Origin of the sequence: Streptomyces sp. NPDC059679 (genome assembly GCF_042734105.1) — a bacterium.
GTDB lineage: Bacteria > Actinomycetota > Actinomycetes > Streptomycetales > Streptomycetaceae > Streptomyces.
Genome location: NZ_JBHWES010000019.1, coordinates 1 through 55,291, shown reverse-complemented (window position 1 = coordinate 55,291; position 55,291 = coordinate 1). Strand labels below are relative to the sequence as shown.

At 71.3% G+C, this 55,291-nt stretch carries 52 protein-coding genes (1 of these 52 cut by a window edge); 29 read left to right on the top strand and 23 right to left on the bottom strand.

The genetic code is table 11. The features are described 5' to 3' along the window. On the top strand, nt 1-501 hold the end of the coding sequence (locus ACFV2X_RS21480) for a SpoIIE family protein phosphatase (RefSeq protein ID WP_385618688.1). The gene continues 2,049 nt to the left of window position 1, outside the view; only the last 501 of its 2,550 coding nucleotides appear in the window; its start codon lies beyond the left edge, outside the window; its stop codon occupies nt 499-501. A gap of 154 nt (nt 502-655) precedes the next feature. After that, nucleotides 656-1,375: a class I SAM-dependent methyltransferase gene (locus ACFV2X_RS21475; protein WP_385618685.1), complete on the top strand. Its 720-nt coding sequence runs from the start codon at nt 656-658 to the stop codon at nt 1,373-1,375. A gap of 32 nt (nt 1,376-1,407) precedes the next feature. Here ACFV2X_RS21475 and ACFV2X_RS21470 read toward each other — a convergent pair whose 3' ends face one another. Both ACFV2X_RS21470 and ACFV2X_RS21465 read right to left on the bottom strand, forming a co-directional pair. Next, the gene (locus ACFV2X_RS21470) at nt 1,408-3,102 is read right to left on the bottom strand and encodes a CTP synthase (protein ID WP_385618682.1); all 1,695 of its coding nucleotides are present in this window, start codon (nt 3,100-3,102) and stop codon (nt 1,408-1,410) included. A gap of 112 nt (nt 3,103-3,214) precedes the next feature. After that, the gene (locus ACFV2X_RS21465) at nt 3,215-4,228 is read right to left on the bottom strand and encodes an Lrp/AsnC family transcriptional regulator (protein ID WP_385618679.1); all 1,014 of its coding nucleotides are present in this window, start codon (nt 4,226-4,228) and stop codon (nt 3,215-3,217) included. Nucleotides 4,229-4,425: 197 nt separating this feature from the next. Between ACFV2X_RS21465 and ACFV2X_RS21460 the strand changes: the two genes are divergently transcribed. The 6 genes from ACFV2X_RS21460 (at nt 4,426) to ACFV2X_RS21435 (ending at nt 9,403) form a co-directional block, all read left to right on the top strand. Next, nucleotides 4,426-4,953, top strand: a complete 528-nt coding sequence (locus tag ACFV2X_RS21460) for a flavin reductase family protein (RefSeq protein ID WP_385618677.1) — start codon at nt 4,426-4,428, stop codon at nt 4,951-4,953. An 84-nt stretch (nt 4,954-5,037) separates the two neighbouring features. Continuing rightward, entirely contained in the window at nt 5,038-5,583 is a 546-nt protein-coding gene (locus ACFV2X_RS21455) for a nucleoside 2-deoxyribosyltransferase (RefSeq protein WP_385618675.1), read from the top strand. Nucleotides 5,584-5,675: 92 nt separating this feature from the next. Beyond that, entirely contained in the window at nt 5,676-6,551 is an 876-nt protein-coding gene (locus tag ACFV2X_RS21450; protein WP_385618673.1) for a dihydroorotate dehydrogenase, read from the top strand. Beyond that, nucleotides 6,548-7,369 (top strand): creatininase family protein, encoded by an 822-nt coding sequence (locus tag ACFV2X_RS21445; protein ID WP_385618671.1) that lies wholly within the window; start codon nt 6,548-6,550, stop codon nt 7,367-7,369. The genes ACFV2X_RS21450 and ACFV2X_RS21445 overlap by 4 nt, the downstream gene beginning before the upstream one ends. Continuing rightward, nucleotides 7,366-8,679, top strand: a complete 1,314-nt coding sequence (locus ACFV2X_RS21440; RefSeq protein ID WP_385618668.1) for an NtaA/DmoA family FMN-dependent monooxygenase — start codon at nt 7,366-7,368, stop codon at nt 8,677-8,679. The genes ACFV2X_RS21445 and ACFV2X_RS21440 overlap by 4 nt, the downstream gene beginning before the upstream one ends. Nucleotides 8,680-8,794: 115 nt before the next feature. Beyond that, entirely contained in the window at nt 8,795-9,403 is a 609-nt protein-coding gene (locus ACFV2X_RS21435) for a malonic semialdehyde reductase (RefSeq protein WP_385618665.1), read from the top strand. 35 nt (nt 9,404-9,438) lie between these two features. On the opposite strand, the gene ACFV2X_RS21430 is transcribed toward ACFV2X_RS21435, so the two are convergent. After that, the gene (locus ACFV2X_RS21430; RefSeq protein WP_385618662.1) at nt 9,439-9,831 is read right to left on the bottom strand and encodes a winged helix-turn-helix transcriptional regulator; all 393 of its coding nucleotides are present in this window, start codon (nt 9,829-9,831) and stop codon (nt 9,439-9,441) included. 98 nt (nt 9,832-9,929) lie between these two features. Here ACFV2X_RS21430 and ACFV2X_RS21425 point away from each other — a divergent pair, with 98 nt between their 5' ends. Beyond that, the gene (locus tag ACFV2X_RS21425; RefSeq protein WP_385618660.1) at nt 9,930-11,492 is read left to right on the top strand and encodes an MFS transporter; all 1,563 of its coding nucleotides are present in this window, start codon (nt 9,930-9,932) and stop codon (nt 11,490-11,492) included. On the opposite strand, the gene ACFV2X_RS21420 is transcribed toward ACFV2X_RS21425, so the two are convergent. After that, complete coding sequence (locus ACFV2X_RS21420; RefSeq protein ID WP_385618657.1) at nt 11,428-13,188, bottom strand: glycosyltransferase family 39 protein; 1,761 nt, start codon at nt 13,186-13,188, stop codon at nt 11,428-11,430. The genes ACFV2X_RS21425 and ACFV2X_RS21420 overlap by 65 nt on opposite strands. 158 nt (nt 13,189-13,346) lie before the next feature. On the opposite strand from ACFV2X_RS21420, the gene ACFV2X_RS21415 reads away from it, so the two are divergent. The 4 genes from ACFV2X_RS21415 (at nt 13,347) to ACFV2X_RS21400 (ending at nt 16,877) form a co-directional block, all read left to right on the top strand. Beyond that, nucleotides 13,347-14,024, top strand: coding sequence for a response regulator transcription factor (locus ACFV2X_RS21415; protein WP_385618654.1), 678 nt, complete (start codon nt 13,347-13,349; stop codon nt 14,022-14,024). Then, nucleotides 14,014-15,297, top strand: coding sequence for a sensor histidine kinase (locus ACFV2X_RS21410; RefSeq protein ID WP_385618651.1), 1,284 nt, complete (start codon nt 14,014-14,016; stop codon nt 15,295-15,297). Before ACFV2X_RS21415 ends, ACFV2X_RS21410 begins: the two co-directional genes overlap by 11 nt. Nucleotides 15,298-15,427: 130 nt before the next feature. Continuing rightward, nucleotides 15,428-15,742: a hypothetical protein gene (locus ACFV2X_RS21405; RefSeq protein WP_385618648.1), complete on the top strand. Its 315-nt coding sequence runs from the start codon at nt 15,428-15,430 to the stop codon at nt 15,740-15,742. 4 nt (nt 15,743-15,746) lie between these two features. Further along, nucleotides 15,747-16,877, top strand: coding sequence for a hypothetical protein (locus ACFV2X_RS21400; protein WP_385618645.1), 1,131 nt, complete (start codon nt 15,747-15,749; stop codon nt 16,875-16,877). Here ACFV2X_RS21400 and ACFV2X_RS21395 read toward each other — a convergent pair. Next, nucleotides 16,856-17,713 carry a helix-turn-helix domain-containing protein gene (locus ACFV2X_RS21395; protein WP_385618643.1) on the bottom strand — a complete coding sequence of 286 codons (858 nt, stop codon included), beginning with the start codon at nt 17,711-17,713 and terminating at the stop codon, nt 16,856-16,858. The two genes, ACFV2X_RS21400 and ACFV2X_RS21395, sit on opposite strands and share 22 nt — an antisense overlap. Nucleotides 17,714-17,846: 133 nt before the next feature. On the opposite strand from ACFV2X_RS21395, the gene ACFV2X_RS21390 reads away from it, so the two are divergent. After that, complete coding sequence (locus ACFV2X_RS21390) at nt 17,847-18,575, top strand: alpha/beta fold hydrolase (RefSeq protein ID WP_385618640.1); 729 nt, start codon at nt 17,847-17,849, stop codon at nt 18,573-18,575. Between the two features lie 983 nt (nt 18,576-19,558). Here the strand turns inward: ACFV2X_RS21390 and ACFV2X_RS21385 are convergent. Beyond that, nucleotides 19,559-19,801, bottom strand: a complete 243-nt coding sequence (locus ACFV2X_RS21385; protein ID WP_385618637.1) for a DUF397 domain-containing protein — start codon at nt 19,799-19,801, stop codon at nt 19,559-19,561. Further along, nucleotides 19,798-20,484 carry a DUF5753 domain-containing protein gene (locus tag ACFV2X_RS21380; RefSeq protein ID WP_385618635.1) on the bottom strand — a complete coding sequence of 229 codons (687 nt, stop codon included), beginning with the start codon at nt 20,482-20,484 and terminating at the stop codon, nt 19,798-19,800. The genes ACFV2X_RS21385 and ACFV2X_RS21380 overlap by 4 nt, the downstream gene beginning before the upstream one ends. A 254-nt stretch (nt 20,485-20,738) precedes the next feature. On the opposite strand from ACFV2X_RS21380, the gene ACFV2X_RS21375 reads away from it, so the two are divergent. Both ACFV2X_RS21375 and ACFV2X_RS21370 read left to right on the top strand, forming a co-directional pair. Then, entirely contained in the window at nt 20,739-21,152 is a 414-nt protein-coding gene (locus ACFV2X_RS21375) for an ATP-binding protein (RefSeq protein ID WP_385618631.1), read from the top strand. 57 nt (nt 21,153-21,209) lie between these two features. Beyond that, on the top strand, nt 21,210-21,863 hold the full coding sequence (locus ACFV2X_RS21370) for a class I SAM-dependent methyltransferase (RefSeq protein ID WP_385618628.1): 654 nt from the start codon (nt 21,210-21,212) through the stop codon (nt 21,861-21,863). Between the two features lie 74 nt (nt 21,864-21,937). Here ACFV2X_RS21370 and ACFV2X_RS21365 read toward each other — a convergent pair whose 3' ends face one another. The 3 genes from ACFV2X_RS21365 to ACFV2X_RS21355 form a co-directional block, all read right to left on the bottom strand. Then, nucleotides 21,938-24,958: an AAA family ATPase gene (locus tag ACFV2X_RS21365; RefSeq protein WP_385618839.1), complete on the bottom strand. Its 3,021-nt coding sequence runs from the start codon at nt 24,956-24,958 to the stop codon at nt 21,938-21,940. A gap of 119 nt (nt 24,959-25,077) precedes the next feature. Beyond that, nucleotides 25,078-25,263 (bottom strand): hypothetical protein, encoded by a 186-nt coding sequence (locus tag ACFV2X_RS21360; protein WP_385618625.1) that lies wholly within the window; start codon nt 25,261-25,263, stop codon nt 25,078-25,080. Between the two features lie 156 nt (nt 25,264-25,419). Continuing rightward, nucleotides 25,420-25,773 carry a DUF4333 domain-containing protein gene (locus ACFV2X_RS21355; protein ID WP_385618622.1) on the bottom strand — a complete coding sequence of 118 codons (354 nt, stop codon included), beginning with the start codon at nt 25,771-25,773 and terminating at the stop codon, nt 25,420-25,422. Nucleotides 25,774-25,899: 126 nt separating this feature from the next. On the opposite strand from ACFV2X_RS21355, the gene ACFV2X_RS21350 reads away from it, so the two are divergent. The 6 genes from ACFV2X_RS21350 (at nt 25,900) to ACFV2X_RS21325 (ending at nt 33,796) form a co-directional block, all read left to right on the top strand. Continuing rightward, nucleotides 25,900-26,733 carry a M55 family metallopeptidase gene (locus tag ACFV2X_RS21350; RefSeq protein ID WP_385618619.1) on the top strand — a complete coding sequence of 278 codons (834 nt, stop codon included), beginning with the start codon at nt 25,900-25,902 and terminating at the stop codon, nt 26,731-26,733. Next, on the top strand, nt 26,726-28,075 hold the full coding sequence (locus tag ACFV2X_RS21345; RefSeq protein WP_385618616.1) for a M20/M25/M40 family metallo-hydrolase: 1,350 nt from the start codon (nt 26,726-26,728) through the stop codon (nt 28,073-28,075). The genes ACFV2X_RS21350 and ACFV2X_RS21345 overlap by 8 nt, the downstream gene beginning before the upstream one ends. Before the next feature lie 50 nt (nt 28,076-28,125). Next, nucleotides 28,126-30,144 (top strand): prolyl oligopeptidase family serine peptidase, encoded by a 2,019-nt coding sequence (locus ACFV2X_RS21340; RefSeq protein ID WP_385618836.1) that lies wholly within the window; start codon nt 28,126-28,128, stop codon nt 30,142-30,144. 51 nt (nt 30,145-30,195) lie between these two features. After that, a complete protein-coding gene (locus tag ACFV2X_RS21335) occupies nt 30,196-30,960 on the top strand; it encodes a 4'-phosphopantetheinyl transferase family protein (protein WP_385618613.1) in 765 nt (254 codons plus the stop codon). A 43-nt stretch (nt 30,961-31,003) separates the two neighbouring features. After that, the gene (locus tag ACFV2X_RS21330) at nt 31,004-31,549 is read left to right on the top strand and encodes a GNAT family N-acetyltransferase (protein WP_385618610.1); all 546 of its coding nucleotides are present in this window, start codon (nt 31,004-31,006) and stop codon (nt 31,547-31,549) included. 93 nt (nt 31,550-31,642) lie between these two features. After that, nucleotides 31,643-33,796 (top strand): DUF5107 domain-containing protein, encoded by a 2,154-nt coding sequence (locus ACFV2X_RS21325; RefSeq protein WP_385618607.1) that lies wholly within the window; start codon nt 31,643-31,645, stop codon nt 33,794-33,796. Nucleotides 33,797-33,803: 7 nt separating this feature from the next. Here the strand turns inward: ACFV2X_RS21325 and ACFV2X_RS21320 are convergent, their stop codons facing one another. From ACFV2X_RS21320 to ACFV2X_RS21310, 3 genes are all read right to left on the bottom strand, one after another. After that, complete coding sequence (locus ACFV2X_RS21320) at nt 33,804-34,163, bottom strand: VOC family protein (protein WP_089508994.1); 360 nt, start codon at nt 34,161-34,163, stop codon at nt 33,804-33,806. Nucleotides 34,164-34,247: 84 nt separating this feature from the next. After that, a complete protein-coding gene (locus tag ACFV2X_RS21315; RefSeq protein ID WP_385618603.1) occupies nt 34,248-35,075 on the bottom strand; it encodes a methyltransferase domain-containing protein in 828 nt (275 codons plus the stop codon). A 111-nt stretch (nt 35,076-35,186) separates the two neighbouring features. Further along, entirely contained in the window at nt 35,187-35,570 is a 384-nt protein-coding gene (locus ACFV2X_RS21310) for a DUF2795 domain-containing protein (RefSeq protein ID WP_385618600.1), read from the bottom strand. A 282-nt stretch (nt 35,571-35,852) separates the two neighbouring features. Between ACFV2X_RS21310 and ACFV2X_RS21305 the strand changes: the two genes are divergently transcribed. Together ACFV2X_RS21305 and ACFV2X_RS21300 are read left to right on the top strand one after the other, a co-directional pair. Continuing rightward, a complete protein-coding gene (locus tag ACFV2X_RS21305; RefSeq protein ID WP_385618597.1) occupies nt 35,853-36,902 on the top strand; it encodes an SDR family oxidoreductase in 1,050 nt (349 codons plus the stop codon). A 4-nt stretch (nt 36,903-36,906) separates the two neighbouring features. Beyond that, a complete protein-coding gene (locus tag ACFV2X_RS21300; RefSeq protein WP_385618594.1) occupies nt 36,907-37,533 on the top strand; it encodes a TIGR03086 family metal-binding protein in 627 nt (208 codons plus the stop codon). A 71-nt stretch (nt 37,534-37,604) separates the two neighbouring features. On the opposite strand, the gene ACFV2X_RS21295 is transcribed toward ACFV2X_RS21300, so the two are convergent. From ACFV2X_RS21295 to ACFV2X_RS21255, 9 genes are all read right to left on the bottom strand, one after another. After that, entirely contained in the window at nt 37,605-39,704 is a 2,100-nt protein-coding gene (locus tag ACFV2X_RS21295; RefSeq protein ID WP_385618591.1) for a catalase, read from the bottom strand. Beyond that, the gene (locus ACFV2X_RS21290; RefSeq protein ID WP_385618834.1) at nt 39,701-40,258 is read right to left on the bottom strand and encodes a type 1 glutamine amidotransferase domain-containing protein; all 558 of its coding nucleotides are present in this window, start codon (nt 40,256-40,258) and stop codon (nt 39,701-39,703) included. The genes ACFV2X_RS21295 and ACFV2X_RS21290 overlap by 4 nt, the downstream gene beginning before the upstream one ends. 123 nt (nt 40,259-40,381) lie before the next feature. After that, entirely contained in the window at nt 40,382-41,473 is a 1,092-nt protein-coding gene (locus tag ACFV2X_RS21285; RefSeq protein ID WP_385618833.1) for an enolase C-terminal domain-like protein, read from the bottom strand. 8 nt (nt 41,474-41,481) lie between these two features. Continuing rightward, nucleotides 41,482-43,167 carry a GMC family oxidoreductase gene (locus ACFV2X_RS21280; protein ID WP_385618588.1) on the bottom strand — a complete coding sequence of 562 codons (1,686 nt, stop codon included), beginning with the start codon at nt 43,165-43,167 and terminating at the stop codon, nt 41,482-41,484. An 11-nt stretch (nt 43,168-43,178) separates the two neighbouring features. Beyond that, nucleotides 43,179-43,775 (bottom strand): gluconate 2-dehydrogenase subunit 3 family protein, encoded by a 597-nt coding sequence (locus tag ACFV2X_RS21275; RefSeq protein WP_385618585.1) that lies wholly within the window; start codon nt 43,773-43,775, stop codon nt 43,179-43,181. A gap of 11 nt (nt 43,776-43,786) precedes the next feature. Then, a complete protein-coding gene (locus ACFV2X_RS21270) occupies nt 43,787-44,278 on the bottom strand; it encodes a hypothetical protein (RefSeq protein WP_385618582.1) in 492 nt (163 codons plus the stop codon). A gap of 9 nt (nt 44,279-44,287) precedes the next feature. Further along, on the bottom strand, nt 44,288-46,117 hold the full coding sequence (locus ACFV2X_RS21265; RefSeq protein ID WP_385618579.1) for a thiamine pyrophosphate-requiring protein: 1,830 nt from the start codon (nt 46,115-46,117) through the stop codon (nt 44,288-44,290). Nucleotides 46,118-46,148: 31 nt separating this feature from the next. Then, nucleotides 46,149-47,114, bottom strand: coding sequence for a TIGR03557 family F420-dependent LLM class oxidoreductase (locus ACFV2X_RS21260; RefSeq protein ID WP_385618576.1), 966 nt, complete (start codon nt 47,112-47,114; stop codon nt 46,149-46,151). 168 nt (nt 47,115-47,282) lie between these two features. Continuing rightward, nucleotides 47,283-48,560: a PAS domain-containing protein gene (locus ACFV2X_RS21255; RefSeq protein ID WP_385618573.1), complete on the bottom strand. Its 1,278-nt coding sequence runs from the start codon at nt 48,558-48,560 to the stop codon at nt 47,283-47,285. 157 nt (nt 48,561-48,717) lie between these two features. Between ACFV2X_RS21255 and ACFV2X_RS21250 the strand changes: the two genes are divergently transcribed. Beyond that, nucleotides 48,718-49,533 (top strand): ANTAR domain-containing response regulator, encoded by an 816-nt coding sequence (locus ACFV2X_RS21250; protein ID WP_385618570.1) that lies wholly within the window; start codon nt 48,718-48,720, stop codon nt 49,531-49,533. Here ACFV2X_RS21250 and ACFV2X_RS21245 read toward each other — a convergent pair. Further along, on the bottom strand, nt 49,445-50,071 hold the full coding sequence (locus tag ACFV2X_RS21245) for a hemerythrin domain-containing protein (RefSeq protein WP_385618568.1): 627 nt from the start codon (nt 50,069-50,071) through the stop codon (nt 49,445-49,447). The two genes, ACFV2X_RS21250 and ACFV2X_RS21245, sit on opposite strands and share 89 nt — an antisense overlap. A 153-nt stretch (nt 50,072-50,224) precedes the next feature. Between ACFV2X_RS21245 and ACFV2X_RS21240 the strand changes: the two genes are divergently transcribed. The 4 genes from ACFV2X_RS21240 to ACFV2X_RS21225 all read left to right on the top strand — a co-directional run bounded on the left by ACFV2X_RS21240 (nt 50,225) and on the right by ACFV2X_RS21225 (nt 55,166). After that, entirely contained in the window at nt 50,225-51,490 is a 1,266-nt protein-coding gene (locus tag ACFV2X_RS21240) for an aminotransferase class I/II-fold pyridoxal phosphate-dependent enzyme (protein WP_385618564.1), read from the top strand. 431 nt (nt 51,491-51,921) lie between these two features. Further along, complete coding sequence (locus ACFV2X_RS21235) at nt 51,922-52,878, top strand: MBL fold metallo-hydrolase (protein ID WP_385618830.1); 957 nt, start codon at nt 51,922-51,924, stop codon at nt 52,876-52,878. A 69-nt stretch (nt 52,879-52,947) separates the two neighbouring features. Further along, a complete protein-coding gene (locus ACFV2X_RS21230) occupies nt 52,948-54,021 on the top strand; it encodes a nitrous oxide reductase family maturation protein NosD (protein WP_385618561.1) in 1,074 nt (357 codons plus the stop codon). Further along, nucleotides 54,018-55,166, top strand: coding sequence for a methyltransferase (locus ACFV2X_RS21225; protein ID WP_385618558.1), 1,149 nt, complete (start codon nt 54,018-54,020; stop codon nt 55,164-55,166). The genes ACFV2X_RS21230 and ACFV2X_RS21225 overlap by 4 nt, the downstream gene beginning before the upstream one ends. Nucleotides 55,167-55,291: the final 125 nt, after the last annotated feature.

Below are 55,291 nucleotides of genomic sequence, written 5' to 3'. Positions count from 1 at the left end.
TCGATGGACGAGGCATGCGACACCATCATCCGCGCCCTCAACACCCGGGGCGGCCGCAAGGACGACGTGGCGCTGCTGATGGCCCGGCTGAACGGCATCCCGACGGCGGACGTGGCGCAGTGGCGGCTCGCGCTGGAGCCGGGCGAAGTGGGCCGGGCGCGGCGGCTGGTGCGCGAGCGGCTGCTCCAATGGGGCCTGCCGGAGGCCGTGGAGACCGCGGAGCTGCTGGTCAGCGAGGTGGTGACCAATGCGATACGGCATGCCCACACCCACCATGTCGTGCTGCGTCTGGTGCGTACGGACGCGCTGCTGTGGGAGGTCTCCGACGATGACCACGAACTGCCGACGCTGCTGAGCGCGGGCCGCGACGACGAGACGGGGCGCGGGCTGCGGGTGGTCGGCGCCCTGGCGCGGGAGTGGGGCAGCAGCCGGTCGGCGGACGGCAAGACCGTCTGGTTCGAACAGAGCCTTCCCCGTCCGGGGAGCCCGGGGCGCCCGTAGCACCCGGGGCGCCCGTAGCACCCGGGGCGCGCGGCGCGCGCGGGCGCGAATATCGCGTGAAGGAAAGCGCCGGGCCCTTGTCCGGGCCCGGGGAGTGGCGGTAGTCACCTGGAGCGTACGGGCAAGAGGAGGCGTCTACTCCGGGGAGCGGTGGATGAGCGTATCGGAGCGCTACAGGCAGGCGTGGGAGAGCTACTGGCAGAACACCTCGGACGCGCCGGGGGAGGCCATCTGGGACGCCGATCCGTCGCTGTCCGCGATCCCGCACCTCGCACTGCTGGCCCCGCACGCCGACGCCACACTGCCGATCGCCGACCTCGGCTGCGGCAACGGCACCCAGACCCGCTATCTGGCCACCCGCTTCCCCCGCGCCATCGGCGTGGACCTGTCCCACGCGGCCATCGACCACGCGCGGCGCGCCGATACGGAGAAGGTGGCGGAGTTTGAACAACTCAGCCTGACCGACACCGCGCGCGTACGGGAACTCCATGAGCGGCTGGGCGACGTCAACGTCTATATGCGCGCCGTCATCCACCAGAGCGACCCGTCCGACCGGCTGCCGGTCGCCGAGGCGGTGGCCACCCTGCTGGGGCGGCGCGGCCGGGCGTTCGTGGCCGAGCTGACCGAGGAGTCCAAGACCGTCCTGCGGGAGGCCGCGCAGAGCCCCGGCGGCCCGCCGCCCAAGCTCCGCCGGGTGTTCGACCACGACCTGCGCCCCGCCGACGCGCGCACCGCCGAGGTGCCGGAGCTGCTGCGCGAGGCGGGGCTTACGGTGCTGGCCCACGGGCCCACCACCCTGCCGCAGACCGAGTACCGGGCGGACGGGACGCGGATCGACCTCCCGGCACACTGGTACGTGGTCGCCCCGGCCTGAGCCCCGGCCTGAGCCCCGGCCTGAGCCCTGTCCTAGGGCTGTCCTAGGGCTGTCCTTATGGGCGACCCTACGGGCTCCGATGGGTCGCGCTGTCGTTCCATGGCGGCCTTGATCAAGCCGATGAACAGCGGATGCGGACGGGTGGGCCGGGAGCGCATCTCCGGATGCGACTGCGTGCCCACCAGATACGGATGTATCGCGCGCGGATACTCCACATACTCCACCAGCCTGTCGTCCGGAGAGACGCCCGAGAACACCAGCCCCGCCTTCTTCTCCAGCTCGACCCGGTAGGCGTTGTTCACCTCGTACCGGTGCCGGTGCCGCTCCTCCACCCGGTCCTGTCCTCCGTACGCCTCCCATACGAGTGATCCTTGGGTCAGCTTCGCCGGGTACATCCCCAGGCGCATCGTGCCGCCCAGATCCCCCGCACCCTCGATGATGTCCAGCTGCTCCACCATGGTCGAGATCACCGGGTCCGCCGCGCGGGGGTCGAACTCCGTGGAGTCCGCCCTCTCGATCCCGGCAGCGTTCCGCGCCGCCTCGATCACGATGCACTGAAGGCCCAGGCACAGTCCCAGCAACGGAATCCCCTGTTCCCGGGCATGGGCGATCGCACCCACCTTGCCCTCCACACCGCGCTCGCCGAAGCCACCCGGCACGCACACCGCGTCCGCGTCCGCCAGCTGCCGCGCCGCTCCCAGGGGAGTGCGGCAGTCATCGGCGGCGACCCACTTGATCCGAACCCGGACGCCGTTGGCGAATCCGCCCGCTCGCAGGGCCTCGGTCACCGACAGATAGGCGTCCGGCAGGTCTATGTACTTCCCCACCAGCGCCACGACGACGTCATGGCTCGGCTCGTGGACGCGTCGCAGCAGGTCGTCCCACTGCCGCCAGTCCACATCGCGGAACGCCAGGTCCAACCGCCGCACCACATAGGCGTCCAGCCCCTCCGCATGGAGGACCCGGGGGATGTCGTAGATCGACTTCGCGTCGACCGCCGCCACCACCGCCGCGTTGTCCACATCACACATCAGCGAGACCTTGCGCTTGATCGAGGCGGGCACCTCCCGGTCCGCGCGCAGCACGATGGCGTCCGGCTGGATGCCGATGTTCCGCAGCGCGGCCACTGAATGCTGCGTCGGTTTGGTCTTCAGTTCCCCGGACGGGCCGAGGTACGGCAGCAGGGAGATGTGCACCACGAACACATGGTCACGGCCCACTTCGTGCCGTACCTGCCGTACGGCCTCCAGAAACGGCAGCGACTCGATGTCCCCCACCGTCCCTCCGACCTCGGTGATCACCACGTCCACATCGGGCGATGCCATGGCACGGATCCGGTGTTTGATCTCGTCGGTGATGTGCGGGATCACCTGGACCGTGTCTCCCAGGTACTCTCCGCGCCGTTCCTTGGCGATCACGGAGGAGTACACCTGGCCGGTGGTCACATTGGCCGAACCGTCCAGGTCCACGTCCAGAAACCGCTCGTAGTGGCCGATGTCCAGATCGGTCTCCGCCCCGTCGTCGGTGACGAAGACCTCGCCGTGCTGGAACGGATTCATCGTGCCCGGATCCACATTGAGGTACGGATCCAGTTTCTGCATGGTCACTCGCAGGCCGCGTGCCTTCAGCAGGGCACCCAGACTGGATGCCGTCAGGCCCTTGCCGAGCGAGGAAGCCACGCCTCCGGTGACGAAGACATGTTTGACGGTCGGGACTTCCAGGCGCATGGCCACAATCGCTCCCGTGGTCGAAGAGGGGAAATGACGGCGCGCCGGCATGCCGACGGTGCCGTGGTCACGCGACGGCGACGGCTGCCGAACGGTGTGGCGGGGAACGGGCTCAGTGGCCTTCCTCGCCCTGAGCGAACGTGCCGTCCTTGATCACAGAGCCGCGCTTGTAGGCGTGGGTGATGAGCTCGGTGTCGACTTCGGTGATGTCGGCGAAGTGTGCCAGCCGTTCCCCCAGGAACCGGTAGAGGTCGGCCTCGTGTTTCAGACATACCTCCACGAGGAGGTTGTAGGCACCGGTGATGGCGGCGCAGTAACGCACTTCGGGGAGCGCGGCCAGTGCGGTGCCGACGGCCTCCATGCCTGCGGGGCGGACTTTCAGACACAGCTGGGCCTCGACGCGCAGGCCCAAAAGCGCCGGTTCGATCTCGGTGCGCAGATAGAGCATCTGACGTTCCAGCAGGGCCGTGACCCGGCGGCCGGCCGTGGCCACCGAGAAGTCGAGTTCCTTCGCCAGGCTGGTCAGACTGATACGGGCGTTTCTGATGAGGGCCTCGGCCACCCGCTGGTCGGTGGGGGAGATGGGGTACCGGTCCGCGGGCTTGCTGATGGGTTGAACCGCACTTTCTCGGAGGAGTCTCCTCTCCGTTTCGGACAGCAGCGGGGCGTGCCATTCGGCCACGGTGGTGAACGTGCGGAGGGTCACATAGGCGTCCAACCTCCTGACCGCAGAGATACCAGGGATTCCGTCCTGCATCAAGGAATGGAGGGTTTGCTCAGGCGACAGAATCACCTCGCACCAGAGCACATTGCCGCGCCCGCTGACCGTAATGACACCCCGGAAGTCTTTGCGGTCGATGAGTTCCTTTGCCACGTGGACCGACGTTCCGCTCTCCACGTCGAGCCGGACGTGCACCGAACTGCCAAGACCGCAGCGCATGACGTCGTACAGGGCGGTGGGGCGCACGATCCCGGACGCGGTGAGCCGTTGTATCCGACGGGCGACGGTTCGTTCGTGCTCGCCCAGGATCCGCCCGATCTCGCCGCATCCGGCCCGGGGATGGACCTGCAGAGCTGCCACCACGCGACGGTCGGCATCGTCAAGCGTGTCGGAGGCGTTCATCATGGCGGGATTGTTTCAATTTTCCTAGCACGATGACTAGTCCTGTTGTCGGATCTCATCACGTCGTGCAGAATCGTCTCCCGTTGGGTGTCACTGAGTGTCAACCGGAACCGCTCGATCCGTTGGGCCGATTTTCCGGAAACCGAGAACCAAAGCGCCGATGCAACCGCTCCAGCCGTCTATGCCGGTGAGGATGGAAATTGTCTGGCGAGAAGAGTTCAGCGGTGGTTCAGCAGCAGTTCACCGAACAAGCGATGCGGTCGGTTCTCGGGCATTTCTGTTCGGGAGTGACGGTGGTCACCGCGATGGGCCGCGCCGGTCCTGTGGGGTTCACTTGCCAAGCCTTTTCCTCACTTTCGCTCCGCCCGCCGCAGGTACTGCTGTGCCCCAGCCTCACATCGACGACCTGGCCTGCCATCAGCGAATGCGGCCGATTCTGCGTCAACGTTCTCGCGGAGTCGCAGAGCCTACTCAGCGAGCGATTCGCCCAGTCCGGAGGCGATAAATTCCACGGAGTACGGTGGACCGCCTCATCTCACGGCTCGCCCCGGCTGACAGGTGCCGTCGCCTGGCTGGATTGCGAAGTGCACGCGGAGTACGACGGAGGCGACCACCTCATCGTCAGGGGCGACATCCGCTCGCTGGAAGCGGCTTCCGCCGCCCGGCCGCTGCTGTACTACCGGGGCCGTTACAGCGGCCTCGCCGAGGAGGCGTTCGGCGCCTCCTGAGCGATCGCTCGCCCTCCCTGATCCACAGTCCTGGGGCACCCATGCCCCGGAGAGCACATCCACACCTCACAGAGGAGTACCAGCATGCCCGACATTCCCATTCCCACCGGCCTGCTCGCCGGCCTCGACGTGTTCATCGGCGGACCGATCCAGCACGCCATCCTGTCCAACGGCTTCGCAGGTGACCTGCGGGACGCGATCTCCGGAGCCATCGAGGTGGTCCGGGAGAACGGGGGAAACGTCTTCTCGGCACATGTGGTCGAGAAGTTCGGAGCGGAGACGGCCGCCTTCACACCGGAGCAGGTCTCCGTGCGCGACTTCCGCTGGATGAAGAAGTGCGACGTCTTCGTGCCCGTACTCCCCTTGTTACCCGATCGGACACTGCGCCGGACCGATGGCACACACGTCGAACTGGGCTGGGCCACCGCGCTGGGGCGCCCCATCGTCATCGTCACCAAGCAGCCCTTCGTGGACTCCGCGAGCCATCTGCTGAAGGGCCTGCACCGGGTCGGCTCCGTGTGGACGGTCGACTTCGACGAGTTCAACGAGAAGCCGAGTCTGCTGATCGAGGCGGTACTCGCCGCGACAGAACGCCAGCGGGAAGCGATCAGCGCGGGCGTCGTCGCGTAAGCCCCGGCCCCGTCCGGGCGGGAGGGCCTGGAGCCCTGCCCGCGCACCCGGAACACGCACCCTCGTTCGCCGCACCCCCGACGGAGAACCAAGTGTCCGACGTGACCATATTGGGCCTGAGCCTCAAGAACCCCGTGATCGTTGGGTCCGGGCTGCTCACCGACCAAGAACGCAACATCCGCACACTGCTCGCCGCGGGAGCGGGGGCCGTCGTCACCAAGACGATTCACCCCAGCCCCCCGAAGGACCTGAACGTGAGAATCCTGCGCCTTCCGGTAGGGATGATCAACAGCACCACCTACTCCAAGAGGTCGGTCGACCACTGGCTGAAGGTGCTGCGCTCCCTGACCGGTGACCAACTCCCCATCATCGCCTCCCTCCACGCGGACACCCCGTCCGAGCTGGGCGATCTCGCGGTGCGGGTCGAAGGCACCGGATGCCGGGCGCTCGAGCTGGGCATCTCCTGCCTGAACGAGGAGTCGGGGCTGGAAGACGACAACCCCGACCGGGTGTACGCCTACACCTCCGAGACCCGCGCCCGGACCTCCCTGCCCCTGTCGGTCAAGCTGGCCATCGGAGAGGGACTGGAGGACCGGGTACGTGCCGCGATCGCCGGTGGGGCGGACGCCATCACCGTCAGCGACACCATCTCCGGTGCGGCGGTGTCCCCGGACACCGGCGAGCTGGAACTGGGCGGAGTCTTCGGCTACTCGGGCCCGGGCATCAAGCCGCTGGTCCTGGCGGCCATCTGGCGGCTGAGAAAACGGGGCTTCGTCCTGCCCATCCTGGGGTGCGGAGGCATTTCCTCCGGCCGGGACGTGGCCGACTACCTGCACGTCGGCGCGAATGTGACGCAGGTGTACACGGCCCTGCACACCGACATGCAGACCACGCTCCGGCGGATCGTCACCGAGACCGAGCTGGAACTCCCGCGCTCCGCCGAGTTACGGCTGGGGGTGGCCACATGACGCGCGTCGCACCGGATCTGGCCGACCTGACCAGCGCCCAGGTCATGGACCGCCTGCGGGACCGCACCCTCATCTGGCCGATCGGGGCCACCGAGCAGCACGGGCCGCATCTGCCGCTCTCCGTGGACTCCGTCCTCGCGGAGGAGTTCGCCGCCGAGATCGCGGCCGAACTGGACGGCTTCACCCTTCCCGTGCAGTCGATCGGCGCCCGGTCCCTGCCGCAGAGCGGAGGCGGGCTGTCGTTTCCCGGGACCGTGTACGTGGGCGGCGAAACCCTGATCCGGTTTCTCGCCGAGACCCTCCGGTCCCTGGCCGGCCTGCCGTTCGCACGGCTCATCGTGGTCAACGGCCACTACGAGAACGAGCCGTTCATCTTCGAGGCCCTCGATCAGATACGGCAGCAGGGGGACTTCGGCCACCGTGAGGTCATCGCCTTCAGCTGGTGGAGCATGGTGCAGGACTCCTGGCTCGCCGCCGAGGTCGGTGACTTCCCCGGCTGGCACGCCGAGCACGCCGGCCTCACCGAGACCAGCCTGATGCTGCATCTGCGGCCGGACCTGGTGACCGACACCCGGCTCGACCATGACCGTCCGCCGCGCAGCGGGGTCTATCTGCACCCCATCGATCTGGCCCAGACCACCAACCAAGGGATCCTGTCCTCGACCTCCGGATCCAGTGCGGACCTGGGCGAGAAGCTGTTCCGGCATGTGATCGCGGAATCCGTCGCCATGGTGCGGGAAGGGGAAGGGCTGCTGTTCGCCCGGACCAGGCCGGACCGGCGGTGGCGGGCCAAGGTGAGCGAAGGGAGGCAGCCATGAGCCGTAAATTCCATCTGGCTTTTATCTTCAACTTCACCCCGGACGACTGGCAGGGCCCGTTCGGGACGGGCGGCTCGCCGTGGAGCGGCGCGTTCCATACGGAGGTCGCCCAGGCTCTGGAGCGTGCCTGCTTCGACTATGTCATCGTCGAGGACAAGCTCATGGTCCCAGAGAGCTACGGCGGCTCCAGGGAGGCGGCGCTCAAGCAGGCCATGGTGGTGCCCAAGCACGACCCGGTGCCACTGGCCGTCGCGATGGGTCTGGCCACCTCGCACCTGGGGATCGTGGCCACCCTGTCCACCATGGCCTATCCGCCGTTCATGACCGCGCGCCTGGCCTCGACGATGGACAGCATGCTGGGCGGGCGCTTCGGCTGGAACATCGTCACCAGCGCCGAGGACCTGGCCGCGCAGAACTTCGGAATGGACGAGCTGCCGCCGCGAGATGTCCGCTACGAGATGGCGGACGAATACGTCGACGTGGTCAAGCAGCTCTTCGCGTCCTGGGACAAGGACGCGGTCGTCCTCGACCGGGAGAACGGCGTCTACGCCGACCACACCAAGGTCCGCCCCATCCACTTCAAGGGCAAGCACTTCAGCGTGCGGGGCCCGCTGAACACCGTTCCCTCGCCTCAGCACCGCCCCGCGTTCGTCCAGGCGGGCGCCTCTCCGCGCGGGAAGGTGTTCGCGGCGCGCAACGCCGATTCGATCATCGCGATCGCCAGCGGCGTCGAGAGCATGAAGAAATTCCGTGACGACGTCCGCCGGCACGCCAAGGACATGGGGCGGGACCCCGATGAGATCAAGGTCCTGTTCTGTGTCACCCCCACGCTGGGCGAGACCGAGCAGGACGCGCGGGAAAAGCAGGCCCGCATGGTCTCCTCGCCGCAGTTCATCCAGGACATCCTGGCGCAGACCTCTGCCCTGACGGAGATCGACTTCGCGCAATTCGACCTGGACAAGCCCCTCCCTCACAAATTGACGACCAACGGCGAGCAGGGCTCGCTGGACAAGCTCCAGCAGTGGGGCAGCGGCAAGACGCTGCGCGAACTCGTCGTGGACGGCGCGGGCGGGCTGGTGTCCTCGGTCGACCTGGTCGGGACGCCGGACCAGGTGGCGGAGCGGATGGGCGAGGTGATGGAGGAAGTGGGCGGAGACGGTTTCATGCTCACCACTCCGCTGCTGCGGCTGAACCGCCGCTATATCGCCGAGGTCACCGACGGGCTGATCCCCGCGCTGCGACGCCGGGGGCTGACCCGGACGGCGTACACCCCCGGCCGCACCCTCAGGGAAAACCTCATGGAGTTCTGAGCGAAGGTGCGAAGGTCCACCCTTCGCGCCGCCCGCGCCCGCCCCGGCTCCGGGGCGGGCGCGGGCTCGGAACCGTCGACGTATCCCGCTCCGGCGGCGCAGGAAAGGTATTCTCATGATCGGCGCCGATACGCGTCTCGCTCTTGATTCCGTCGCGCAGAATCTGCTCTTCCGCCAGGCCCACACCGCACACGCCTTCACGGACGACCCGGTGCCCGACGAGATGGTCGAAGAGATCTACGATCTGGTGAAATACGGCCCGACCGCATTCAACCAGCAACCGCTGCGCGTGCTGCTGCTGCGATCCCCGGAAAGCCGCGAAAGGCTGCTGCGGCATCTGTCGAGGGGTAATCGGGACAAGACCGAGCGGGCTCCACTCGTCGCCGTACTGGCCGTCGACCACGAGTTTCACCAGGAACTTCCGGAACAATTTCCCGCACTGCCCGCGGCAAAGGACCTCTTTTACGCCGACCGCGAGGTGCGCGAGCGCTCCGCCGCCGTGAACGGCGCCCTGCAGGCCGCGTATTTCATCGTCGGCATCCGTGCCGCCGGGCTGGCCGCCGGGCCGATGACCGGGTTCGACGCGGCCGGCATCGACGCGGAGTTCTTCCCCGACGGGGAGCACTCCGTGCTGGCCGTGGTCAACATCGGCAGGCCGAAGCCGGACGGCCTGCGCCCGCGTGGGCCCCGACTGGAGTACCACCAGGTCTTCTCCAGCATCTGAGGCCGCGGGTCACAACCGACATCCGAGGCCCCAGGTCACACCGAGGCCCGGTCCTCCCGGGCGGGTGTCGCCCGCCCCGGTGAGCCGCGGACGCCCGCCGCGTGGACCCCGCGGTACCAGCGCCCCCACGCATCCAGCAGGCCGGCGATGTCGTCCAGGCTGCGCCCGACCTCGGTGAGTGAATACTCGACCTTCGGGGGGACCTCGCGATACACGGTGCGGGTGACCAGCCCGTCGGCTTCCAATTCCCTCAGCTGGCGGGTGAGCATGCGCTGGGTGATACGCGGCAGCGCGCGCCTGAGTTCGCCGAAACGCTGCGTTCCGCTCAGCAGCTGCTTGAGAATGGCCAGTTTCCAGCGGCCGCCCAGAACTTCCATCGCGATCTCGATGGAGCAATAGTCCGGTGAATCGGTGATGTCGTCTCGCATCGCCTGCCGCCTCTACCTGGGATGGTATACATCGTGATACTAGGGCACATCATTGACCGTACTTGTGTATGGGATCAGTACGCCACGATAGTGCGGATATGACGAACAGTGAAGCGTCCGTCCACGCCGTGCGGGAGACCGAACAGCTGCCCTTGCCGAGCCGGATTCGGTGGCTTGTTCTGGCGGTCCTCTCCACCAGTTTGCTGCTGTGCGGAATCGATCTGACGGTGCTCCACGTGGCGGTACCCAGCATGAGCCAGGACCTCCGGCCGAGCGCCGTGGAACTGCTGTGGATCGTCGACATCTACTCGCTGACGCTGGCTTCCCTGCTGGTCACCTGCGGCACGCTCGGCGACCGCATCGGGCGCAAACGCATGGTGCTGAGCGGCTTCGCCCTGTTCGGCCTGGCCTCGGCCGGTGCGGCCCTGTCGGGCTCGACGCCCCAGCTGATCGCCGCGCGGATCGCCCTCGGTATCGGCGCCGCGATGATCATGGCGTCCACGGTGGCCATCATCAGGGTGGTCTTCACCGACGCCCGCGAGCGGGCGATCGCCATCGGGATCTGGACCTCCGCCCACAGCGTGGGCGCGACGCTCGGGCCGCTGGTCGGCGGGCTGGTCACCGAACGGTGGGGATGGGGCGCGGTGTTCTTGATCAACGTGCCCATTGTCGCGGTCATTCTCGCCGTGGGAGCCCGGGTCATCCCGGAATCCAAGAACCCCACCCCGCGCCGCTGGGATCTGGCCAGCGTCGCGCTGTCCATCGTCGGACTGGGATGCGTCGTCTACGCGCTCAAGCAGGCCGGTGAGACCCTGGACGTCGACGGTGGCATGCTCGCCGCCGCCATCGGCGGAATGCTGCTGCTCTTCGTCTTCGTCCGGCGGCAGCGCCGGCTGGCCGAGCCGCTGCTGGACTTCGCGCTCTTCGCCGACCGCCGCTTCTCGACTGCCACCATCTGCGTCATCGGCTGCTTCGGCAGCTATGTGGCCCTGCTGTTCTTCCTCACCCAATGGTTCCAGCAGGTGGGCGAGTACTCCCCGGTGCGAGCGGGGCTGGCCCTGATGCCGCTGGCGGCCGCCAACGCCGTCGGTGCCACGACCGCCCCCTGGGTGTCGGCACGGTGGGGAAACCGCTGGGCGCTGACCGGAGCCCTCACGGTGTTCTCCGCCGCCCTCGGTTATCTGGCGGTGGTCAGCGACGCCTCGAACTACGGCCCGCTGGTGGCCCCGCTGCTGGTGGCCGGATACGGGGCCGGGGTGGTGATGACGCTCGGCGCGGACTCCATCATGGGCGCGGCCCAGCCGGAGCGCTCGGGCGAGGCCGCCGCGATCCAGGAAACCTCCTTCGAACTCGGGGCGGGCCTGGGCGTGGCGGTGCTGGGCACCGTGCTGACCGCCGTCTACCGGACCGAACTGCCCGATGTCCCCGGGCTCTCCTCCGACCAGCGGGAAGCCGCCGAGGACACCTTCGCCGAGGCGGAGGACGTGATGCACACGCTCGACGCGGACACCGCGCACCGCCTGCTCGACGCCGCACAGCAGGCATACGACCGCGGATTCACCGCCGTGACCGCCATCGCCTCGGTCGGGGTGCTGATCACCGCCCTGTTGGCCGCCGTGCTCCTGCGCTCGCGGCGTCCGGGCGAAGCGCGCGCAGAGTGATGACCGTGGCCGTGCCGAGGGAGCCTTCGGTGGGGATCGTACGGGTCGTGGTGGCACGCCCGTCGATGAGACGGCGCAATGACGCGGAGCCGGGCTGCAACCGGCCCCGTTCGAAGAGGACGAGGCTCACCTCGACCCCGGAGGCCCCGGCGGCCGGGGCCATCCGCCGGTACTGGCCGTAGGTGACCGCGTCGCAGCCGGAGTACCAGCCGAGGTCGGGCTCGTAGCCGGTGACCAGCAGACAGGGCCGGTCACCGGCGAACTGCCGGGCCACGGCGAGAGTTGAGACGCGTTGGGCGGTGGGGCCCGGCATCGCGTCGTGCGCCACGTACTGGGCGGTCGCCGGCACGGTGACGGCGGCCAGCGCGGCGACGGCGGTGAGCACGGTCGCGGACCAGCGGCCGGCCGATTCCGCGAGGGTCTGCACGCCGAGGACGGTCAGCAGGACGACGGGCAGATAGACGAAGCGGGGCTCGCCGTCCGTGGCCACCCCCAGCACGATGAAGGTGAGGACCGCGGTCATGCCGAGAAACACGCGGCTCGGGTCGCAGGGCCGCGATGTCGCCGAAGTCGCCGCCCCCGTGAGCCGGTTGCCACGCCGCCGCCGGATCGCGGCGCCCAGGCCCCACAGCCCCGCGGCCATGACGACGCCGCCGAGGTCGCCGGCCAGCCGGTACGGGAAGACGGACAGGTAGTACACGAGACCGTCGCCCACATAGGCCCGCCCGGCGTGTTCGGTCGCGGAGAAGATCAGGCCGAGGGGGCTGCCGGTGGCCTCGGCGGCGTAGATGAAGTGCGGTATCAGCCCGGCGAGCAGGACGCCCGCGCACAGGGCCAGACGGCGCCCCTGGGCCAGCCAGGCCCGGGGACCGTAGGCGAGGACGGCGGCGACGGCGACGGCCGCGAGGGTGCCCACCACGCCGTACCGCAGATAGAAGGCCGCGAGCGCCGGGAAGGGCAGCAGCATCAGAGCGCGTGAACCGGGCTTCTCCTGCGCGCGGATGAGCAGATAGACCACGATCAGGAGGAGCCCCGTGGCGCCGATGTCGTTGAGGAACAGCGGGAGGCGGCGCAGGAAGCCCAGCCCGCTGAGGAGCAGAAGCGTCGCCACCACGGCCCGCCGTGGGGTGGTCAGCCGAGCGGCGACCAGATAGGTCGTGGCGAGGGTGAACAGGGTCAGGAGCAGTGCCACCACCCGCAGCGCCCCGACGTCGTCGTGCACGGCCAGGGCGATCCGGCCGAGCGCGGGGAGTCCCACCGGGCGGTAGGTGCCCCAGCCCGCGTCCGGGGTGCCGTCGAGCCAGGAGCGGGCCTTGTTGCCGTACACCGCCTCCTCATGGCCGACCAGCGGCTCGTGGTCCTGAAGGGCGGCCCATACGGCGGCGGCCATGGCCAGGACCGCGGCGGCCCCCGCCCACGCGGGTATTCGCCCCAGCCGGCCCGTGGCCCGTACGACCGCGGGCGGCGGAGCGGTCACCGCCCGCGGGCCCCTTCGGGCGAGCAGCCACGCCGGGGCGGCGACGAGCAGCCAGGGCCACGGCTGCCCGCCGGCGACACCCGCCGCGTGCAGCACCTGCTGTACGACGGCGGCGAGCGTCGTCACGACGGCCGTCACCAGAGCCACCCGCCGGCCACGGGGCGTTCTGACTTCTCCGCCGCGCACCTGGTCGGGACTGAGGACAGGGGCGATGGTCACAGGTCACCTCAAGGGCTGAAAGCAGGCGGGGGCAGGCAGGGACAGGCAGGGAACAGACGGGGAACGGGCCCGATGGTCACCCGGAGCTGCTGAGACGACGCTGAAGGATCCTGAAGACCTCTTCAGGGACGGCCGGAACCGCTGGGGATACTGAGGCGATGCGGCTACTGGTGGTGGAAGACGAGGAAGGGCTCGCGGTCGCCCTGAAAAGGGGCCTGGAAGCGGCCGGATACGCGGTGGACGTGGCCCATGACGGCCTGGTCGGCCTGCACATGGCGCGCCAGAACCCGTATCAGGCGATCGTGCTCGACATCATGCTGCCCGGCCTGAACGGATACCGGGTCTGCGCCAGGCTCCGTGCGGAGGACATCGAGACGCCCATCCTCATGCTGACCGCCAAGAACGGCGAGTACGACGAGGCCGAGGCGCTGGACACCGGCGCCGACGACTTCCTGGCCAAGCCCTTCTCGTACGTGGTGCTCGAGGCGCGGCTGCGGGCCCTGCTCCGCCGGGGCGGCGCCCGGACCCGCACCGTGCTGCGCATCGGCGACCTGTGGATCGACCCCGCCAACCGGTCCAGCGGCCGTGGCGATGTCCAGATCAGGCTGACCGCCAAGGAGTTCGCGGTGCTCGAATGCCTTGCGCGGCGGGCCGGTGAAGTCGTGCCCAAGACAGACATCGTCGATCAGGTCTGGTCGGCGGATTTCGAAGGCGATCTGAACATCGTCGAGGTGTATGTGAGCGCCCTGCGCCGAAAGATCGACACGCCTTTCGGCCGCGCGTCGATCGAGACGGTCCGGGGCATCGGCTACCGCATGACCGGCCATGGCGCCTGACGCGCCGAACAGCCGGGCGGTACGCCCTCGGCTGCGTAAGTCGCTCGCGCCGCACGTACGCGCCGCCGTACGGGCCGGGCTCACCGCGGCCTGGCTGCTCGTCGCGGTCGCCGTGTGTCTTCCGTCCATGGATGTCATGGAGCTGGTACGCAGGCCCGAGGTCGAGGGCCCGGCCGTCATGCTGATCCTCGGCGCCACGGTGTGGGCGTTCGCGCGGCCCGCCCGGCAGGCGCTGTCCCTGCGGCTGCGCGTCGCGCTCGTGGTCGGCGCCGCCACGGCCCTCCTCTTCGCCGCCGAACTCTGGTGGTCGGTCCAGACCGGCGGATCCGCGTTCGGCTACCTGGCCGGCCTCGGATGGGGCCTGGCGTTCTGGGGGCCCCTCGCCGTCGTGGTCCTCGCCGTCACCGCGTGGACGGCGGCGGACCGGGCGCTGCGCCCCGTCGAGGCCATCCGCCGGGAACTCGAGGACATCACGGCCCGGTCGCTGGGCCGCCGGGTGCCGGTCTCGTCCTCGGGCTCGGCCGATGAAATCGCCCGGCTCGCACGCACCATCAATACGACCCTGGACCGGCTGGAGCGGTCGGCCGAACTCCAGCAGAGGTTCATCGCCGACGCCTCCCACGAGCTGCGCAGCCCCCTGGCCGGGCTGCGGGCCTCCCTCGAATCGTCGCTGACGCATCCGGACGGCGTCGACTGGGAGGCCCGGGTACGCGACGCCCTCCGGGACATCGTGCGGCTCCAGAACCTCAGCCACGACCTGCTGCTCCTGGCCCAGTTGGACGGCGGCGCGCCCGTCGCCGATACGGGGGTGAACCTCACCGACCTCGCCCACGACCTGGCCGTGGAACACCAGCACCTGCCCCACCCCCGACCGCTCGACATCCGCTGCGTCGCCGCCGACGACCCGCCGGTCTGGGTCCGGGGCAGCGATGTCCAGCTCGAACGGCTGCTGCGCAATCTGCTGGGCAACGCCTGCCGTTACGCCCGCACCACGGTCGAGGTCACGGTCGGTACCGAGCGCCGCCACGAGGACGGGGACACCGTCGTGTTCGAGGTGCGCGACGACGGCCCCGGAATCCCCGCGGCGGACCGGGAGCGGGTCTTCACACGCTTCAGCCGACTGGAGGACGCCCGCACCCGAAAGTCCGGCGGAGCCGGGCTCGGCCTGGCCATCGCCCGCGAGATCGCGGTCCGCCATGGCGGCACCCTCCACTTCGCGGACACGGCGCACGGGACGTGTGCCGTCGGGCGACTGCCGTCCATTGCACGGTAGGTCAAGCGCTGTGCGCTGGGTATCAATGACATTCCGGCCCTCTGGTGACAAAGTTGCCGCTTACCTGCGCCCCGGTATGCGGCTCGGAAAGGCGGCACGGGGAAATTACTGAGGCAAGGAGACCAGGGTAGTGACTGCCCCGAAGCAGGTCCATTACGACTTCAATGCCGCGGATGCGCTGAGCAAAGCGCTCAGCCTGGCGTACGACAAAATAACAGCGTTCGCAGAGCTGCGCGCAGGGCAACGCACGGCGCAGTTCAATCAGTTCGGGAGAGAATGGCGAGGCGGGAAGCGTCAGCAGTTCGAGTCCGAGTTCACTGCCCAGCAAGCCGCATTGGGCCGGCTCGCCCAGGAAGTACTCGGTCTCAAAGGCAAGGTCGACAACGCGACCTCGCAGGCGGAAAAGGCCCGTGCGGCCCTCCTCAAGAATCCCGAAGGAAACTGAGCGCATGGGTGAAGCAGCCGCGGTTCCGCAAAACCTCTATAACTATGCAGATAAGACGACCGGTGCCGCCCGGGATCTGAAGGGGTGGATTACCGGTGTGTTGTCTCCGGCGATCTCGTCCTATCAGGCGGGCGCGAAGGACTTCGGAAACGACATCAGCAATCTGACCGTCGCGCGGTGGGGACCGAGCGGAGGCGCCGTGGACGGTGAGGTGCTCAGCAACCTGGGAACGATTGCCGCCACCGACGCCGAGGTCAAGGCTGTTGGCAAGGCATTCGAAGTGGCGGGGGGCGGCGGCGGGGCGCAAGTGTTCAACCCGGGTTTGCTGCCTTCACACGGGTACGTCGTCACGACGGATGACAGGATCAACCAGACGCGCGAACTGGCCGACGTATACGATAAATACTTTGGTGCGATACCTCCCATGTCGTCCCAGACAACGACATGGGTCCGCCCGTTGGGCGGCAATCATGGGGTTATCCTCGGCCGGTTCTTCATCCCTTACAAGACGGGGGCATTCGGTCAGCTAGAGGGTGACGATCGCTCATTCTCGGCTAATCCGAACGCTCCGTACCGCGTAGCCTTCGCATGGGATACGGCCACTGGAAAGATCACCTACACCGTCACCCCGTCGACGGAGATCATCCCGGGTCATATGGTGGGGAAGACGTATATACCGCCCTCGACGAAGGTGATTCCGGCAAAGGATATCGGCAATGGCTTCTGGGAGAACAAGGTCAAGGTTTACCTGGACAACAACGGCTCTCTCCAGGTGAAGTACAAGGGTATCAACAGCAAAATGCCCGTTTTTGCCGTGAACGGGGACATCGGAATCAAGTTGAACGATTCGGGTGGTTCCCAGGTCAAGCTCGAGGGTGATGCGTACCCGAACTTCGAGCTGCTTCAGTATCGTGCGGGTCACCCGCCCCAGTTCCTGGCGCAGTCGAAAACCCGGGAGAACCCGGGGAATGCTATCGAGCCCGGCCTGAACTCGACGCCTCATTGGCCGGCCGGCCAACGGGAAGAGGCGTGGGACAACGGGAAACGCGTACCGTTCGACAGTTCTCCTATTGAGACTCCGAATACGCATATCTGGAGGGAGCCGGGGCCGCCTCAGCAGCGAACGGTGTCTTGAGGTGCGGCCGGTGCTTGGATCGCGGAGGCGAGGAGCGCCAGTTTGTCGGCGCTGTCGCTGCCCGGGTCCGGGTGGAAGACGATGAGCGTCTGGCCTGCCGCGCCGCCGATGCCCAGCCGTTCCTGGTTCACCCGCAGGCGACCGACCTGGGGGTGGTCGATGCACTTGGTCGTGCCTTCGCACACCACCACGTCATGGCGGGCCCACAGCTTGCTGAAGCGGGGGCTGGCGAGGGACAGTTCACCGACGAGCTCGATGAAGCGGGGGTCGTCCGTATCGGTCCCGACGGCCTCGCGGAAACCGGCGACCATGCCCACGATGGCGTTCTCCCAGTCCGGGTAGAGGGCCCGCTCGGCCGGGTCGAGGAACGCGTCCAGCAGGCGGTTGCCGCCCACCGTGAGACGCGGTGACACGGCAGTCGCCAAGGCGTTGGCGGCGAGCACGTCGAAGTACCGGCCCTCGACATACGCGGGCAGCGGCAGCGTGGCCACGAACTTGGCGATGCCCGGCGGGACGGTCTCCTTCCGGTGCGGGCGCCGACGCCGCTGCCGTCGGGGCTTGCCGGCACCAAGGCGCAGCAGGTACGCCGTCGCGTCGTCGTCGAGCTGGAGTGCGCGGGCAAGCGACTCCAGGACCTGCGCGGAGGGGTGGCGGTCGCGGCCCTGCTCCAGGCGCAGGTAGTAGTCGGCGCTGATCCCGGCCAGCATCGCCACCTCCTCTCGGCGCAGACCCGGCACGCGCCGTACCCCCACCACGGGGATACCGACCTGCTCAGGAGTGACGAGCTCACGGCGGGCGCGTACGTAATCGCCCAACAGGTTCGGTTCGTCGGCCATCCCGCCACCGTAATGCGCACCGCGTGCGTGTGCCTGGTCCTGTCACCCCCAGGATCGCGAGGGCTCTGGCTGGGCCGGGGCCCGGTCGGCAGCGTGGTCAGCCGACAGGCAAGCGACAGCGAGGAGCGAAACCATGGCCACATATGTGCTGGTACACGGCGCCTGGCACAGCGGACAGTGCTGGGAGCGGGTGGTCCCGTTGCTGACGTCGGCCGGACACCGCGTATCCGCGCCGACCCTGACCGGCTACGGCGACAAAGCGCATCTGCTCAGCCCCGAGGTGGGGCTCGACACGCACGTCGACGACGTCGTCAGGCTGATCACCGAGGAGGACCTGAACGAGGTCATCCTCGTGGGCCACAGCTACGCCGGGCTGGTCATCTCGTCCGCGGCCAACCAAATGCCCGAGCGCATCGCGCATTTGGTCTACCTCGACGCGATGGTCCCGGAGGACGGCGAGACCGCGGTCGATGTCCTCCCCGTCGCCCAGGCCCAGATCGACCGCGCTCTCCAGTCCGAGAGCGGCTGGCGTGTTCCGCCGCTCCCGGAGTTTCCGCCTCCCATGGGGCTGTTCGGGGTCACCGACCCGGCGGACGTCGCCTGGCTGCGCACGATGCTCTCGGACCAGTCGGTGCGCTGCCTCCAGCAACCGGTCCGACTGGACAACCCGGCCGTGGACGCGATCCCCCGGACGCATATCCACTGTGTCGTCGGCGAGCCCGAAGGCATTACCCGGCGCCCGGTCCCCGCGATTCAGCCCAACGGCGACCCGGCCCAGGTGTGGGAGTTGGCGACCGGCCACGACTGCATGATCACCACGCCGGTCGAGCTCACCGACCTCTTGCTGAAGCTCGGCTACTGAGGTTTTCGGTTCGGGCTGACTGCTGTGTGCGGGTGGCTGCGCTTCGCTGTGCGGGTGGCTGCGCTGCGCTTCGCTTCGCGGTGGGCTTCGCTGCGCTGCGCCTGCGCCTGTGCGCCGTCTCGCGGCATTCGGCTCGGGCGGGTGCGGGTTTCGTCTCGGACCCTCCGGGTCCAAAGCGCCAGCAGGAGGGGGGAAGGGGGGCGGCTGGCCCGTTGTCTTGGTTCCTCGGCCCGGTGGGCGGCTGAGCTCAAAGAGGCTCCGCTGCGCTCCGCCGCAGCTGCTGCCGCGCGGTGGCTGGCCGGTCAGTCCAGCGGTGCGCTCGACTGGGTGCGCGAGCGCGACGTAAGGGCCAGCGCCGCTGGGCGGCATGGTCCTGTCGCCGCGTGCGGGTATCGTCTCGCGCCTTTGGCGCACAGCGGCCAGCAGCGGGAAGGGGGAGGGGTGCCGGAGGCGTCGTCGCCGTCTTGCCCAGGGGGTCGTCACCGGCTCGCGGTCGGGGGCGGCGGATGGTCGCCCGAAGCGGTGGGCGCCGGTCCGGTTCGGGCCCTCCCCCCACCCCCTCTCAAAAAAGTACTTGATCTGCATCAAGTACTGCATCAACCGTTTTTCTGAGAGCAGGTGGGTGGGGAGGCGATCTCGTCCCCCGGTGCCCGCACGCGGCGATAGGACCATGCCGTCCAGCGATCGTCGGCCCGTTCGTCGCGCTCCCGGGCCCCGATCCAGCGCACCGCTGGGCTGACCGGCCAGCCACCGCGCGGCAGCAGCTGCGGCGGAGCGCAGCGGAGCTTCTTTGAGCTCAGCCGCCTGCCGGGCCGAGGAATCGGCACGCCGGGCCAGCCGCCCCCTTTCCCCCTTCTCGCTGGCGCTTTGGACCCGGAGGGTCCGAGACGAAAGCCGCACCCGCGTGAGCCGAATGCCGCGAGATGGCGCGTAGGCGCAGGCGAAGCGAAGCCCACCGCGAAGCGAAGCGAAGCCCGCTCCGCCTACCGGTAGCGGGTGGCGAAGGTGAGGAAGTCCGACCAGGCGTCAGCGGATATGTGGAGGTTCGGCCCGTCCGGGATCTTCGAGTCCCGGACGTGGACGGTGGCGGGAGTAGTGGCGACCTCGACACACTCGCCCCCGCTGGAGTCGCTGTAGCTCGACTTGCGCCAGTCGAGGGCGACCTCAACGCAGTCGCCGCCGGTGTTGTCGCTGTAGCTGCTCTTGAACCACGTGAGTCTGCTCAAAGCTCATCCCTCAACTGCTCGATGAAGCTTACGGATTCCTCCGGCCCGAGGGCCTGGGACCTGATCATGGCATAGCGGCGGGCGAGGACACCTACCTCGTCCGGTTTGGACAACAGGATGCTCCTGCCGTTGCTCTCCATGTAGGCCATGGACGTCTCGTCGGGCGTCTCCAGCAGCGTCATCGGTCCTTGCAAGCCTGCGTGTACGGCTCGGCTCATCGGCATGACCTGGATGACCACGTTGGACCGTGCTGCGCACTCGATGAGGTGCGCGTACTGAGGGCGCATGACCTCTGGGCCGCCGACGATCCTCCGCAGGGCAGCCTCTTCGATGATGATGTTGACCACTGCTCCGGGCTTGCGGTCGAGCAGGGCTCGGCGGTCGATCCGTGCCTGAGTCAGCTCCTCGATCTCATCTTCTTCCAACGGCGGGAAGGCAGCTGCCAGTACCTCGCGTGCGTACTCCTTGGTTTGCAGAAGTCCATGAATCAGCTGCGTGCAGTACGACGACACACTCAGCGCCTCCTGCTCCAGCTGCACGAAGCCCTGGAAGTGCACCGGATACCGCTCCAACCGCAAGAACGCGATCGCCGAGCGCAGCAACCCGCTCGCGTCCAGTGCCTTCTCAGCCGCTTCGATGAAGTCGTCCGTCGGCGGCTTCGCACATGTCTCCACCGCGCTCACCGCTGACCCTGTGTAGTGCATCAGCTCGCCAACTGGTCCTGCGTCAGCCCCGCGTGCTCGCGCAGAATCCGCAGCACAGCCGCGAAGTACCGCATGGTCGGCGGCGCTGAGTCCTTCTTCTTGGGCGTTGCCATCCCATCCACCCCCTCAACGCGGCTCAACGCCGATCAACCCCCGTTCGACAGGAGTTGGCGGCAGCCGCGGTCGACGTTCTGTTACTGGTGACGCTAGTCACCTGCACGGACAGTGGGGGCATGAACGCACAAAGTCACGACGTAAACCCTCGCCATGGCTGGAAGCAGAGGTTTACACCCGTCCCGCTCTCTGCCCATCGCGCTCGCCAGACGGCCGCGGCCGTCCTGTGTGCGTGGGGGGTGCCGCCGGGCTCCGCGCAGGTCGCGTTGCTCGTGTTGTCGGAGCTGGCGGCAAACGCGGTGCGGCATGGCCGCGTCCCGGGGAGGTACTACGAGGTACGTATCGCCTACGACGCCGAGAAGCTGATCGGCATCGAGGTGTCGGACCCGGGGGAGGGGCTGCCGGTCCTCGCCGAGGCGACGCCGGAGGCCGAGTCCGGGCGCGGGCTGGCGATCGTGGCTGCGTTCGCCGAGGCGTGGGGCGTACGGGAGCGGGTGGTCGGGAAGACCGTCTGGGCTCGGGTCCGTCTCTGATGCTCTGACCGGAAACGATCAACGGAGTGGTGTGTTCTCTGGTCTAGGGTCGCCCGCATGGCTGAGCCCTCGTTTCTGACCGCCGTGCGCGAGTCGTACGACACCGTCGCCGCCGATTACGTCGAACGCGTCCCGCCTCCCGCCGCGATGGACCCGCTGTCACGCGCGATGCTGGCGGGGTTCGCCGAGCTCGTGCGGACGGCCGGTCTGGGGCCGGTCGCGGACCTGGGATGCGGCCCCGGCCGCGTGACGGCGCACCTGGCCGGGCTGGGGGTGCCTGCCTTCGGCGTCGATCTGTCGCCGAAGATGATCGGGCTGGCTCGGCACGCCTATCCGGACCTGCGGTTCACCGAGGGCTCGATGACCGGGCTGGAGATGAGGGACGACGAGCTCGGCGGCATACTGGCCTGGTACTCCACCCATCACACGCCCCCGCAGTGGCTGCCGGCGGTGTTCGCCGAGTTCCACCGCACGCTCGCGCCCGGCGGCTACCTGCTCTGGGGAGACTATGTCGGCGATGAACGGCTGCAGCCGACCCATGGCTATGGCCGTCCGGTGTCCTACGAGTCGTATCTCCTGCCACTGGACCGCATGGCCGGTCTGCTGGGGCAGGCCGGACTCGTCGTCACCGCGAGGCTGGAGCAGGAGCCCGGCGGACGGGTGCACAGACCGCACGCCTGCTTCCTGGCGCACAAGCCCGAAGGGACCTGATGGGGCTTGTTCCTGCGGCGAGGCCGCTCGTGCCGGATCGCCGACGGTCACGGCGCGGCGGTCCGGTCAGAGCGCTAAGCCCTACGCGGCTCCTCGAAGGCCCCCAGCCGGTGCGCGATGGCCGCGGCCTCCCCTCGGCCTGAAGCGCCCAGCTTCGTCAGGATGTTGGAGACATGCACGCTCGCCGTCTTCGGCGAGATGAACAGCGCCTCCGCGATCTGCCGGTTGCTCCGTCCGGCGGCGACCAGCCGCAGTACGTCCCGCTCCCGGGTGGTCAGGCCCAGCGCCGCCGCCGGTGTCGGGGGCGGGGCCGTCTCCCCGTCGGCCTGCCGCAGCGGGATGCGGGCGCGGCCGGCCAGCGTGGTGATCTCCGTCTCGAGCGGCGCCGCGCCCAGCTCGCGCGCTACCGCCTCGGCCTGCCGCAGCAGATCACCGGCCGTTTGGCGGGACCCGTCGCCGCCCTGGGCGATCAGGGCGTGCGCGAGCCGCAACCGGGCGGTGGCCAGCAGCGGCGGGGCCTCCAACTGTTCGACGGCGGCGACCGCCTCCGTCCAGCGGACGGTGGCGTCCCGGCCCTCGGTGGTGAGCAGCTCGGCCTGGATCATCAGGGCCTGCGCGGCCCACAGCGGTGCGAATTCGGGCTGGCCTTCCATCGCCTTGCGGATCCGCTCGACCGCCGCCGCACGCCCCGGCTCGGCCACCGCGAGTGCACGGGCCCGCGCCTCCGCCGCCGCGGCCTCGTACAGCAGCGGCCAGCCGTAGCGGTGATGGCCGGGCGGGATGGCCTCGCCGACCGCCGCATCCAGCAGGGAGCGGGCGTCGAGGATCCGGCCGTCGGCGGCCGCCAGCGCGATGGCCACGCGGCCCATGGCCAGGGTGTGCTGCGGCTCCGGGTAGGGGCCGGTGGTGCTGCTTTCGGACTCCTCCATCCGACGCCGGGCCTCGTCGTACGCGCCCCGGGCCAGGGCGAGTTCGGCCCTCCGCTCGGCGATCAGCGCCCGGATGCGGACGCTCACCCCGCGGCGGCCGAGGGCTCGCTCGAGCGCTTCGTCGGCGTCGGTCCAGCGGCCGAGCTGGATGAGGGATTCGGCGAGGTTGGCGTCGATGTACGAGGCGGTGTCCGGCAGCCCGTGCCGGTCGGCGAGCGCGCTGCCCCGCTCGGCGGTCTCGACGGCCTCGGCGTAGCGGCCGAGACCGTGCAGCGCCGTGGACAGGTTGCCGTGGCCGCGCAGCAGGACGTTGGCGTTGCCCGGCTCCAGATCCCGGGCGCATACGGCGCGGGCCTGCTCGAGCCCGGTCTCGACGTCGCCCGAGTGGATGGTGAGCCAGGCCAGGGTGAGCTGCGCGGTAAGGCCGGTGACCTCTGCGCCCGTCGCCCGACAGAGCTCCACCGCCTGCTGCGCGGTCTCCATCACCGCCGTCGTCGGCTGGTGCACGGCGTACCAGTGCGCCGCCTGCGTCAGCGCTTTGGCGTGGACGAAGGACGGCGGCTGGTCCTGCATCAGTTTCTGGGCATGGCTGATCTCGTCCCAGCCGTCGGAACGGGAGAGGTCGCGCACCAGCTCGTAGCGCACGAGCCAGAACCAGGCCGCTCGCAGAGGCTCACCCTCCAGCTTGCGCAGCGCCCGCTTGCAGAGGGCGAGCGCTCGCTCCTGCTCTCCCGCGAGGCGCGCGGCGATGGTGATCGCGGCGAGCAGGTCCAGGAAGTCGCCAGGTGCGTCTGGGGAGATGGCCATGTACAGGCCGTCCTCGGCGCCTTGCCGCATCGCCTGGCGGCGCAGCTCCTCGGGGGTGTCGTCCCACAGCTCCAGCGCCCGCTCCAGCAACTGGTGCTGCTCGGCGAACGCGTGCCGGCCGCGGGCGGCGGCCGCCGCGGCGATCACGGCGGGCAGCGCCTTGGCGGGGTCGCGGGCGTCGAACCAGTAGCCGGCCAGCCGCCCGGCCCGCTCCTCGGACCGTACGAGCGTGGGGTCGGCCTCCAGCGCCTCGGCGTAGCGGCGGCTGAGCCGGGAGCGCTCGCTGGGCAGCAGGTCGCCGGCGACGGCCTCGCGCATCAGGGCGTGCCGGAAGCGGAAGGACTCGCCCTCGTCGGAGGGGAGCAGGACGGCGGCGCCCACCGCGGTACGCAGGGTCTCGATCAGCTCGTCCTCGGCGAGGCGCGTGACGGTGGCCAGCAGCCGGAACTCGACCTCGGAGCCGCCCTCGGCGGCGATCCGCACCACGCGCTGCACCTCGTCCGGCAGCGCCTCGACCCGGACCAGCAAGAGGTCGCGAAGGGAGTCGCTGATGCCGCCCGGTGAGCCTTCGAGGATGCTGCAGGCCAGCTCCTCGACGAAGAACGCGTTGCCCTCGGAGCGTTCGAAGATCTGGTCCAGTACCCGCTGAGGCGGGGCCTCGCCGCGGATGGCGGTGAGCTGGCGGCGGACCTCGGTGCGCTCGAAGCGGGGCAGTTCGAGGCGGGTGACGGTGCGCAGCCGCTCGTACTCGGCGAGGGCGGGGCGCAGCGGGTGGCGGCGGTGCAGGTCGTCGGCGCGGTAGGTGGCGACGATGAGCAGGCGGCTGTGGGTGAGGGCGCGCAGCAGATAGCTGAGCAGCTCGCGGGTGGAACGGTCGGCCCAGTGCAGGTCCTCCAGGGCCAGCACGAGGGTCCGGTCCGCGGCAAGGTGCTCGAGGAGGCGGACGGTGAGCTCGAAGAGCCGGGCACGGCCCTCGGTTTCGGGGCGCCCCCGGTCCATCTCGCCGAGTTCGGGCAGCAGCCGGGCGAGCTCGCCTTCCTGGCCGGCGATGGCGGCGTCGAACTCCGCGCCGAGCCGGCGGCGCAGGGAGCGCAGGGCGGTCGAGACGGGGTGGTAGGGCAGGGCGTCGGCGCCGGTTTCCACGCAGCCGCCCAGGGCGACGACGGCCCCGTCCGCGACGGCCCGGCCGAGGAACTCCTGCAGCAGTCGGGTCTTGCCGACGCCGGCCTCACCGCCCACAAAGAGGGCACGGGGCTCCCCGGCGTCCGCCCGGGACAGGGCCTCGTCGAGAGCGGTGAGCTCGGCGCTGCGGCCTACGAAGACAGGGCTTATGTGAGTGCTGTGCACGGTGCCGAGCATCGCATGCCGTACGAGGTGGGGGACAGCGGTCCCGGTGTCGGCGGGGGCCGCCGCAGCCGGGTGCCCGGCCACACGATGCCCTTGCTCCGTCACCCGGCGCGGGGTCAGCGGCGGACGTTTCACGCGCGTCGTGAGCGCAGGAAGTAGTGCTTGCGGCTGTCGGCGTCGGAGGTGCTGTGTGCGGTGCTGTCGGCGGTGGTACCGACCGCCCTCGCGCCCTGCTCGGCCTCGCGGACCAGGCGGCGCCGCGCGGCGCGGGCCAGGACGGCGGCCTGGCGGGCGGCCTGGAACTCGTGGTGCAACATGACGGTCTCCTTGGACGAGCTGGTCTCTTGCTGTGCTTCCAGCGTCGTGTCCAAGGTGGGGGTGCCACATGGGGAGGCTTGCGCATCTTGCCGCGCAGGGGGTGCCTTAGGTCTGAGGTAAGGGGACCTTAGGAGTTCCAAGCATGGGCGTGGTGGTCAGCTCGGGGCCGGGGTGGGCGTGTTGTCGGCCTTGACATCGAAGTTGATCTTGGTGCCGTCGACGCCGGTCACCGTGACCGTGACGCCCAGGGTGCTGCCGTCGTCCGCGGTGAGTTTGCACCGGGTGGTGGTGTCGACCTTGCCCTCAAGGGCCTCGGGGCAGGTGATCTTCGGCTTTGCCTGGCCCGTTGTGGCGGCGAGCTTTTCGGCGACTGTGGTGGCGAGCTTGTCCGCGGACAGTTTCGGCGTGGACTCTTCGACCGTGACCTCGGCCGAGCAGCCGACGAGCAGCGCGCCGGCGGCTACGGCCGTGAGGAGGGATGTTGTTGCGGACAACCGGATGAGGGGCATGGTGGAACTCCGGTCCGGGTGGTCATGACAAGAAGACACAGGAAGCATAGTTGGCGGCGTGCCCCGGGCATGTTGGGGGGCAGGTGAGAAGGTGAGCACAGTGACCTGGGAGGAGCGGGGACAGTCTTGAAGATCCTCATCAGCGCCGATATGGAGGGCGCCACGGGCGTGACCTGGCCCGCCGATGTGTTGCCCGGTACTCCACAGTGGGAGCGCTGCCGCCGTCTGTTCACCTCCGATGTGAGCGCGGCCGTCACCGGCTTCTTCGACGGGGGCGCCGACGAGGTGCTGATCAACGAGGCGCACTGGAGCATGCGCAATCTGCTGCTGGAGGAGCTGGACGAACGGGCCGTCATGCTCACGGGCAAGCACAAGAGCCTGAGCATGGTCGAGGGCGTGCAGCACGGCGATGTGGACGGGATCGCGTTCGTCGGCTATCACACCGGCGCCGGGACCGAGGGCGTCCTCGCGCACACCTACCTCGCCAACTCCATCACCGGTGTGTGGGTGGACGGTGTGCCCGCGAGCGAGGGGCGGCTCAACTCGCTGGTCGTCGCCGAGTACGGGGTGCCCGTGGTGCTGGTCACCGGGGACGACCGGACGTGTGAGGACGCCAAGGGGTACGCGCCCGGGGCGCGGTCGGTCGCGGTGAAGGACTACGTGTCGCGGTACGCGGCGGTGTGCCGCACCCCGGCCCGTACGGCGGCGGACATCCGGGCGGCGGCCCGGGAGTCGGCGCCGCTGGCGGTGCGTCATGAGCCGGTGCAGGCCGGCCCCTTCACCGTGGAGCTGGAATTCGACGCGGAGCACCTGGTGGGGGCGGCCACCGTCGTACCGGGGGTGGAGCGCAGCGGGGTGCGGCGGGTGGCGTACACCTCGCCGACCATGTACGAGGGCATCCGCTGCTTCAAGGCGGTCACCACGCTCGTATCGGCCGCGGTGGAGGAGCAGTATGGGTGAGCTGGAGCCGGCCGGGGTGCCTGCGGTGATAGATGCGCGGGCGCTGGAGGAGGTGGTGCGGTTCACCTCCGAGCTGATCCGTATCGACACCACCAACCGCGGCGGCGGCGACTGCGCCGAGCGCCCCGCCGCCGAATACGTCGCGGAGCGGCTGGGCGAGGTGGACATCGACACCACCTTGCTGGAGCGGGACCCGGGGCGTACGAACGTCGTCGCGCGGATCGCGGGCACCGACCCGTCCGCCCCCGCGCTGCTGGTCCACGGCCATCTGGACGTGGTGCCCGCCGAGCCCGCCGACTGGAGCGTGCACCCCTTCTCGGGGGACGTGCGCGACGGCGTGGTGTGGGGCCGGGGCGCCATCGACATGAAGAACATGGACGCGATGGTGCTCGCCGCCGTCCGCGCCTGGGCCCGCGCGGGGGTGCGGCCGCGCCGCGACATCGTGCTGGCCTTCACCGCGGACGAGGAGGACAGCGCGGAGGCGGGTTCCGGCTTTCTCGCCGCTGAGCACGCCGAGCTCTTCGAGGGCTGTACGGAGGGCATCAGCGAATCGGGCGCCTTCACCTTCCACGCGGGGAACGGGATACGGCTGTACCCGATCGCGGCGGGGGAGCGCGGTACGGCCTGGCTGAAGCTCACCGCCCGGGGCACGGCCGGACACGGCTCGAAGGTCAACCGCGACAACGCGGTCAGCCGGCTGGCCGCCGCCGTGGCGCGCATCGGCGAACACCGCTGGCCGGTGCGGCTGACGCCGACCGTCAAGGCCGCGCTGACCGAGATCGCGGCGCTGCGCGGGGTCAAGGCCGATGTGGATGCGGCCGACTTCGACGTCGACGCGCTCCTTGCCGAACTGGGGCCCGCCGCGGCGCTCATCGAGCCGACGGTCCGCAACAGCGCCAACCCGACGGTCATGGAGGCCGGTTACAAGGTCAACGTCATCCCCGGAAGCGCCACGGCGTATGTGGACGGCCGGATCGTGCCGGGCGGCGAGGAGGAGTTCCACACCACCTTGGACCGGCTGACCGGGCCGGACGTCGACTGGGAGTTCCACCACCGGTCGCCGGCCCTTCAGGCCCCGCCCGAAAGCCCGGTCTTCGCGGCCATGCGGGCCGCGGTCGAACACTTCGACCCGGGCGGACACGCCGTGCCGTACTGCATGTCCGGCGGCACGGACGCCAAGCAGTTCTCCCGGCTCGGCATCGTGGGATACGGCTTCTCGCCTTTGCGGCTGCCGGAGGGCTTCGACTACCAGGCGCTCTACCACGCCGTGGACGAACGGGTGCCGGTCGACGCGCTGCACTTCGGCGTCCGGGTGCTCGACCACTTCCTGCGGAGGGCCTGAGGGTGGGCGACGGCATGAACGACAAGTCAGGTGACGGGATGGGTGACCGGATGGGTGACGACACGGCGGCCACGACCCCCTACGGGGCCTGGCGGTCCCCGATCGACGCCGCGCTCGCCGCGTCGCACGGCGGCCGCCCGGAGTACGTGGGCACGGTCGGTGACGAGGTGTGGTGGACCGCGCCGCGCCCCGACGAGGGCGGCCGCCGCACGCTGATGCGGCTCCGGCCCGGCGGCGCGGAGGTCAGCGCGCTGCCCGCGCCGTGGAACGTGCGCAGCAGGGTCATGGAGTACGGCGGGCTGCCGTGGACCGCCGTGCCCCGCCCGGCGGGCGGCCCGCTCGTCGTCTTCGCGCACTTCGCGGACCAGCGGCTGTACGTGTACGAGCCGGACGACCCGACCGGCGCCCCGCCGCGCCCGCTGACCCCGGTCTCGGCCGTCGGCGGCGGGCTGCGCTGGGCGGATCTGCGGCTGCACGCCGACCGTGGCGAAGTGTGGGGAGTGCTGGAGGAGTTCACCGGCGAGGGGCCGACCGACGTACGCCGCGTGATCGCCGCGGTGCCGCTGGACGGCTCGGCCGCCGACGACCGTACGGCGGTGCGCGAGCTCACCGACGTCCGTCACCGCTTCGTCACCGGGCCCCAGCTCTCCCCGGACGGGCGGCGGGTGGCCTGGATCGCCTGGGACCACCCGCAGATGCCGTGGGACGGCACGGTCGTGATGGTGGCGGACGTGACGGAGGACGGCCGCTTCCAGGGCGTGCGCCCGGTGGTGGGGGAGACCGACGAGTCGGTGGTGCAGGTCGAGTGGGCCGCCGATGGCACCCTGCTGTTCGTCTCCGACCTCAGCGGCTGGTGGCAGCTGCAGCGCATCGACCCCGACACGACAGGCGACGGGGTCATCGCGAGCACCAGGGTCGGACCCCACCACCTGGAGGAGTTCGGCGGACCGTTGTGGACACTCGGCAGGCGCTGGTTCGCGCCGCTGCCCGGCGGGCTGATCGCCGTCGTACACGGGCGGGGCGCCGCCCGGCTCGGCATCCTCGATCCGCGCAGCGGCGAGCTGGCCGACGCGCCGGGCCGCTGGACCGAGTGGGAGGCGACGCTCGCCGTGGCCGACAGCCGGGTGGTCGGCGTCGCCGCGAGCGCGCACAGCTCGTACGAGGTGGTCGAGCTGGACACCCGTACCGGCTACGCCCGGGTCATCGGCGCGGCGCACACCGACCCCGTCGACCCGGCCTACTACCCGCGGCCGGTGGAGCGCACCTTCGCCGGGCCGGACGGCCGGGAGGTCCACGCGCACATCCACCCCCCGCACAACCCCGACCACACCGCGCCCGACGGAGAGGTACCGCCGTACGTGGTGTGGGCGCACGGCGGCCCGACCGACCGCGCCCCGCTCGTACTCGACCTGGAGATCGCGTACTTCACCTCGCGCGGCATCGGCGTCGCCGAGGTCAACTACGGCGGCTCGACGGGTTACGGCCGCGCGTACCGGGACCGGCTGTGCGAGCAGTGGGGAGTGGTGGACGTCGAGGACTGCGCGGCCGTCGCCGAGGCGCTGGCCGAGGAGGGCAGCGCCGACCGGGCCCGGCTCGCCATCCGCGGCGGCAGCGCGGGCGGCTGGACCGCGGCGGCCTCGCTCGCCACCACCAAGCTGTACGCGTGCGGCACCGTCAAATACCCGGTCCTCGACCTCACGGACTGGACCGGCGAAGGAACGCACGACTTCGAATCGCGCTATACGGAGACGCTGATCGGCCCGCTCGCCGAGGTCCCCGACCGCTACCGCGACCGCTCGCCGGCCTACCGCGCCGACGGTGTCTCCGCGCCCTTCCTGCTGCTGCAGGGCCTGGACGACCGGGTCTGCCCGCCCGTGCAGTGCGAGCGCTTCCTGGCGGCGGTCGCCGGGCGCGGCGTCCCGCACGCGTATCTCACCTTCGAGGGCGAGGGACACGGCTTCCGCCGGGCGGACACCATGATCCGCGCCGTGGAGGCCGAACTCGGCCTGTACGCGAGGACATTCGGCCTGACCCCGCCCGGCATTCCGGCCCTGGAGCTGACCGACTGAACCGCGTAGCGTGATCCGAGCCCGCCTCACCGACTTACCTGGAGGAGCGAGTTGACATCCCCAAGGGCGTCGCGCGTCGTCGGCCGCGATCCGCTGCCCGCCGCCGTGGCCGGAGCGTGGCCGCCCGGCGCGCCCGAGACCTGGCTGCTCAGCGTCTCCCGGTACATGTCCGCCATGGATCAGGGCGCGCCCGGCAAGATCCTCGACACCGAGGAGCGGGAGCGCGCCGCGAAGTTCGTACGGACGGAGGACCAGCAGCGGTACACGGCCGCGCATGTGGGCCTGCGGGAACTGCTCGGCGCCTACCTGGACATGGAGCCCGCGGCGGTGCCGTTCACCCGGGAGGACTGCCCCGGCTGCGGCGGGCCGCACGGCCGCCCCGCCGTGGTCGGCATGCCGCTGCACTTCAACATGTCGCACGCCGGCGATCTGGTGCTGTTCGCCTTCGCGGGCTCGCCGATCGGCGCCGATGTGGAGAGGGTGCAGCCCGTCTCCGTCGTGGACCAGGTCGCCCAGAGCCTGCACCCCACCGAGCGCGCCGAACTGGCCGCGCTCGCCGCCGCCGACCGCCCCGCCGCCTTCGCGCGCTGCTGGACGCGTAAGGAGGCGTATCTCAAGGGCATCGGCACCGGTCTGTCCCAGGACCCGGCGATCGCTTACGTCGGCACGGGCGAGCGGTCGGTGCCGGTCGGCCCCTGGACGCTGACCGACCTTTCCACCGCCCACCTCGCCGCGGCCGCCACCGACGCCGACTCCGGCTCCGCCGATGGACCTGGGTACGCGGCGGCGTACGCACTGCTGGAGCAGGCTTCCTAGGGTTTGCTGGACGGGCGCCGGCCCGACGGGCTTAGATGTGCGGATGCCCGACACGCCGTACGTAGCCGTGGGACCCCGCGTGGCCATCCGCCACACCGAGCGGACCGACCGCGCGGAGTTCACCCGGCTCGCCCGCACCAGCGCCGCCCTCCACCACCCGTGGCTGACCGCGCCCTCCACCGACGATGCCTTCGACACCTTCATGACGAAGCTGGAGCGGGACGACCACGAGGGGTTCCTGGTCTGCCTGCCCGAGACCGACGCGATCGCCGGTTTCATCAACGTCAACAGCATCGTCCGCGGCGCCTTCCAGGGCGGCACCATCGGCTACGGGGCCTTCGCGCCCCACGCCGGGCACGGCTATGTCTCCGAAGGGCTCGGGCTCGTACTGGGTTACGCCTTCGGGCCGCTCGCGCTGCACCGCATCGAGGTCAACATCCAGCCCGGCAACGAGGGGTCACTGGCGCTGGTGAAGCGGTACGGCTTCCGGCTGGAGGGCTTCTCGCCCGACTACCTCCACATCAACGGCGCGTGGCGCGACCACGAGCGCTACGCCATCACCAGCGACATGTTCCACTCACAGGGCTGACGCTCTGTTCAGGTCGGCCGCGCCGTTGTTCCATGGTCACCTGAGGATCGCCGCAGCCGGAGGCGATCCGAGGCAGTCGGAGTGAGGCAGCCCGTGGCGACGAGCCTGCGACGTACCACCCTGACCCTTCCCACCGCCCCGCTCGGGCCCGAGAACCCCCTGCCCGCGCTGCGGCTCCCGCGCGAGGTGCACCACATCGACGAGCCCACGCGCGCCACACTGCCCGCCGACATGGCCCGCCAGGCCGCGTACGAGCCGCTGAGTTCGGTGCTGCCGGTGCGGTTGCGCGACGGCTACGGGCGCGGGCGGGCCCCCGCCGGGCTCGACGCCGTCGTCCTCGAGAACGACCGGCTGCGGGCCACCGTGCTGCCCGGCCTCGGCGGCCGGGTGCACTCCCTCCACCACAAGCCGACCGGCCGTGAACTCCTCTACCGCAACCCGGTGCTGCAGCCCGCCGACTTCGGCCTCAGCGGCGCCTGGTACTCCGGTGGCATCGAGTGGAACATCGGCGCCACCGGTCACACCACCCTGGCCTGCGCCCCGCTGCACGCCGCCCGCGTCCCCGCGCCCGACGGCGGCGAGATGGTGCGGCTGTGGGAGTGGGAGCGGCTGCGCGACCTGCCCTTCCAGGTCGACCTGTGGCTGCCCGAGGACTCCGACTTCCTGTATGTGGGGGTACGGATCCGCAACCCGCACCACCAGCCCGCGCCCGTCTACTGGTGGTCCAACATCGCCGTCCCGGAGGCGGCGGGCACCCGCGTCCTCGCCCCCGCCGACGCCGCCTGGCACTTCGGCTACAGCCGCACCCTGCGCCACGTCCCCGTCCCCGAGTGGGACGGCACCGACCGCACGTACCCGCTGCACGGCGACTACCCCGCCGACTACTTCTACGACCTGCCCGCGGACGTGCGCCCCTGGATCGCATCGCTCGACCAGGAAGGCCACGGCCTCGTCCAGACCTCCACCGACCAGCTGCGCGGCCGCAAGCTCTTCCTGTGGGGCGCGGGGCCCGGCGGCCGGCGCTGGCAGCGGTGGTTGACCGAGCCCGGCACCCCGGGCTACGCCGAGATCCAGGCGGGGCTCGCCCGCACCCAGCTGGAGCACGTCCGGCTGGAGGCGGGGGAGGAGTTCGCCTGGCTGGAGGCGTACGGACCGCTGTCCACCGACCCGAAGGCGATCCACGGAGCGGATTGGGCGGCGGCCCGGCGGGAGGTCGAGACCCGGCTCGAGTCCGCCGCGCCACGCGCCGCCGTGGCGGCGGCCTACGCCGCCTGGCGCCCGTACGCCGACGCCGAACCCGGGGAGCGGCTGGCCACCGGCTCCGGCTGGGGCGCGCTGGAGGTGGAGCGCGCCGGCTACCGGCTGCCCGGCACCCCCTTCCACCCGGACACCCTCGGCGAGCCCCAGGAACCGTGGCGCCGCCTGCTGCGCACCGGCGCGTTTCCGGCCTGGGCGGCGGGCGAACCCCCGGCCGACCCCGGCTGCTCCCTGACCGCCCCGGCCTGGCGCGACCTCCTGGAGTCGGCGCCCTCCACGGCCGCCGCCGAATACCACCTGGGCGTGGCCCAGTGGCATGCGGGCGACCGCGCGCAGGCCACCCGCAGCTGGGAACGGTCGCTGCGGTGTACGGAGACGCCGTGGGCGCTGCGCTGCCTGGCCGTCGCCGACACTGCTGCCGGCCATCCGGCGCGTGCCGCGGATCGGCTGCTGCGGGCGATGGACCTGATCCTCGCCGAGGACCGGGCTCCGGAGCTTGTGGGAGCCCTGGAGGCGCGGGTGGCCGCCCGGCGCGCGCCTGGCGGCGGGGCGGCGCTCGCGGATCCGGCCGTAATGGATCCCGCCGTAACGGATCCCGTCGCGACGGGATCCGTTACGGCGGAGGCCGCCGAGGCCGCGCTCGCGCGCGAGGCGGTGGCCGCGCTGCTCGCGGTGGGGCGCGCCGGGGAGGCGCGTACGGTGCTGGACGGGCTGCGCCCAGCCGTCCGCGAGCGTGGCCGCTTCCGGCTGCTCATGGCCCAGGTGCTGCTGGCCCAGGGCGATGCCGTGGCCGCGCGGGCGATCTTCGACGAGGGCTTCGAAGTGGCGGATCTGCGCGAGGGCGACGAGACCCTCAGCGACACCTGGTACGCCATCGCGGAGCGGATCGTCGCGGGCAGCGGGGAGCCGGTGACCGACGACGTACGGGGGCGGGCGCGCGCCGAGCACCCGCTCCCGGAGCGGTACGAGTTCCGGATGCGGCCCGCGTAACGGTCTCTCAGGCGGCTTGGCCGGGGTTCCGGTCGACGTACTCGAAGACCGAGCCGTCGGGGTGACGGGCCACCAGGTTGCGGCCGATCGGGGTGGGCAGCGGACCGGCGATGATCTCCGCGCCCACCGCCTTCAGATCGGCCACCGCCTCGTCCACGTCCGTCACCGCGAGCGTCGCCGTGACCTTGCGGAGGATGGACAGCTCCGCCTCGGGACCGCTCATCAGGAAGAAGCAGCCGACGGCCGCCACCGCGACACCCCCGCGCTGGAAGCGCAGCGCCTCGGCGCCGGTCAGCCGTTCGTACACGGCGATCGCCGCGTCCAGATCATTGACGCACACCCGTAGCGAGGTCCCGAGAATGTCCATGCGGGCGAGCCTAGTTGACGAGGTGCCGGGCGTCATACGGGGCGTGAGCCCGCGCGCCGTGCGTGGTAGGGGTGTCGTACGGGCTTAGACGTGGCAGATGAGTTCACCGTGCAGGACGGTGAACCAGCCGTCCTCCGCCGCGCCCCACTCCCGCCACGCGTCCGCGATCCGCCGCAGCTCGTCCTCCGTGGCGTGGCCGGCCTCCACCGCCCGCTGGGCGTACGACGAGGCGACGGTGCGGTCGGCCCACAGGCCGCTCCACCACGCCCGCTCCTCGGCCGTGGCGTAACACCATGTCCCGGCGGTCGCGGTGATGTCGGTGAAGCCCGCCTGGCGGGCCCAGGACAGCAGTCTGCGGCCGGCGTCCGGTTCGCCGCCGTTGGCGCGGGCCACCCGCTGGTACAGGGCCGCCCAGTCGTCCAGGCCGGGGACGGCCGGGTACCACGTCATGGCGGAGTAGTCGGAGTCGCGCACCGCCACGATGCCGCCCGGTTTGCACACCCGGCGCATTTCGCGCAGCGCGGCCACCGGGTCGCCGAGGTGTTGCAGCACCTGATGGGCGTGGACGACGCAGAACGAATCGTCGGGGTAGTCCAGGTTGTGGACGTCGCCGATCGCGAAGTGGGCATTGGCCACTCCGCGCTCCGCGGCCACCGACCGGGCCTGCTCCAGGACGCCGGGTGCGGCGTCCACCCCGATGACCTCGCCCTGGGGGACCAGCTCGGCCAGGTCGGCGGTGATGGTGCCGGGGCCGCAGCCGATGTCCAGGATCCGCATATGGGGCTTGAGCAGGCCGGTCAGATACGCGGCGGAGTTGGCGGCGGTGCGCCAGGTGTGTGAGCGCAGCACCGACTCATGGTGTCCGTGCGTGTAGACGGCGGTGGCGGTGGCTGGGCTGGCGTCGTCGGGCATGGCTCGGCTCCCCTTCGAGGCGACCTGATGGACTGTCGCCACCGTACGCCGCCATCTCGTATCGCGAGAGACGCGTCTCATTATTCGGTCGAAGGGGATGTGCCCCGGGCGCTACGTCCTGGGGTGCAGGCCCAGCCCGGAGACGACCTCCTGCACCGTGCGGTACGTGCGGTCGTCGGGCAGCTGCGCCACCAGCTCGGTCAGCCGGTCCGGGGCGTGCGCCGCGTGCAGGGCGTGCAGCAGGGCCCCGCGCTTGGCCGGGAACGGGGTGCGCCCCAGATGGCGAGCCAGTTCGAACCGCAGCGCCTCGGACTCGCCGATGCCGCCGATGGGTGGCACCGGTCCTGTCGCGACCGCGGGGTCGTCGTCGGCGCCGGGCTCGGGGTCGTGCCACTCGTCGACGCGGGTGGGGCGGCCCGAGCGCATCAGCTCCTGAAGCTCGTGCTTCAACTCGTCGTCCTTGTGGGCGCTCATTCGGTTGCTGCCTCGTTGCATGGCATCGTCCTCGCTTCGCTTCTGGTCCTCCCGCGTCCTCCCCCGTCCTCATCGCGTACCCTCCGCGCGGCCAACGACACGACGTTTGACCGCGCCCGGGGGAGGGGACTCAGTGGTCGGCCGAGCGGCCATTCGGGAGTGAGGAGCGGCATCGGGTGCGGGAGTTCAGGGGCCCGCGCCCGATGCCGTGTCTGTGCCTGCCTTTGCGTCCCCCTTCGCGTCCGTGGCGTGGCGCGGCGGGTGCCGTGTTAGGCCGTCCGGGGCAGGGGTACCTGTCGTTATATGACCGATAAGCCGATAAATCCCGTCCGCCATCGGCCCAAGGTCGTGGTGGTGACCGGCGCCAGCGCCGGCGTGGGGCGGGCCACGGCCCGTGCCTTCGCGGACCGGGGTGACCGGGTGGCCCTGCTGGCCCGCGGCGGCGCCGGGCTCGCCGCCGCCGCCGAAGACGTGGTCCGGAGCGGCGGAGAGGCGCTGGTCGTGCCGCTCGACATCGCCGACCACAAGTCGGTGGACGAGGCCGCGGTGCAGGTCGAGGAGGAGTTCGGGCCCATCGACATATGGGTGAACAACGCCTTCGCGGCCGTGTTCGCGCCCTTCACCGAGATCGGCCCGGAAGAGTTCCGGCGGATCACCGACGTCTGCTACCTGGGCTTTGTGAACGGCACCCGCGCCGCCCTGCGCCATATGCTGCCCCGCGACCGGGGCGCCGTCGTCCAGGTCGGATCCGCGCTCGCCTACCGCGGGATCCCGCTGCAGTCCGCCTACTGCGGCGCCAAACACGCCATCCAGGGCTGGCACGAGTCCCTGCGCTGCGAGCTGCTGCACCGCCGCAGCCGGGTGCGGGTGACGATGGTGCAGCTCCCGGCGGTCAACACGCCGCAGTTCGACTGGGTGCTGACCCGCCTGCCGCACAAGGCCCAGCCCCTGCCGCCCATCTACCAGCCCGAGGTCGCCGCCCGCACCGTACGGTACGCGGCCGACCACCCGCGGCGCCGGGAGTACTGGGTCGGCGGCGGCACCACCGCCACCCTGCTGGCCAACAAGGTCGTCCCCGGCCTGCTGGACCGCTACCTGGCTCGTACCGGCTTCGACGGCCAGCAGCGCCCAGAACCCGCAGACCCGAGCGCCCCGGGCAACCTGTGGCTGCCCGCGGACGGCTCCGACGGCCATGACTTCGGCGCGCACGGCAGCTTCGACGACCGGACGGCGCGCCATGTGGTGCAGCCCTGGCTCGCCCGCCACCGTCCCGGCCTCACCCTCACGGCCGCCGCCGTGGCCGCCGGGGCCTGCGGCGCGCTCGCCGCCACCCGACTGCGCGAGAGGAAGTGACGCCATGGCTGACCAGGAACGGGATCGGGAACAGGATCGGCAGGCTGAGCGGTCCGGCCGCGGCAATCCGCTGCTCGCCAGGCACGGTGAGGCGCTGGATCTCTTCACCGAGCGGGTGCATGCCATCCGGCCGGACCAGTGGGACGACCCGACGCCGTGCAGCGAGTGGACCGTACGCGATCTGGTCAACCATCTGGCGGTCGAGCAGATGTGGGTGCCGCCGCTGGTACGGGAGGGCCAGACGATCGCCGAGCAGGGCGACAGCTTCGAGGGCGATCTGCTGGGCGATGACCCCGTCGCCGCCTGGGACAAGGCGGCCACCGCGGCCCGCGAGGCGTTCACCGCCCCGGGGGCCCTGGAGCGGACGGTCGAGCTCTCCTACGGTGAGAGCCCCGCCGCGGAGTACTGCGCGGAGATCACGATCGACGCCGCGGTCCATGCGTGGGATCTGTCCCGGGCCATCGGGGCGGACGAGCGGATCCCGAAGCCGCTGGTCGACTTCTCGGTGCGGGCGGTGGCTCCGTACGCGGCGGAGCTGGAGAAGAGCGGGATGTTCGCCGCGGCCGTCGAGCCCCCGTCGGGGGCCGACGCCCAGACCAGGCTGCTCGCGCTCCTCGGCCGCGAGGCCTGAAAACACGCGGAATACGGATGAGCGGGCACCGCGCCTCGTCGGCGGGGTGCCCGCTCCGGTTTGTCAGCAGGTCAGCAGGTCGGCAGCCGGGGGCGGTCCCAGTGCCGGTGGGCGGCGATGGCCTCGGTGAAGGCCCGGGTGAACTCCTCGCTCGCCGTCCCCGTCGTGGCGTCCGTGACCACGCCCCGGTCCGCGCACACATGCCCATGGCCCGAGGCGATGTGCAGCCCCTCCGGCTCCAGCGCGGACAGGATGCCCACGCCCGAGCCCAGCGCCCCGATCGCCTTGCCGTGCCGGTACGCGTCCCGGACGAACCGCATCGCCCTCTCGTCCGACCTCAGCTCCGGGGTGCCGGTCGGCCCGCCGGGCAGCAGCACCGCGTCGTAGAGCACCGAGGCGACCGTCGGCAGCGCCCGGTCCACCGCATAGCCGTTTCCGTCGGCGCCGCGCACCTTCCCGTCGTGGTCGGCCAGGGCCTCGACGACGGCGCCCTGCGCGCTCAGCGCCTCCTGGGCCTGGGTGAGCTGTTCGGTGTCCACCCCGTCGGTGACCAGCACCGCGATCTGGCGGGTGCGGATGGAGCCGTCGCCGCGCAGGTTCTCCAGGCTGAGCGCGGGGGAGGCCACGGGCTTGTGCTCGGTGTTCACCGGGGCGGGTGGCGCCACCCCGATGCCCTCGGCCACGGCCGTGGCCAGGGTCTGGTCGATATGCGCCAGCTCGCCGACCGTACGCTCGCGTACCTGCACCGCGCCGACCTTGCCCAGCTCGAAGCGGAACGCGTCGACGATGTGCCGCCGCTCCCAGTCGCTCATGCTGTTCCAGAACAGCGCCGCCTGGCTGTAGAAGTCCTTGAAGCTCTCGCTGCGCTTGCGGATCTTGGCGCCGTCGACCCGCTCGGCGTAGTGGGAGAACGCGTACCCGTCCGCGCCGGCGATGGCCGGGCAGCCGCCGCCCAGCGAGTTGGGGGAGTAGCTCGTCCCGCTGTGGATGGCCGTCTGGTGGTAGCCGTCGCGCTGGTTGGTGCGGACCGGGGCCACCGGCTGGTTCACCGGGAGCTGTGCGAAGTTGGGCCCGCCCAGCCGGATCAGCTGGGTGTCCAGATACGAGAAGTTACGGGCCTGGAGCAGCGGGTCGTTGGTGAAGTCGATACCGGGCACGACATTGCCGGTGTGGAAGGCCACCTGCTCGGTCTCCGCGAAGAAATTCTCCGGGTTGCGGTTCAGCACCATGCGTCCGATGGGCCGGACCGGCACCTGCTCCTCCGGAATGATCTTGGTGGCGTCGAGCAGATCGAAGTCGAAGGTGAACTCGTCCTCCTCCGGGACCAGCTGCACCCCCAGCTCGTACTCCGGGTACTCGCCCGACTCGATCGCCTGCCACAGATCGCGCCGGTTGAAGTCCGCGTCCCGGCCCTGGCACTCCTGCGCCTCGTCCCAGACCAGCGAGTGCACCCCGAGCTTGGGCTTCCAGTGGAACTTCACGAAGGTCCCCCGGCCCCGCGCGTCCACGAACCGGAAGGTGTGCACCCCGAACCCCTGCATCATGCGGAAGCTGCGCGGAATGGCCCGGTCGGACATCAGCCACATCATCATGTGCATGGTCTCGGGCTGAAGCGATACGAAGTCCCACAGTGTGTCGTGGGCGGACGCGCCGGTGGGGATCTCGTTCTGTGGCTCGGGTTTGAGCGCGTGCACGAAGTCCGGGAACTTGATGCCGTCCTGGATGAAGAACACCGGCATGTTGTTGCCGACCAGGTCGTAGTTGCCCTCGGAGGTGTAGAACTTCGTGGCGAAGCCGCGCACATCGCGCACCGTGTCCGACGAGCCACGCGGCCCCTGCACCGTCGAGAACCGCACGAACACCGGAGTCTGCACGGACGGGTCCTGGAGGAAGGCGGCCCGGGTGAACTCCGCACAGGACTCGTACGGCTCGAAGTATCCGTACGCGCCCGCGCCGCGTGCGTGCACCACCCGCTCCGGGATCCGCTCGTGGTCGAAGTGCATGAGCTTTTCGCGGAAGTGGAAGTCCTCCATCAGCGTCGGGCCGCGCTCACCCACGGTGAGCGAGTCGTCGGTGTGGTCGACCGCCACCCCCTGGTCCGTGGTCAGCGGCCCCTCGGCGGGGTCGGCGGCGCGGTACATATCGCGCTGCCGTTCCTTGCGATCGGTCATCGGGACGCTCCCTTCTTGCCGAGCCCGGCGAACACATCGAGGAATGCCTCGCAGAACGCCTTGAGATCGTCCGGCTTACGGCTGGTGATCAGGGTGTTGGGACCGCTCTCGCAGATCCGCACCTGCTCGTCCACCCAGGTGCCGCCCGCGTTGCGGATATCGGTGCGCAGACTCGGCCAGGAGGTGAGGGTCCGGCCGCGCACCACGTCGGCCTCCACCAGGGTCCAGGGGGCGTGGCAGATCGCGGCGACCGGCTTGCCCGCGTCGAAGAAGCCCTTGGCGAAGGCCACGGCCCTCGCGTTCAGACGCAGGTAATCCGGGTTGGCGACCCCGCCGGGCAGCACCAGACCGTCGTACTCGTCGACCGTCGTATCGGTGAGGGCCCGGTCCACGGCGAAGGTGTCCGCCTTGTCGAGGTGGTGGAACGCCTGCACGCGGCCGGGCCTCGTGGACACCAGGCGGGGCGTGCCGCCGGCGCCCCGGACCGCCTGCCACGGGTCGGTGAGCTCCACCTGCTCGGTGCCTTCCGGCGCGACGAGGAAGGCGATCTGCATGGTGTTCACGTCCTTTCGGCCCCGGGTGTCGGCTCCGGGTGCTCCGCGGAGCGGGTAGCCAGCCGGATGGGGCCGAAACCGGAACGTCATGGACGAGGACGGACGGGGAGATGTGCGGGTGTGTCACAGCACGCGATACGCGGTGGCGGCCTCGTGCCGGAAGGTCATGCCGTGTCCCGGCTCGCCGCTCGCCCCCGGCCGTACCGTGCCACCTGTGGGGTCGAGCGCGCCCGTGAAGTACGCGGACTCGATGCGCACATGGTCGTGAAACCACTCCACGTGGCGCAGATTGGGCACACACGCGGCCGCATGGGCGTGTGCGTGTGGCGCGCAGTGTGCGGACAGCTCCAGACCGTGGGCCTCGGCGACGGCGGCGGCGCGCAGCCATACCGTAAGGCCGCCACAGCGCGTGGCGTCCGCCTGCAGACAGTCGACGACCGGCGCCATCCGGGCGAAGTACGGCAGGTCGTAGCCGTACTCGCCGGCCGCCACATCGCACACCACCGCGTCGCGGACGACCCGCAGCCCCTCCAGGTCGTCGGAGGACACCGGCTCCTCGAACCAGCCCACTCCCTGCTCGGCCAGCGCATGGCCCACCCGCACCGCCTCCTTGCGGGTGTACGCGCCATTGGCGTCCACGTACAGCTCGGTGTGCGGGCCGATGGTCTCCCGGGCGTGGCGCACCCGGGCCAGGTCGCGCTCGACGGCGTGGCCCCGGTCCTCACCGATCTTGATCTTGACGCGGTCGATGCCGTGTCCGCGCACCCAGCCGGTCAGCTGGGTGGCGAGATGCGTGTCGTGGTACGTGGTGAAGCCGCCCGAGCCGTAGACCGGCACCGTCTCGCGCACCGCCCCGATCAGACGGACCAGCGGCACACCCAGCAGCCGCGCCTTGAGGTCCCACAGTGCCAGGTCCACCGCGGAGATCGCGCAGGCCACCAGGCCCGGGCGGCCGGCGTTGCGCACCGCGCGGCTCATCGCCTCGTTCGCCCCCGCCACATCCAGCGGGGAGCGCCCCAGCACCTCGCCGCGCAGCAGGTCGTGCACCACCGACCCGGCGTCCGCGGGGGCGTAGGTCCAGCCGAGCCCGGTCGTCTGCGCGCCGCGGGCCTCCACCACCACGACGGTCGTCTCGTTCCAGGCGAGGGTGCCGTCCGCCTCGGGGGCGTCGGTCGGCACCGTGTACGCCGTGACGTCCAGCCGGTCGACCTTCATGTCCGTGCTCATGCCTGGCTTCTCGATGTCTGGTTTCTTGTCAGCCGGTCCGCCGCCCGGTCCGCGAGCGCCATGATCGTCAGAGCCGGGTTGGCGCTGCCCTGCGTCGGCAGCACGCTGCCGTCGGTGATGAACAGATTGGGTACGGTGAAGGCGCGCAGATCGGAATCCACCACGCCCTCCTCGGGCGTGCGACCCATCCGGCAGCCGCCGACCAGATGCGCATAGCGCTCGACGGTCATCAGCTCGCCCGCCCCGGCCGCGCGAAGGATGTCCTGCATGATCAGCCGGGCCGCCTCCATCAGCAGGTCGTCATTGGCGCACCGGCTGTGGTCGAAGCGCGCCACGGGGAGGCCGAGCCGGTCGGTCTCGTCGGCGAGCGTGACCCGGTTGCCGGGCTGGGGCAGAAACTCGCACAGCGCGCCCAGGGTCGCCCAGTGCACATAGTCCCGCATCCGGGAGCGCAGATCGGCGCCCCAGTGGCCCTGGGCGGCGACGTGTTCGGCCCAGACGATCGGCAGCGGGGACACCGTCTGAAGTGAGAAGCCGCGCCGGTACGGCTCGGCCGGGTCGGTCTCGTAGAAGTCCTCGCTCGACACCTCGGGCGGCGGCGCCTTGTACATCCGGATCTCGTCGGGGAAGCGGCCCGCGGTCTGCGGGGCGCCCTGGACCATCACATAGCGGCCCACCAGGTCGTGGCCGTTGGCCAGGCCGTGCGGATGACCGGGGCCCGCGGAGTTCAGCAGCAGCCGTGGGGTCTCGATGGAGTAGCCCGCCACCGCGACCGCCTTGGCCCGCTGGACGTGCTCACGGCCGCCGCGTACGTACGCCACACCCGTCGCGCGCCGCCCGCCGCCGTCCATGACCACGCGGGTGGCCATCGCGCCGTCGCGGATCTCGGCGCCGTGCGCGATGGCGTCGGGGACATGAGTGATCAGCGGTGACGCCTTCGCGTCGACCTTGCAGCCCTGGAGACAGAAGCCCCGGTAGACGCAGTGCGGGCGGTCGCCGAACCGGCCGTTGGCGATGGCCACCGGCCCGACCCGGGCCCGGATGCCCAGCCGGGCGCAGCCCTCCAGCATCACCTCGCCGTTGCCGCCGACCGGGTGCGGGGCGTGCGGATGGGGGTGCGGGTCGCCCCACGGCCAGTACTGGCCCGCCACCGGCAGCTCCCGCTCCAGCCGCTCGTAGTACGGGCGCAGCTCCTCGTACCGGATCGGCCAGTCGGCGCCCACCCCGTCCTCGGTACGGGTGCGGAAGTCGGAGGGATGGAAACGCGGGGTGTAGCCCGCGAAGTGCACCATGGAACCGCCCACCCCGCGCCCGGAGTTGTTCGCCCCCAGCGGTACGGGGTGGCTGCCGCCGATGACGCGCGGCTCGTTCCAGTACAGATGGCGGGAGCCCGCCTCGTCGCTCACCCAGTCGTGCTCCGGATCCCAGAACGGCCCCGCCTCCAGGCACACCACCCGCCACCCGGCGTGCGCCAGCCGCTGGGTGAAGGTCGCACCGCCCGCGCCGCAGCCGATGACCACCATGTCCACCTCGTCGCCGTCCTCGAACCGCCGCATGGCCGAGCGCAGCCGGGTGACATGCGGCAGCCAGGCGGAGGCGTTGCGGGCCCGTACCGAGCCCTGGGGGCGCAGCGTCTCGCGCAGTGTGCCGGTGGCCGGGCGCCACCAACGCGTCCCGTTCATCGGCGTCCCGTTCATCGGTCCGTCTCTTCGGCCCTGTGGGGCGCGGGCGCGGCCTCCCACGGCTCGCGCACCCCGCGCCCCAGCCGCAGATAGCCGCGCGGGTAGGCCGGGCCGCCGAAGCCGATCTCGTCCCAGGCGTACGGGTGGGCGTAGTACGCGGTGCACGCGTAGCGGGTCCACAGCGTCCAGACGCGCCCGGCGGGCATGCCGTACCAGTCATGGCTCCCCAGGTCCTGGACGTGGCGCAGCAGCCGGTGCCGGTCGCCGTGGGTCACCGCGCCGAAGGAGCGGCCGTCATGCCGCACCGCTGTCTCCTCGTCCAGCGTGGCCAGCGAGCGGCGCCACGCCTCGTCGTCCTCCGGCATGTCCGCGAACCGCCAGCCCTCGAACTCGCGGGCCGCCAGCCGGGCGTCGATCACCGGCAGTACGGGGATCGGGGGGTCGTCGTGCCGGCGCGCCAGCAGCAGATCCAGCAGCGGGCCGGCGCACGCCTCCTCGGCCGGGGTGAAGAAACTCAGCGGCGGTCGGGGGCCGAGCCGGGCCAGCACCACCCCGGCCGTGGCGGTGTCCCAGGTGGACACTTGGCCCAGCACGCCCTTCCGGCTCATGCGGCGCGCCGTCATCGCTCCCGCCGCAGCACGCTCGCGAGCAGCCCGATCCCGCCCACCATGCACATCAGCAGCGGCGCGAACAGCGGCGGGCCCAGCTCGATGTTGTAGCGGGCCATCCGCCAGCCGCCGGGTTTGCCGGCGATTCCGCGGATATGCAGATACGTGCCCTGCAGACCGTTGGCCACGATGGCGGCCGAGGCCAGCGGCAGCGCGGTGTGCGCGGCCCGTTCGTCCGCGTACCCCGCCACGCCCGCGGCGACGCCGACCGGCCCGAGCGCCACCGGCCACCACATCACACGGTTGCCGAATCCGGCCCGGTCGTGTTCCAGGAAGATCTCGGCCGCCGTGATCGCCGACCCCGCGGCGGTCAGCAGCGAGAGCGACCGCTCCAGTCGGCCGTGCCGCACCTCGTGGGCGAGCCGTGCGGTGCGACGGGTGGCGCGGCGCGCGGCCGGGCGGCGCGCCGGGCCATCCCGGACATCACGCATGAGCACGGCCATCACGCCCCCTCACCCCTCGCTCTTCTTGCCGCGGTGGCCGGGGTGTTCGCGATGGTGCCGGTGCGGCAGGAACTCCTGCACCTTCGCCTTGAAGCCCTGGCGCACCATGCCCGTCCGGTCCACATCGCCCTTGGCGATCGACTCGACGGTGGCCTCCATCTGCTCCCAGGTCGCGTGCGGCGGAATCGGTGGCACATCGGGGTCGGTCAGGAACTCGACCACCGCCGGGCCGTCGGCGTTCAGCGCTTCGCGCCACGCCTGCTCCACGTACTCGGGCTTCTCCACCCGGATGCCGGTCAGCCCCAGCGACTCGGCGAACCGCGCGTACCGCACATCCGGGATCGCTTGCGAGGGCAGGAACTGCGGGGCTCCGCTCATCGCCCGCATCTCCCAGGTCACCTGGTTCAGATCGTGGTTGTTCCACACCGCGATGACCAGCCGGGGGTCGTCCCATGCATGCCGGTACTTGGCCGCCGTGATCAGCTCGGCCATGCCGTTCATCTGCATCGCGCCGTCCCCGACCAGCGCAACCACCGGCCGGTCGGGCCGGGCGAACTTCGCGCCGATCGCGTACGGGACCCCGGAGCCCATGGTGGCCAGCGTGCCGGACAGCGAGCCGCGCATCTGGCCGCGCATCCGCAGGTGGCGGGCGTACCAGTTGGCCACCGAGCCCGAGTCGCAGGTGAGGATGGCGTCGCCGGGCAGCAGCGGGTCCAGGCAGTGGGCGACGTACTCGGGGTTGATCGGATGGGCGGTCAGCTCGGCGCGCCGCCGCATCACCTCACGCCACCGCCGCACCCCCGCGACGATCTCGTCCTGCCATGCGCGGTCCTCCCGGGACCGCAGCAGCGGCATCAGCCGCAGCAGTGTCTCGCGGGCGTCGCCGACCAGGTTGACCTCGTACGGGTAGCGCATGCCGATCATGTGCGGATCGAGATCGATCTGCACGGCCCGGACCTGACCGAACTCCGGCAGGAACTGGGTGTACGGGAAGCTGGAGCCGATCGTCAGCAGTGTGTCGCAGTTCCGCATCAGCTCGTACGAGGGGCGGGTGCCCAGCAGCCCGATGGGGCCGGTGACATACGGCAGTTCGTCGCTGAGCACATCGAGGCCGAGCAGCGCCTTGGCCACCCCCGCGCCCAGCAGCTCGGCGATCGCCTCGACCTCCGCCCGCGCCCCCGCCGCGCCCTGGCCGACCAGGATCGCCACCCGCTCACCGGCGCCCAGCACATCCGCGGCCCGCTCCACCGCGCTCGCGGAGGGCACCGCCGACCAGCCGCTGCGGTCCAGGCTGGAGGGCACCATCTTGAAGTCGTGGGTCGGCGGGGAGTAGTCCAGCTCCTGGACGTCCGCCGGGATGATCACGGCGGTGGGGGAGCGGCGGGCGTACGCGGTGCGGATCGCCCGGTCGAGCACGTTCGGCAGCTGCTCGGGGACCGTCACCGTCTCCAGGAAGTCGGACGCGACGTCCTTGAAGAGATTGTGCAGGTCCACCTCTTGCTGGTACGAGCCGCCCATCGCGCTGCGGTTCGTCTGGCCGACCAGCGCCACCACCGGCACGTGGTCGAGCTTCGCGTCGTACAGGCCGTTCAGCAGGTGGATCGCGCCGGGGCCCGATGTCGCCGTGCAGACCCCGAGCCGCCCGCTGAACTTGGCGTACCCGACGGCCTCGAACGCGGCCATCTCCTCGTGCCGCGCCTGCACGAACCGTGGCTCGTTGTCGGCCCGCCCCCACGCGGCGAGCAGGCCGTTGATCCCGTCGCCCGGGTAGCCGAAGACATGCCGGACACCCCACTCGCGCAGCCGGGCGAGCACGTAGTCGGCGACTTTCTCGGTCATGGTGGTCACTCCTGCACTTCTGTCGACGGGTTCAGCCGGTCAGCTGCGGCAGCACCTTGGTGCGGTAGAAGTCGAAGAAGCCGCGCTGCTCGGGGCCGATCTGGTTGACGTAGACGGTGTCGAAGCCGGCGTCGGCGTACGCGCTGAGCGCGGCCACATGCGCCTCCGGGTCGTCGCCGCAGGTCACCCGCTGGGCCAGCCGTTCGGGGGTGACGAGCTCACAGGCCTGCTCGAACTGGGACGGGGTGGCCAGTTGGGTCAGCAGCGCGCCCGGCAGCGCCTCGACCGCCCACAGCCGGTGGACGGTGCGCAGCGCGTCGTCGGCGTCCGGGCCGAAGCACACCTTCAGTCCGCCGCGGACCGGCTTGGCGTTGCCGGCCGCGCCGCTGCCGCGCCGGAACCGCGCGACGAGCTCCGCGTCCGGGACCATCGTGATGAAGCCGTCGCCGACCCGCCCGGCCAGCGCGGCGGCGGCCGAGCCGAACGCCGCGATATCGATGGGCACCGGCTCCTCGGGCACCGTGTACAGGCGCGCGCTCTCGACCGTGTAGTGCTTGCCGTGGTGGCTGACCTGGTGCCCCTCGAACAGCTGGCGGATCACCGCCACGGCCTCCTCCAGCATCTCCAGCCGGATGGCCGGCTGCGGCCAGTGATCGCCCAGCACATGCTCGTTCAGCGCCTCCCCGGAGCCCACCCCCAGCCGGAAGCGGCCCTCGAGCAGCACCGCGCTGGTGGCGGCGGCCTGGGCGACGATCGCCGGATGGATACGGATGGTGGGGCAGGTCACCGCGGTCTGCACGGGCAGCGAGGTCGCCTGGGCGAGCGCGCCGATCACCGACCACACGAACGAGGCATGGCCCTGGGCCCTGGTCCAGGGGTGGTAGTGGTCGGAGATCCACAGATGGGAGAAGCCCGCCTGTTCCGCCATCCGCGCCTGCTCGACGAGCTCGGCGGGCCCGTGTTCCTCGGCGGCCAGGAAATAGCCGTACTCGGTCATGGGGCCCTCCTCGAACGCTCGTGCCCGTCAGGCGCTGGTGCCACAGGTGCCACAGGTGCCACTCACGGTCCTGCTGCCACGGGGCGACGGGTAACCGGGGTGCGAGGAAGGAAACACCGCGGAGCAATGGGGGATCTGCTGGGGCTCTACGGCGGGTGTACGGCGGAGCTACTGGGGCAGGGCTCGGCTCAGCGCGAGGGCGATATGGCGGGAGACCCGGTCCGCCACCCCCGCCTCCGCCATCTCGAACGCCCCGCGCCCACCCGTACGGAAGAGCGTGAGAGCGCCCCGGACCGGCTCCGCGGGAGAGGGGCGCAGCGGTACGCACAGCAGCGAGGTGACCTCCTCGCGGACCAGGACGGGCGCGCCCGAGGCGTCGCGGCCGAAGGCGTCCGCGTCAGGGGGCCGCACCCGCAGTGCCGCGACCCCGTCGCGCAGCGCCTCGGCCACCAGCGGGCAGCCGGCCGGGTCCTGTTCGGCCACCGGGGCCACGCGGCCACCCGCGACGGCCTCCGGCGGACCCAGCGTCACCAGCCGGCGGGCGATCCCGGGCCGCGCCGGGTCCGCGGACACGTCATCCGTGATGACGTCCACGATCACCCAGTCCGCGAAGCGGCCGTGCAGCACGGCTGCCGCCCGCCCGAGCACGGCCTCGGGCCCGCCGTCGGCGGGCGCGGGCGGGGCGAGCAGCGCGGTGGCCATGTCGTCGAGCAGGTCGAGCAGCTGGGCGTGGCGGGTCACCTCGTCGAGGTCCGGCCGGGCCGTCGACAGCCGGTCGTCCGCGTCGGCCTCCGCGTCGGCCTGCGCGGGGACAGGGTCGCGGCCCGGGGCGGGTACGGCCGGGGTGGCCACCGCGTCCTCGGCATCCGCCGCGTCCTCCGCGCCCGCCGTGGGCTGGAAGGCGGCCAGCACGGCGGGGTACGGCTCGCCCGGCGGATGCAGTGCCGCGAGCGTCACCGGCAGCGTCGTCCCGTCGCTCCCGGGCCCCGGCAGCCGTACCACCAGGCCCCGCCCGCCCTCGCCGCGCGCGACCGCGGCGACCTGGGAGCGCAGCACCGCCCGCCCGCCGGGCGGCAGCGAGTCGGTCAGCGGGCGCCCGGCGGCGTAGCCGGGGCGGGTCCGGAACAGCTGCGCGGCCAGGTCGTTCATCCGCCGCACCACACAGTCGCGGTCCAGCAGGACGACCGCGACCGGAAGCCGCTGGAACAGGGCGCGCAGCAGCTGCTGTTCATGAGGGTCGGCGCGGCCCCCGCCCCGGGCCAGGTCGTCCGCGGCCAGCCGCTCGTACCGTGGCCACAGCACCTCCGCCGCATGCTGGAGCTCGATGAGGGCGGCGTCCAGCACCGCGAGCCGTTCCTGCGCGGGCAGGGCCCGCGCGGTCTGCAGTTCGGCGACGCGGCTGCGGAAGTCCGCCAGTTCGGCGCCGTACTCCTGTACCCCGGACATGCGCTCACCGTAGCCCGCTCGAACGAGGGGCGTTGCCCGCTCGGCTGTTTCCCCCATGGCGCAGTGGGCAGCCGAAGAGACGGGATGAGCAGACGGAGCAGCAGACGGAGCACCGGACCAGGCGCCGTGAAGCACCGTGAAAGGACTGAACCCGACCATGCCGGAGCGTGCCTCCACCCCCACCCCCACTCGCAACCGGTCCTGCCGGACCGACGCGCCCTCGATGGATCGCGGCCTCGCCGAGCTGGCGGACCGGGCCGCGTCGTGCACCCCCGCCAGCTGCGGAGCCACCGCCACCGCCCTTGTGGGCCCGGACCCCGGCGGGGCCGGCCCGGAGGAGCCGAGCGCGGCCACCCATCCCGATCTGTCCGCGCTGGTCTCGGTGCAGCTGGCCTCCGGCGAGGGCCCCATCCCGGCCGCCCGGGCCACCGGCTGCCCGGCGGGCGCGGACGATCTGCTGAGCGACCGCAGGTGGCCGGGCTACCGGGCCAGGGCCCTGGACGCGGGGGTGCGCTCCAGTGCCACCCTGCCCTTCGTATGGGAGGGCCTGACCGTCACGGTCTCCGTCTACGGGCTGCGGCCCGGCCCGCTGGAGGAGACGGCCCGGGGAGCCACCCGGCTGCTCGGCGACCTCGCCACCGAGAGCCTGGTGCGCGACCGGCGCTACCGCGCCACGCTGACCGAGCTCGACCAGCTGGGCGCCGCGGTGCGCTCGCGCCCGGTGGTCGACCAGGCGTGCGGCATGGTGATGCATGTGCTGGGCTGCGACGCGGACGCCGCCTTCGACCTGCTGCGGCGCGCCTCCCAGCGGACGAACCGCAAGCTGGCCGAGCTCGCCGAGACCGTCGTACGGACCCGGGGCCGCGGTATCGAGGCGGATCTGATCAGGCTTGTGGGGCCGGTCCGGAACCGGTCGGCCCGGAGCCGGAAAGCCACTCCCGTATCCGCTCGGCCAGCGGACGCTCCTTGCTGACCCCGCCGGCGTTGGACGCGGCGTTGGACGACGGATTCCGTGTCCCGCTGCCGTGCGCTTCGCCGCCCTGGGTCCCGCCGGGGTACGGCTGGGTCGGCGTGATGGACTTGGCCTCGCCGACCCGCAGCCCGAGGGCCATCCGCTCCGCGGGGGTCAGCCGCTCGCGCAGCTCGGGGAAGATCACGTCCTCCTCGCCGCGGATGTGCATGGACACCACGTCGTACAGCTCGCGGACCAGCGCGTCGAACCGCCGGTCCGCGGTGTCCAGCCGCTCCAGGTCGCCCAGGATCCGCTCGGCCTCGGACAGCTCCTCCATCTCCCGCTCGGCGACCTCGTCCCCGTTGGGCAGCGCCTTGCGGACCGTCGGGTACAGATACTGCTCCTCGGCGACCGAGTGCCGCACGATCTCGACGGTGATCTGTTCCATCAGCAGCCGCCGCTCCCGGGGGTCGGCGCTCGCCCGGTACCCCTCGAAGAGTTCCTGTACCTCGCGGTGGTCCGCGGTGAGCAGGTCCACCACGTCGTGTTGCTGAGGCATCCCTGTCATGCGGGCCGGGTGCCCGCCGCCGCACCGGGCAAACGGCACCGGCCACGTGTCGGCTCCGCCGCCGCATCCGCCGATCTGCGAAGGTGGACAAGTCGGGACAGATGCATGGATAGGCGATTCTGTCGATCCGGAGGTGTGTTTCGAATGCAGCGGGAGCTGACCGCCCCGACTCCGGCGGACCCGGAAGACGGCGGTCTGCCGGTCCTCCCGGAGCTGACCGCGCGCTTCGCCGGGGCGGCCGGCCGTACCGCCCCCGAACCGGTCGGTGGCGGCCCGGCGCTGCGCACCGCCGCCTGCGGCTACTGGGAGCGGCGCGGCCTGTGGACCGACCCGGAGCATGTCGCCGCCGCCCCCGGTGGGCAGCCGCTGCTGCTCTCCCTGCTCGCCGCGGCCGGCGGTGACGTCCTGCTGACCCGGCCCTGCGCCTCCTGGTACGCACCGCTGGCCCGGCTCGCCGGGCGCCCCGCCTACCATGCGCCGGTGCCCGCCGAGTGCGGTGGTGTCCCCGACCCGTTCGCGCTGCTGGAGACCGTACGCCGGGTGCGCGCGGAGGGCGGTGAGCCGCGGGTGCTGCTGTTGTCCGTCGCCGACGACCCGACCGGCACCACCGCCCCGCCCGAGCTGCTGCACGAGGTGTGCGAGGCGGCCGTGGCCGAGGGGATGCTGATCGTCAGCGACGAGACCTGGCGGGACACCGTGCACCACCCGCATGGCACGGTGCTGCTCAGCCCGGCCGAGATGTGCCCCGAGGACGTGGTGGTGCTCACCGATCTGGCGGGTGCCTTCACCCCGCCCGGCTGGCCCGCCGCGCTCGCCCGGTTCCCCGCCACCGAGCGCGGCGTCGAGCTGCGCGCCCGGGTGCTGTCCACCCTGGACGCGCTGCGCGCCGCGCTGCTGCCGCCCGTCGCCGCGGCCGCCGCCCACGCCCTCGACGAGCCCGAGCCGGTCCGCGAGCGCACCGCGGCCGCGGCGCGCGTCCACGGGGCGGTGGCCGCGGCGGTCTACCGCGCGCTGACCGCGGTCGGCGCGCTGTGCCGGCCGCCGCAGGCCGGCCGCCAGCTGTATGCCGATCTCGACGAGTTGCGCGGCGACCTCGCGGCCCGCGGCATCACCGACTCGGTGGAGCTGGAGCGCGAGCTGACCCGGGGACTTCGCCGCCCGGTACCGGGCGGCCACCGCTTCGGCGACGCCCCGCACACCCTGCGGGTGCGGCTGTCGACGCTGCCGCTGCTCGGCGCCGGGGACCAGGCCCGGCTGGCCGCCCTCGCCGCCGCGGACCCGCTGCGGGTGCCGCATGTGGCCGAGGCGCTGACCGCCTTCGACACGGCCTTCCGCGAGCTGACCCAGGCCGGACCGAGGCCGACCGGCACCGGCACCGGCACCGGCACCGAAGGGAGCCCACTGTCATGACCGATCAGGCCGACCAGGCCCAACCGGCCGGGCGACGCCCCGCCGGGCGGGCGCGCCCCGCCCCGTGGACACCGCCGTGGACAACCCCGCGGCTGGGCCCCATCCGGGAGATCTTCTCCGGCCCGCGACGCCGGCTACGGCGGCTCGCCGCGCCGCCGGAGTCGCCCGCCTCGTCGCGGCAGGGGGCACCTCCCGGCGGCAGCGGGGGGAGGCATACCGACCGCGGCGCCCCGTACGAGGGTGATCCCTCGTCGTACGCTCCTCCGCCCGGTCCTCCTCCTGCGGCGACCGCTGCGAGGGGGCACCTCCCAGCGGTCGCCGGGGGAGACCGTCTGCTGCCGCAGGGGGCGCCTCCCGGCCGGCGGCCGGGGGAGCCGCAGCCCGGGCGACCGCCCGGCGGGGGCCCCGCCGCCCCGCGCCCCCGCGGTGAGCTGCGCACCTGGCCGCGGTCGTTCGCCCACCGGCTCACCTCCCCGCTGCCCGGTGTCCGGGCGATCGCCCGGCTGGCCCGGGAGGGGAGCCTGCGCCCGCCGCTCGAGGCGCTGCTGCAGATCCCCGAACTCCCCTTCGAACCGGGCCCGGCGCCGGTCGTCGGGCCCGGCGGCACCGCGGTCACCTGGGCGGGGCACGCCAGTTGTGTGCTTCGGACCGGCGGGCTGACGGTGCTCACCGACCCCGTCTGGTCCCGCCGGATCCTCGGCACCCCGGCCCGGGTCACCCCGGTCGGGGTGCGCTGGGAGGATCTGCCGCCCATCGACGCGGTGGTCATCAGCCACAACCACTACGACCACCTCGACGCGCCCACGCTCAGACGGCTGCCGCGCGACACCCCCCTGTTCGTACCCGCCGGGCTCGCCGCCTGGTGCCGGGCGCGCCGCTTCACCGACGTCACCGAGCTCGACTGGTGGGAGGCGGCCGAACTGCCGGGCCCGGACGGGCCGGTGCGGTTCGACTTCGTACCCGCGCACCACTGGAGCAAGCGCACCCTGACCGACACCTGCCGCTCCCTGTGGGGCGGCTGGGTCATCACCGACCCGGATGGCAGCCGGACCTACTTCGCGGGCGACACCGGCTACGGACACTGGTTCGGGGAGATCGGCCGCCGCTACCCGGGCATCGACCTGGCGCTGCTGCCCATCGGCGCGTACGCCCCGCGCTGGATGCTCCGTCCGGTGCACACCGATCCGGAGGAGGCCGTACGGGCCTTCGAGGATCTGGGCGCGCGGGCGATGATGCCCATGCACTGGTCCACCTTTCTGCTCTCCGCCGAGCCCCCGCTGCAGCCGCTGCTGCGGGTCCGCGCGGCGTGGGAGGCGGCGGGGCTGCCGCGCGAGGCGCTGTGGGACCTGCCGGTCGGGGGCTCGCGCGTGCTCGACCGCGACGACTGAATGCAGGGCAATTAGTGCATCAGTGGTCATAAGTGGCAGGTGGTGCGCACCCCGCCTAGCTTCCTGTTCATGCGCACTCGACAGCTTCGCTACCTGGCGGTCCTCACGGCCGCCCTTGTCATCGAACTCGGTCCGCTGCCCGCCGCCCACGCCAAGACCCAGCACGTCGTCAAGCCGGGTGAGTCGATCCAGGCCGCGGTGAAGGCCGCCAAGCCCGGCGACACCATCCTCGTCAAGGCCGGTACGTACCGGGAGAACGTGCTGATCACCACCTCGAACCTGACCCTGAGCGGGGAGGGCAAGAAGACCGTCATCAAGCCGCCCGAGAAGGCGTCCGCCAACGACTGCGGCAAGGCCGAGACCGGTATCTGCGTCACCGGTACGGCCGAGCAGCCCCTCACCGATGTGCGGATCCGCTCGCTCAAGGTCACCGGCTTCGCCAAGAACGGCATTTGGGGGAAGCACACCGACCGGATGGACGTACGCCAGGTGACCGCCGCGCAGAACGGTCAGCAGGGCATCGGCCAGGAGAAGTCCACCCGCGGCACCTTCCGCACCAACACCTCCAAGGACAACGGCCAGTCGGGCATCTTCCTCGCCAACACCGTCGACGAGGAGGGCGCGGCCATCGACACCAAGGGCGCGGTCGTCCGCGACAACCGGCTCACCGGGAACCGCGTCGGGGTCGGCATCCGGCGTCTGCGGGTCCTGACCGTCCAGGGCAACACCCTCACCGGCAACTGCGGCGGCGTGTTCGTCGTCGGCGACGAGGGGACGCCGCGCGCCGGGGACCTGTCGATCATCAACAACAAGGTCTACGAGAACAACAAGTACTGCCCGCCCAACCCCCGCCTCGACTTCATCCAGGGCACCGGCATCCTCCTCACCGGCGTGGAGGACACGCGGGTGACGGGCAACGCGGTGCGGGACAACGTGGGCGCCTCGCCGATGTCCGGCGGGATCGTGCTCTTCCCCAGTGTCGTGGGCACCAAGAACGCCCGTAACACCATCAAGGACAACGTGCTGGCCAACAACCTGCCCGCCGACCTCGCCGACCGTGACGCCGGCCCCGGCAACACCTTCGAGGGCAACACCTGCACGGTCTCCGAGCCCGCCGGCAAGTGTGAGAAGGGGGCGTCATGACGTCGATAAGGACCGCTGCGGCCACCGCGGGGGCCGACCCCGCCGCCACGAACACCGCCACCGGCACCAGCACTCACACCGGCACTCACACCGGCCCCACCTCCGCCTCCGCCGATGGTGTCCCGTCGAAGGCCGCCCCGCAGCTGCGGGAACTCGTCTTCGGCGCGGCCCGGGCGGCGGCCGTCCGCGCGGCGGCCTCCCTGGGCGTCGCCGACGCCCTGGGGGAGCGGCCCGCCACCGTCGCGGAACTGGCGACCGCCGTGGGCGCCGAACCCGAGCGGCTGGGCCGGCTGCTGCGCTCCCTGGCCTGCTGCGGGGTGTTCGCCGAGACCGCGGACGGCCGGATCGCGCACACCGAGATGTCCCGGCTGCTGCGCGAGGACGCCCCCGACAGCCTCAAGTACATCTGTCTGTGGTGCACCGAGCCGTGGACCTGGGAGACCTGGCCGCGGCTCGATACGGCCGTACGCTCCGACACCATCGCCTTCAACGACATCCACGGCAAGGACTTCTTCACCTATCTGCACGAGGACGCGCCGGCCTCGGCCCGCGTGTTCGACAAGGCGATGACCACCTCCAGCAGACAGTCCGCCGTGGAGCTCGCCGACTTCCTCGACCTCGACGGGGCAAAGGAGGTGGCGGACATCGGCGGCGGCCAGGGGCATGTCGTGGCGTCCCTGCTGGAGAAGCACCCGAAGCTGCGCGGCACGCTGCTCGACCTCCCGCAGGTGGTGGCGAACGCGGACCCGCGGCTGCGCGACGGCGGGCCGCTGGCCGCACGCGCCCGGCTGGTGCCGGGGGACTGCCGCCGCGAGATCCCGGTACAAGCCGACCTGTACATCATCAAGAACATCCTGGAGTGGGACGACGAGTCCACCCGCAGGACCCTGGCCAACGTGGTGGCGGCGGCCCGGCCCGGCGCCCGGGTGCTGGTGATCGAGAACCTTCTCGACAACAGCCCCTCGATGCGGTTCACCACCGCCATGGACCTGTTTCTGCTCCTCAACGTGGGGGGCCGGAAACATTCTTCGGACAGCCTGGTGACACGTATGACGGAGGCCGGGCTGAGCGTCACCGGCATCAGCCCCGTCAACCCGTATCTGCACGCTTTCGACAGCCGGGTACCGGACCGCGTGGCCCCGTGACCACTCACCACAGCCGGGGGGCCCCGTGGCGAAAAAAAGGCGGGCCCCCGCCCCCCCGCCCCCAACCGCGGTTGTAAAGGGCGGGGGCCGGCCCCCAGGAAGGGGTCGGGGTGGGGGTAAACGAA

Excerpts from the sequence above, each read along its gene's own strand:
- ACFV2X_RS21280 (WP_385618588.1), bottom strand. The coding sequence starts at position 43,167 with ATGAACGGGACGCGTTGGTGGCGCCCGGCCACCGGCACACTGCGCGAG.
- ACFV2X_RS21465 (WP_385618679.1), bottom strand. The coding sequence starts at position 4,228 with ATGATGAACGCCTCCGACACGCTTGACGATGCCGACCGTCGCGTGGTG.
- ACFV2X_RS21330 (WP_385618610.1), top strand. The coding sequence starts at position 31,004 with ATGCCCGACACGCCGTACGTAGCCGTGGGACCCCGCGTGGCCATCCGC.
- ACFV2X_RS21265 (WP_385618579.1), bottom strand. The coding sequence starts at position 46,117 with ATGACCGAGAAAGTCGCCGACTACGTGCTCGCCCGGCTGCGCGAGTGG.
- ACFV2X_RS21320 (WP_089508994.1), bottom strand. The coding sequence starts at position 34,163 with ATGGACATTCTCGGGACCTCGCTACGGGTGTGCGTCAATGATCTGGAC.
- ACFV2X_RS21345 (WP_385618616.1), top strand. The coding sequence starts at position 26,726 with ATGGGTGAGCTGGAGCCGGCCGGGGTGCCTGCGGTGATAGATGCGCGG.
- ACFV2X_RS21360 (WP_385618625.1), bottom strand. The coding sequence starts at position 25,263 with ATGTTGCACCACGAGTTCCAGGCCGCCCGCCAGGCCGCCGTCCTGGCC.
- ACFV2X_RS21290 (WP_385618834.1), bottom strand. The coding sequence starts at position 40,258 with ATGCAGATCGCCTTCCTCGTCGCGCCGGAAGGCACCGAGCAGGTGGAG.
- ACFV2X_RS21285 (WP_385618833.1), bottom strand. The coding sequence starts at position 41,473 with ATGAAGGTCGACCGGCTGGACGTCACGGCGTACACGGTGCCGACCGAC.
- ACFV2X_RS21430 (WP_385618662.1), bottom strand. The coding sequence starts at position 9,831 with ATGCGAGACGACATCACCGATTCACCGGACTATTGCTCCATCGAGATC.
- ACFV2X_RS21240 (WP_385618564.1), top strand. The coding sequence starts at position 50,225 with ATGCAGCGGGAGCTGACCGCCCCGACTCCGGCGGACCCGGAAGACGGC.
- ACFV2X_RS21315 (WP_385618603.1), bottom strand. The coding sequence starts at position 35,075 with ATGCCCGACGACGCCAGCCCAGCCACCGCCACCGCCGTCTACACGCAC.
- ACFV2X_RS21295 (WP_385618591.1), bottom strand. The coding sequence starts at position 39,704 with ATGACCGATCGCAAGGAACGGCAGCGCGATATGTACCGCGCCGCCGAC.
- ACFV2X_RS21300 (WP_385618594.1), top strand. The coding sequence starts at position 36,907 with ATGGCTGACCAGGAACGGGATCGGGAACAGGATCGGCAGGCTGAGCGG.
- ACFV2X_RS21245 (WP_385618568.1), bottom strand. The coding sequence starts at position 50,071 with ATGCCTCAGCAACACGACGTGGTGGACCTGCTCACCGCGGACCACCGC.
- ACFV2X_RS21305 (WP_385618597.1), top strand. The coding sequence starts at position 35,853 with ATGACCGATAAGCCGATAAATCCCGTCCGCCATCGGCCCAAGGTCGTG.
- ACFV2X_RS21440 (WP_385618668.1), top strand. The coding sequence starts at position 7,366 with ATGAGCCGTAAATTCCATCTGGCTTTTATCTTCAACTTCACCCCGGAC.
- ACFV2X_RS21270 (WP_385618582.1), bottom strand. The coding sequence starts at position 44,278 with ATGGCCGTGCTCATGCGTGATGTCCGGGATGGCCCGGCGCGCCGCCCG.
- ACFV2X_RS21230 (WP_385618561.1), top strand. The coding sequence starts at position 52,948 with ATGCGCACTCGACAGCTTCGCTACCTGGCGGTCCTCACGGCCGCCCTT.
- ACFV2X_RS21255 (WP_385618573.1), bottom strand. The coding sequence starts at position 48,560 with ATGTCCGGGGTACAGGAGTACGGCGCCGAACTGGCGGACTTCCGCAGC.
- ACFV2X_RS21340 (WP_385618836.1), top strand. The coding sequence starts at position 28,126 with ATGGGTGACGACACGGCGGCCACGACCCCCTACGGGGCCTGGCGGTCC.
- ACFV2X_RS21250 (WP_385618570.1), top strand. The coding sequence starts at position 48,718 with ATGCCGGAGCGTGCCTCCACCCCCACCCCCACTCGCAACCGGTCCTGC.
- ACFV2X_RS21375 (WP_385618631.1), top strand. The coding sequence starts at position 20,739 with ATGAACGCACAAAGTCACGACGTAAACCCTCGCCATGGCTGGAAGCAG.
- ACFV2X_RS21415 (WP_385618654.1), top strand. The coding sequence starts at position 13,347 with ATGCGGCTACTGGTGGTGGAAGACGAGGAAGGGCTCGCGGTCGCCCTG.
- ACFV2X_RS21260 (WP_385618576.1), bottom strand. The coding sequence starts at position 47,114 with ATGACCGAGTACGGCTATTTCCTGGCCGCCGAGGAACACGGGCCCGCC.
- ACFV2X_RS21395 (WP_385618643.1), bottom strand. The coding sequence starts at position 17,713 with ATGGCCGACGAACCGAACCTGTTGGGCGATTACGTACGCGCCCGCCGT.
- ACFV2X_RS21455 (WP_385618675.1), top strand. The coding sequence starts at position 5,038 with ATGCCCGACATTCCCATTCCCACCGGCCTGCTCGCCGGCCTCGACGTG.
- ACFV2X_RS21225 (WP_385618558.1), top strand. The coding sequence starts at position 54,018 with ATGACGTCGATAAGGACCGCTGCGGCCACCGCGGGGGCCGACCCCGCC.
- ACFV2X_RS21435 (WP_385618665.1), top strand. The coding sequence starts at position 8,795 with ATGATCGGCGCCGATACGCGTCTCGCTCTTGATTCCGTCGCGCAGAAT.
- ACFV2X_RS21425 (WP_385618660.1), top strand. The coding sequence starts at position 9,930 with ATGACGAACAGTGAAGCGTCCGTCCACGCCGTGCGGGAGACCGAACAG.
- ACFV2X_RS21445 (WP_385618671.1), top strand. The coding sequence starts at position 6,548 with ATGACGCGCGTCGCACCGGATCTGGCCGACCTGACCAGCGCCCAGGTC.
- ACFV2X_RS21355 (WP_385618622.1), bottom strand. The coding sequence starts at position 25,773 with ATGCCCCTCATCCGGTTGTCCGCAACAACATCCCTCCTCACGGCCGTA.
- ACFV2X_RS21310 (WP_385618600.1), bottom strand. The coding sequence starts at position 35,570 with ATGCAACGAGGCAGCAACCGAATGAGCGCCCACAAGGACGACGAGTTG.
- ACFV2X_RS21365 (WP_385618839.1), bottom strand. The coding sequence starts at position 24,958 with ATGCTCGGCACCGTGCACAGCACTCACATAAGCCCTGTCTTCGTAGGC.
- ACFV2X_RS21275 (WP_385618585.1), bottom strand. The coding sequence starts at position 43,775 with ATGAGCCGGAAGGGCGTGCTGGGCCAAGTGTCCACCTGGGACACCGCC.
- ACFV2X_RS21475 (WP_385618685.1), top strand. The coding sequence starts at position 656 with ATGAGCGTATCGGAGCGCTACAGGCAGGCGTGGGAGAGCTACTGGCAG.
- ACFV2X_RS21400 (WP_385618645.1), top strand. The coding sequence starts at position 15,747 with ATGGGTGAAGCAGCCGCGGTTCCGCAAAACCTCTATAACTATGCAGAT.
- ACFV2X_RS21370 (WP_385618628.1), top strand. The coding sequence starts at position 21,210 with ATGGCTGAGCCCTCGTTTCTGACCGCCGTGCGCGAGTCGTACGACACC.
- ACFV2X_RS21470 (WP_385618682.1), bottom strand. The coding sequence starts at position 3,102 with ATGCGCCTGGAAGTCCCGACCGTCAAACATGTCTTCGTCACCGGAGGC.
- ACFV2X_RS21410 (WP_385618651.1), top strand. The coding sequence starts at position 14,014 with ATGGCGCCTGACGCGCCGAACAGCCGGGCGGTACGCCCTCGGCTGCGT.
- ACFV2X_RS21390 (WP_385618640.1), top strand. The coding sequence starts at position 17,847 with ATGGCCACATATGTGCTGGTACACGGCGCCTGGCACAGCGGACAGTGC.